Source organism: Microbacterium luteolum, from assembly GCF_039533965.1.
In the GTDB taxonomy this organism is placed as follows: Bacteria; Actinomycetota; Actinomycetes; order Actinomycetales; family Microbacteriaceae; genus Microbacterium; species Microbacterium luteolum.
The window spans coordinates 2876933-2933481 of sequence record NZ_BAAAUN010000001.1 but is presented as its reverse complement, the minus strand read 5'-3'; the positions used below and the strand labels follow the sequence as shown (position 1 = coordinate 2933481).

Genomic DNA, 56549 nt, shown 5'->3' with positions numbered 1-56549 from the left:
ACCAGGCCATGGTCACGGCGTCCTGCGCGGGCGAGATGCAGTACTGGCCCTCGGCGAGCGTCGGCTGGATCTTCGCGCAGGCGGCGAGCAGGTCGTCCCAGGTCTCGGGAGCCGCGGAGGAGTCGACGCCCGCGGCATCGAGCATGTCGGTGTTCCAGAACAGCACGGTCTGCGGTTCGAGCAGCAGCGGGTAGGCGTAGTGCTTGCCCTCGACCTCGGAGATCGAGGTGGCGGTGTCCATGATCTCGCCGAGCGCGTCCTTCGAGACGATCGAGTCGAGCTCGTGCACGGATCCGGCGTTCACCAGATCGAGCAGGTTGGCGGAGCTGGTGTAGACGTCCGGCGCCTTGCCTGCGGCCTGCGCGGCCTTCATCTTCTGATCCCACGCGTCGGCGGGAACCTCGGTGTCGACGACCTTGATCTCGTCCTGCGACTTGTTGAACTGCTTGACGATGTCGGCGTACCACTCGTTCTCGACCGGCGTGAAGCTCCGGTGCCAGAACTGGATCGTGGTGACGCCGTCTTCGCCGCCGTCGCCTCCTGCCGTTCCACCGGGGGTGCCCGCGCCGCAGGCGGCGAGCAGAGAGCCGACCGCCAGCGCGCCGAGGGCGGCGATCGCTGTGCGTCGGGTGCGGGTGGTGATTCTCATTGGTTCCTCCTCAGGGAACAGACTCCTCATCGAGTCGCTGCTGTGCAGGCCGATCGATCCTCAGTGATCGGGTAGCGCCAGAGTAGGCGAAATCGATTTCATGCGCAAGGGAAACAGGCCTCGCGATATTTCAGTCGGCGCGTTCCAGGTCGGCCGAGAACCAGAACACGTTGTACGGATCCCAGAGCGAGAGCGTGAAGTGGATGCGGCGACCGTCCTCCGTGACGTAGCGCGGATTCAGGTACGGCGAATACAGCCCCGGATACTCCGATCCGGGCACGAGCTCGATGGCCTCACCCCATGGTCCCCACGGCGTGATGCCCTCGCGGATGTAGGCGCTGCCGGCATCCGAATAGGTCATGATCCAGCGTTCGAGATAGGTCGACCACATCACCGAGAGCTCGCCGATAGTGCCGTCGACGATCGTCTCCGCATCCCTCATCTCGTCGCTCCACTGCGGCGCATCGCCGTCGAGCCCGGCGAAGTACGAGTACGCCGACGGGTCCTCGACCGCCGCCTCCGTGGCGCGCACGCGCATCAGCTGGACGCCGCCGAACCGGCCCGAGGGGATCGACCAGAAGTAGATCCAGTCCTCGCCGCCCTCCGTCACCTGCGCGGTCGCGAACTGGATGAAGTTCGAGTCCCCTGGCCACTCGACGCCGTCGACCGGGGACCAGGTCCTGCCGTCATCCCGCGAGACGATGAGCGCGGAGCGGTTCGCATCCCAGGCGCCGGGCTCGCCCCAGAACTTCACCGACATGTACGACACATAGATCGTCTCGCCGATCGCGAAGCCGCAAGTGGGGATCTTCGTCACCTCTCCGCCGGCCCCGTTGGCGTCGTGATCGCCTTCGATCAGCGCTCCCGCGAGCCCGATGTCGTCTTCCACCCACCCCTCGAAGTCGATGCCGTCCGTGGGGTCGTCGTCGGTCGTCCAGGCCGCGACGTTCGACCTCCAGAAGCCGCCCTGGCCGCCGATGGACTCGGGGTCCCGCTCGCCGAACGTGTCGCCGAAGAAGAAGAACGTCTTGTCGCCGACGTTCACCATCGAGCCCAGATCCGTACCGGCGACGGAGAAGGATGCCGTGTCGTTCATGGCATCCGGACCGGTGAGCTGCGCGATCTCGGTGAGCTTCGAGACGCCCTCCAGCACGAAGGGCTTGTCGGGGTCCGGATCGACGGACGGCGGTCCGCCTCCCGCGCATCCGGGCAACCCGAGAACGACGACGACCGATGCGGCGACCAGGGCGCGCCGGGATGATGCTGTGCGACGATGCATGCCCCGAATGTAGCGAAATCGATTTCAAGAATCTAGAGTCTTCGACGGTGCAGTCTCTCTCGATCGTCTGGCCGGTCCCGGTCGCACGCTTTATATCAGTATTTCGGTCCGACGCGTCCAGAATCTCGGTATTACCGCCATGAGATTCAAGGGAGAACCGCCATGTCCACCAAGACAGATCGACGAAAGGTCCTGGCCGTGTTGGCGGGAGGTCTCGTGCTCGGCATCGGCGCCGCCGTCACATTGGCCGCGTGGAACGATTCCGAATTCGCCACCGGCACCTTCACCGCCGGATCCTTCAACCTTCAAGGGTCGGTCACGAGCGCCACCGCCGGCTACGTCGACCACAACGTCGATCGCGGCGATGCAGCCGCGACGCTGGCATTCTCACTCCCCGCCGCCACAGCACTGTCACCCGGCGACGTGGTCTACGCACCCCTGTGGGTGCGCCTGGACGGCACCACGAGCAACAACGCCACGCTCGTGCCCGACACGATCACAGCAGGCACCGGCGGCAACGAGGCGAATCTCTCCTACACGATCCGGGCGATCGCACCGGACGCCGTGTGCGACGCCTCCGCAGCGGGAACCGTGATCGCCTCGGGCCCGACGTTGAGCGCACTCACCGGTGCGACCGCTGTGCCGCTTGCCAAAGGCGCAGCGATCGGGACGCCGGGGACCGCTGTCCAGCTGTGCTTCGCCGTGACGGCCGCAGCAACCATCACGCAGGGTGCGACAGGCTCGGCGACGTGGGAGTTCACCGCGACCTCGACACCGAACTGATCATGCAGGAACGGGTCACCTCGGTCGGTATGACGCCGAGGCGATGGCGGCTCCGAAGAGCGCGGGCTGTTCTCGCGTGCGGCCTGGTGCTGGGAATCGGAGTGTCCAGCACGCTGGCCGCCTGGAACGACTCCGAATACGGAGGCGCGACCTTCACCGCCGGCACCTTCAACATCCAGGGCGCGACGGATGGCGCCACCTTCTCGCAGCACGCCACCGCTCCGGCAGCCGCGACGCTGTCGTTCGCCGTCCCCGCCGTCGCGTCGGCGATGTCGCCGGGCGACGCCGTCTACGCTCTGTTCAGCGTCAAGACGGTGAATCCCTCGATGGCCGGCGCCGTGCAACTCCGCGCGAACGCGTCGAACAACGCCGGCCTCGGCGCGTATCTGACCTACAGCGTGCGCACGATCAGCCAGACGACCTGCAACGCCGCCAACTTCGCTGCCGGAACCGCGCTGGCGGGACTGGCGGCGGGATCACCGCTCACCGTCGGTTCGACATCGACGCAGGCGCTGTCCGCGAACGGCGCCAATCAGGTCAATTACTGCTTCGAGGTGACACTGCCGGCGGGAACGCCCACCGCCGCGCAGGGGACGACGCTGACGGCCGCCTGGGAGTTCACCGCTACGTCGGGCTGAGGTGCTCGCCTCGTCAGGTCGCCGCAGGGATGAGAAGAAGAGATCGGAGATGAGCATGGACACGCCGGCGACGCAGGCACTTCAGCGCACGCGCGCCCCAGGCTCTCGCTCGACGGGCCGGATCAGCGGCGTGCTGACGGACATCGTGCTCTGGATCGCCGCTGGACTCGGGGCGCTCTGCATCGTGCTGGTGGTGCTGGCCATGACCGCGAACGTGACTCTCATCATGTTCCGCACCGGATCGATGTCTCCGACCATCCCCGCGGGCTCCGTGGCGATCGTGCAGCTGATCCCGGCATCCGAGATCAGCGTCGGCGACGTCGTCACCGTGGATCGCCCCGGCACGCTCCCGATCACGCATCGCGTGACCTCGGTCGAAGCAGGTTCGACGCCGAAGGAACGCCTGGTCACTCTGCGCGGCGACGCCAACGCGCAGGACGATCCATCGCCGCACACAGTCACATCCGTGCGCATCGTACGATTCGCGATCCCCGGGCTGGCGCCGGCGATCGCGGCCATGGGCAACCCGGTCGTGCTCGGCGGGGTGACGGTCGCGGCGGCAGCGCTGGTGCTGTGGGCATTCTGGCCCCGAGGACGCCGGCGCACCGGCGTGGGTGACGGAGAGCAGCCATGAATCCGCGGCGGCTGCTGGTGACGTCGGCCACGGTCGTGCTGCTCGGCGGTCTCCTCGGCTCTGAGGCGGCCTCCGCGGCGACGACCACCGAAGTGATCCAGGGAGAGGTGCTGCGGATCGTATCGATCGCCGATTGGGATGCCGCCTCGACGCTCATTCCCGGCGAGCCCGTGCAGTGGAGCGTCGATGTGAGCGCGAACGCACCGGAACCCGCGATCGTGCGCCTCAGCATGAGCGCCGAGGGAGGTGCGCCACTCCTCGTCGACATCGCACGCTGCACCGTGGACTGGCAGCCGGCCGGCTGCGCAGGAGAGACCACATCCCTGAAATCAGCCTGGGCCGTGCCGCGTACCGGCGAAGCGGAACTGCTCCTCACGTTCCCGACGTCCGATGTCGCTCACCTCAGACTCTCGGTCTCGCTGGGCGTCGCAAGCACCGAGAGCACGCAGCTCACTGTTGTCGCGCAGGCCGGGCAGGAGAGCATCGCAGCGCATCCCGACGGCGGCCTGGCGACGACGGGATCATCCGCGCCCGCGACCTGGCTCCTCGTTGCAGCGATGCTCCTCATCGTTCTGGGCTCGACAGTCATCGGCGTCGTGCGTCGCAGAGACCGTGAGGAACCGACGTGAACATCCGACGTCGGCGTCGCCTGCTGCTCGCTCTGACCGCTGTGGTCGCGCTCGCCGGGGCGCAGTTCGCCTCCTCGCCCCCGCTCACAGATGCATCGTGGATCGACAGCGAGCAATCCCGAGCCAGCTTCAGCGCACTCACGGTCCCCTCTCCCGCGGCGAGTCCGTGCACGACGCGCAACGGCGCCCTCGGCGTCAATCGGGTGACGCTGTCGTGGCGGGTGCCTGCCGGGGTGACCGGGTACTCGAGCACCAATGCGGAATTCGGGCAGCGCACGAATCAGGGCGCCTACGAGACGATCTCCGCGAACTCCGTCACCACGATCAGCACGACGGGGAGCGCGAGCGCCTATTCCACCGAGATCAGCGGCGCACCATTGGGGGGCTCGCTCGGCGACAAGCGGACATTCGCCGTGCGGTTCTCCGGACCCGGAGGCTGGAAGTCGGGTTGGGTGGACGCCTGCACGTTCGATGTCGTGCGCTCGCGCATCCTCCCCTCGCAGATCACGGTGACGGCATCGTCGGAGGAGCTCGTCCGCGAATTCGCGCCGGCGACATACGCGAATGATGACAACGCGGCAACCGGCTGGGTCAGCCGCTGGGCGACCCAGCCGACCACGGTGTTCCCCCACATCCTCACGTTCGACCTCGGTCGACAGCAATCCGTCGATGGCATCGGCTATCTCTCGCGCGCTTTCACGAATGCGATGATCAAGGCCTACACGGTGGAGCTGTCGGGTGACGGACAGACCTACACCACGGTGGCGAGCGGCGAGTGGCAGCAGACGACTGCCTGGCAGTTCGCGAACTTCGCGCCGCAGACGGCACGCTACGTTCGCGTGACGGCGCTGTCGTCCACGTCCGGGACGGCGTGGGCCGCAGCGCTCGAGATGCCCGTCTTCGGAACCCCGACGCCGTAGAACCTACCGCGGCCGCGGGACCACGAGCGGCGAGCCGGTGTGCGGATCGGGGATGATCGTGCATGGCAGCCCGAAGACCTCCTCGATCAGCTGCTCGGTCATCACCTCATCCGGGGCGCCCGTCGTGATCACCCGCCCGTCGCGCATCACGATGAGGTGGTCGGCGTACCGCGCCGCCTGATTCAGATCGTGCAGCACGGCGACCAGGGTTCGTCCGCCCTGGTCGTGCAGGCGACGCAGCAGCTCGAGCAGCTCGTACTGATGCGCGATGTCGAGGAACGTGGTCGGCTCGTCGAGGAGCAGAAGCGGCGTCTCCTGCGCCAGCACCATGGCGACCCACACCCGCTGCCGCTGCCCTCCGGAGAGCTCCTCGACCTGACGCGCGGCGAGATCGGCGGTGTTGGTCGCGACGAGCGCCTCGGCCACGGCCAGTTCGTCAGCCGTCGTCCACTGGCGGAAGACCCCCTGATGAGGATGCCGTCCCCGCGCCACGAGGTCGGCCACCGTGATGCCTTCCGGGGCGATCGAGGTCTGCGGCAGCAGTCCGAGCCGACGGGCGACCTCCTTCGCCGGGTACTCCGCGATCTCCCGCCCGTCGAGCAGGATGGATCCCGCCGACGGCTTCATCACCCGCGCGAGCGCACGCAGGAGCGTCGACTTGCCGCATGCGTTCGGCCCGATGACGACCGTGAACGATCCGGTGGGGATGTCGACGGTCAGGCCGTTGGCGATGACGCGTCGGTCGTAGCCCAGGGTGACGTCCCGCGCGCGCAGTCGCGCCTCGGGCCCTCGCTCGACGCCCAGGCGGTCCACAGCAGTGTCGGTCATCGTCTTCTCGCCTCCGAGATCAGCAACCAGATGAGATAGGCCCCGCCTAGCGCGACGGTGATCACGCCGACGGGGAGCTGCGATGGCGCGAAGATCCGCTGCGCGATCAGATCGCTCACGACGAGCAGCAGCGCCCCCATCGCGGCCGAGCCCGACAGCGTGACGCCGGCGGAGCGGGTCAGGCGGCGTGCCAGCTGCGGGGCGGCGAGCGACACGAAGGCGATCGGCCCTGCCGCCGCGGTGGCCGTCGCCGTGAACGCGACGCCGAGCACGACCAGTCGCAGCCGTACCCGCCCGGTCCGCACACCCAGCGCGACCGCCGCATCGTCACCGACCTCGAGGGCGTGCATGCCGCGGGACAGGACGGCGGCGACGCCCCACAGCGCGACCAGGATCACGACGGCGGGAGTCGCCTGCGCCCAGCCGACCGCGTTGAGTGAGCCGCTCCCCCACGCCGATGCCGCGAGGGCGATGTTCAGGTCGGTGTTGAGGATGACCCACGTGCTCACCGAGGCGAGCATGGCGGAGACGGCGATGCCGACGATGATCAGCCGGAATCCTTGGAACCCTCGCCGATACGCCAGCACGTACACGAGCAAGGCGGTCGCGAGTCCCCCCACGAGCGCTCCGCCGGCGACCGCGAGGTACCCGGTGCCGACGGTCGTGATGACCAGCAGCGCGCCGACGTACGCACCCGAGTCGAAGCCGATGATGTCGGGACTGCCGAGAGGGTTGCGCGTCAGCGACTGGAAGATCGCGCCGGCCGCGCCCAGCGCGGCGCCCAGCGCGAGCGCGAGCAGCACGCGCGGCATCCGCCATCCCCACACGACCAGCTGCGAACGCGAGTCGCCGAAGCCGAAGACGGTGGCGACGACGTCGGGGATCGGCACGACGTAGTCGCCGACGCCGAGACTCACGACGGCCACCGCCGCCGCGGCGAGCAGCAGCGCCGCCACGACGATAACCGGGCGGCGCCGGAGGAGGATGCTGATGCCGCCGCCCCGCGATCGCAGAAGCCAGGTGCGGTGACCGCGCTCGATGTGCACGCTCACAGGGCGCTCGCCCCTCGGCGGCGGACGAGCATGATCAGCACGGGTGCCCCGACGAACGCGGTCACGATGCCGACGGGCAGTTCGCCGCTGCGCAGCACGACCCGACCGACGATGTCGCTCGCGAGCACGAGCACGGGAGCGGCGATCAGGCTTCCGGCGAAGATCCAGCGCTGGTCCGGCCCGGTGAACCAGCGGACGGCGTGCGGCACCATGAGGCCGACGAAGCCGATGGGTCCGGCGACAGCGGTCGCAGCCGCGCACAGCAGCGTCGCCGCGATGATCGCGAGCACGCGGGTGCGCACGATCCGTGAGCCCAGCGAGACCGCGAGGTCGTCGCCGAGCGCTACCGCGTTCAGCGGTCGCGCCACCGCGAAGGCGAGCACGAAGCCGACGAGCAGGAACGGCAGCACCCATCCGATCTGCGCGGACGGCGTGCTGGCGATGCTGCCGGCGTTCCAGCCGCGCATCCGGTCGAAGACCTCCGGGAGCAGGAGCGTGATGCCCGAGGTGATGCCGCTGAGGAAGGCGCCGATCGCGACACCCGCGAGCGTGATCCGCAGCGGGTCGACGCCGCGACGCCCGGAGGCGCCGATCGCCCACACCGCGAACGTCGTGGCGACCGCACCGAGGAGCGCGAACCAGATCGTGCCCGACAGGGTGGTGATACCGAAAGCCGCCGCGCCGGCGGCCACGGCGAATGCCGCGCCCGCGTTGACCCCGAGGATGCCGGGGTCGGCCAGCGGGTTCCGGGTGAACGCCTGCATCAGCGCCCCGGCGATGCCGAGCGCCGCCCCCACGAGGATGCCGAGCGCCGTGCGCGGTCCGCGGAGGTCGCGGATGATGGTCCACGCCTCACTGTCGGCCCCCTGCAGCGCGGCGACGATCTGCTCGATCGAGAGCTGCTGGGAGCCGATCGTGAAGCTCAGCAGGATGCACGTCGCGAGGGCGCCGACCGCGAGCGCGAAGCCCAGCATCCGCCGCCGGCGTGAGACGGATATCGCTGCGCGCGCATTGTCCGCGGCCTCGCTCGTCTGCACCGGTTGCTCTGCGACCTCCCGAGGCGGCGCGATCTCAGAGTCCGTGAGCCTCAAGGGTGGCCTCGTACTCGTCTTCGACCTCTTCGGCATCGCGCGTCTCGTCATCCCACATCGCGCGCAGCCGATCACGGACCGTGTCGGGGAGCGATTCGAAGCGCTCGCTCCATTGCTCCGAATTCGCGGTCCAGTAGCCGACGACCTTGTACGCCGTGGACGGCAGCCGGAGCTCGTGACGCAGATGCTTGCGCACCCCGCGGGTCACGCGGGTCTCGCCCGCGACCCAGACGTAGCCGGGTTCACGGGGGAACTCGCTCGCGCGCACGATGTCCTCGACGCGGCTCGGGCCGTGGCCGTTGCCGCCGTGCACCCAGGTGAGCTCGACGTCGGCCGGCAAGTCGACGCGCTGCTCGTCGGCCGGCTCGCCGACCTCCAGCACCACTCGCGTGCGCACGCCTGCCGGAGCCTGCTCGGCCAGGCGCAGTGCGGCGGGAAGCCCCGTCGCGTCGGCGACGAGCAGCTGCCAGCGGATGCCCTCGGGCGGGTCGTACAGACCGCGCGGGGTGTTCACCCCGACGACGTGGCCCGGCTGGGCTCCGAGCGCCCAGGTGGCGGCGATGCCGCCCTCGTGCACGACGAAGTCGATCACGAGACGGCCGAACACGGCATCCCACGACCGCACGGTGTACGTGCGCACCTCGGTGGAGTCGACACCCTCCGGGAACTCCCAGTAGCCGTCCGCGGTCGGCGACGGGAGCACGGGCTCGTCATGACCCGCCTTCGGCAGGAACAGCCGCAGGTACTCGTCGCCCACTCCGGAGGAGAGGAAGCCCTCCAGACCGTCGCCGGCGAAGACGATGCGGACCATGCCGGGCGTCAGCCGCTCGACCTCGACGACCTCGACGCGATGGACGCGGTTCACCTCGGGGCGGCTCACGGGAGCAGCGCCTTGCGCACGACCTCGAGCAGGCCGTCCTGGCCGCTCGGCGAGCCGTAGCTCATCTCGTAGTTGTAGCCGTGGACCTCGCCGTTCGCGATGGCGGGGAGTGCGGTCCAGAGCGGGTTCGCCTGCAGGGCCTCCTCGTCGGTGATCAGACCGGAGCCGTCTTCGCTCACCCCGGTGAAGATGACGTCGATGTCGGCGAGCTGTCCGACCTGCTCCATGCTGAGGGAGGTGCCGTCGCTGTCGGGCTTTCCGTCGCCGTCGCTGTCGGCGAGCGGGCTGATCTCAAGACCGAGATCAGCGAAGACCAGGCAGGAGATGCTGTAGCAGCCGACGTTGATCTGGCCTTCCCAGAACGAGATGTCGGCGACGACGGGGGCGATGCCCTCGGCGTCGAGCTGCTCCTTAACCTCGGCGATGCGCGCCGCGTAGTCGTCGAGCCAGGCCTGGGCCTGCTTCTCCCGGCCGAGGTCGGCGGCGAGGGTCTGGAACTTGTCGCGCCAGTCGCCGCCGTCGAAGGCGTTGTACGTGTAGGTCGGGGCGATCGGGGTCAGCTTGTCATGCAGGTCGGTCTCGTAGCCGATGCCGTTGAGGATGAAGTCGGGACCGACCTCGAGGATGTGCTCGAGGTTGAACTCCGGGTAGTTGTGGAACCCCTTGATGCCTTCGAGCTCCTCCTGCGGGAAGTAGCTCGGGAACGAGTCCCAGTCGTCGCGGATCGGCTGCTCGGAGGCCAGCGGGTACCCGAGCGTGATGAGGATGTCGACGTCGGTCGTGTAGAAGCCGAGCGCCGCCTCGGGTTCGGTCGGCACGGTGACCTCGCCGAACTCGGTGTCGATGGTGAGGGTCTCGCCGCCGGATTCACCCGCCTGTGCGGACGCGCACGAGGTGAGCAGGAACACGGCGCCGGTCGCGAGGGCGACGGCGCGGAGACGACGGATGCGGGAGGGCGTCATGAACGGACCTTCGATTCGGGGAGATTAGCTGAGGCTTACCTAAGTGCCTCATCGATCATCCCCCGTCTCGATGTCGCGAACCTGCCAGTGGATGTCGCGAGGAAGACGAATTACAGCGCGGAGACCGCGAATGCTCCCGGTGTCGTCCCCAACTCGCGACGGAACGCCTGCACGAAAGCGCTCGACCGCGCGTAGCCGACACGCCTCCCGACCATCGCGACCGGAAGGCCCTCGGCCAGCATCACGATCGCCGCGAGCATCCGTGCCCGGGTGCGCCACTCGGCGAAGGAGAGGCCGGAATCGCGGCGGAAAAGCCGCGCGAGATGCCGCTCGCTCGCGCCGACGAGGGCACCCCATTCCTGCAGCGTGCGCGCATCGGCCGGATCCTGCTGCACGGCCTCCGCGATCCGCCTCGCCCGATCATCGTCGGGCAGGGTCAGGGTGAGATGCAGCAGCTCCGCGCGATGGAGCAGGCGGGGCACGAGCTGCTCCGCGAGCCGGCGCGTCTCGTCGGCCATGTCCTGTGTCGCGAGTTCATCGAGGAGCGCGCGGGCGGCCATCGGGATGCCGACGCCGCCGACACCCTCACGCGGCGGGGAGGCGATCCCGGGCGCGAGGAAGGTGCACGAGAACTCGGTCCCCTTGGACGCGGTCACGCGGTGCGGCTCACCTGCCGGGATCCAGAGTCCGACCGTCCACGGGACGGCGTGGAACCCGACGGCGGTCTCGACGACGAGGGACCCGCGTGCCGACCACAGCAGCTCGTCGGCGTCGTGCCGGTGCCAGTCCCATTCCTCGGCGGCGCTGATCGCGAAGGGGCTCGTGCTGATCCCGGTCACACCGACCGGGACGTCGAGCGCGTCGCTCAGTTCCCTCGCGGATTCCACAGCATGACCTCTGTGGAACGGCGGATGCGGCGGCCGGAGGGCATCGGCACCACGCCGGTGGAGCCCGCGGCGAAGACGCGCACGCCGGGGCGGCTCTCGCGTTCGGCGCGCAGCGCCGCGTCGAGCTGGATGACCCGGGCGCGCAGCATCCGGTTCTCGTCCTCGAGGTCGAGGAGGCGCGCGATCGCGGGGAGGCTGACGCCCTGGGCGGACAGCTCGGCCACCTCGCGGAGCTGTTCGATGTTGCGGGTGGAATAGCGGCGCGAGCCGCCGGAGGTGCGGCCGGGCACGACCAGACCGATGCGGTCGTACTGCCGGAGCGTCTGCGGGTGCATGCCCGCGAGCTCAGCGGCGACGGCGATCGCGAACACCGGAGTGTCGGCGTCCATGCCACCTTCAGTCATGGACGCTCACCTCCCCGGTGCTCGCGGATGTCGTCGCGATCATGTTCAGCGACGCGCCTTCGCCATCAGCTCGGCGCGCGGGTTCTCCGTCGGCTCGAGCTCCTGAAACTTCTCCAGTGCCGCGCGGGCGGCCTCGTCGAGGTGCGTCGGCACCGCGACCTGGAGCTCGGCGAGCAGGTCGCCGGTGCCCTTCGACGTCGTGACGCCGCGGCCTTTGACGCGCAGCACACGACCGGAGGGCGTGCCCGGTGCGACGCGGAGCTTGACCACGTCGCCGCCGAGAGTCGGCACCTCGATGGTCGCGCCGAGCGTCGCCTCGGTGAACGTCACCGGCACGATGAGGCGCAGGTTCAGCCCGTCACGTGTGAAGACGGGATGCGGGCGCACCGTGATCTGCACCACGATGTCACCGCGCTCCCCACCGTCGGGCGAGGGACGACCGCGACCGCGCAGACGGATCTTCTGCCCGTCGGCGACGCCGGCGGGGATCTTCACCTTGAACGGCTTGCCGTCTTCGCCCTGCAGGGAGATGGTCTCGCCCTGCACGGCCGTGATGAAGTCGATCGTCGTGCGCGCCGTGACGTCGGCGCCGCGCTGCGGTCCCCCGTAACCGCGGAACCCGCCGGAGGTCTGCCCGAAGCGGCCGTTGCCGAACGAACCGCCCTGCCCCTGGTTGAACATCGCGAAGATGTCCTCGAAGTCGGCGGACTGGCCGCGTCCCTGCTGGCCGAAGCGGCTGAACACGTCTTCGAATCCGCCGGCACCCGCGCCGCCCGCCGTGAAGCGTGCGCCCGAGCCCATGGCACGGATCTCGTCGTACTCCTTGCGCTGCTCGGCGTCGGAGAGCACCGAGTACGCCTCGCTGATCTCCTTGAACTTCGCCTCTGCCGCCGCATCACCCTGATTGGAATCGGGGTGGTACTTGCGCGCCAGCTTGCGGTACGTCTTCTTGAGATCGGCGTCGCTGACGTCCTTCGAGACCCCGAGGGTCTTGTAGAAGTCCTTGTCGAACCAATCCTGGCTAGCCATCGATCACCTACTCGGCAGGTACGGCGACGACGACCTTCGCGGGACGCAGTTCGATGTCACCGAGGCGGTATCCCACCTCGACGACTTCGAGCACCGTGGTCTTGGTGGCGCCCGGAGTGGGCTGCTGGAAGATCGCCTCGTGGCGCTGCGGGTCGAATTCCTCGCCCTGCTCGCCGTAGGAGACGACGCCGAGGCGCTCCACCACCGCGCGCACCTTGTCGGCGATCACGGCGAAGGGCGTGCCCTCGACGAGGTCGCCGTGCTGGGCGGCGCGATCGAGGTCGTCGAGCACGGGGATGAGACCCTTGGCGGCCTCGCCCTTCGCTCGCTCGCTCTCGATCTGACGCTGCTCCTCGGTGCGGCGGCGGTAGTTGGCATACTCGGCCTGCAGACGCTTGAGGTCGTTCAGCAGGGTGGACTCGAGGTCGGCGAGGACGGCGTCTTCCGCCGCGGCCTCACCGGTCTGCGTCGCGCCGAGGATGTCGTCGACCGTGAGGTCGTCGTCAGAGCCCTCGGCCGCTGCAGCCTCGGTGGAGTCGGGGTTCTGCGGCTGGGGGCCGGACGCGTTCGCGTCCGACCCCTCTTCCGGAACCCCGGCGTTGTCGTCGAAGTTCTTGTCCGTCATGATTACTTCTTGTCTTCCTCGTCGTCGACGACCTCGGCGTCGATGACGTCCTCGTCGGAGGAGCTGTCATCGGAGGGAGCGTCACCCTCGGGGGCGGCGCCGGCCGCGGCATCCGCCTGCGACGTGGCGTAGATCGCTTCGCCGAGCTTGCCCTGCGACTCGTTCAGCTTGTCGAATGCGGTCTTCACGGCGTCGTCGTCCTCGCCCGCGAGTGCGGTCTTGAGGGCGTCGACGTCGGCCTGGACCGACTCCTTCACGTCGGCGGGGAGCTTGTCCTCGTTGTCCTTGATCAGCTTGTCGATCGAGTAGGCGAGGGTCTCGGCCTGGTTGCGGACCTCGGCGGCCTCACGGCGCTTCTTGTCTTCGGCCGCGTTCTCCTCGGCCTCGCGCACCATGCGGTCGATGTCTTCCTTGGACAGCGACGAGCCGCCCGTGATCGTCATCGACTGCTCCTTGCCGGTGCCCTTGTCCTTGGCGGACACGTGCACGATGCCGTTGGCGTCGATGTCGAAGGTGACCTCGATCTGCGGGATGCCGCGGGGGGCCGGGGCGATGCCGGTCAGCTCGAACGTGCCGAGCGGCTTGTTGTCGCGCGTGAAGTCGCGCTCGCCCTGGAAGACCTGGATCGCGACGGACGGCTGGTTGTCGTCTGCCGTGGTGAAGGTCTCGCTGCGCTTGGTCGGGATGGCCGTGTTGCGCTCGATGAGCTTGGTCATCATGCCGCCCTTGGTCTCGATACCGAGGCTCAGGGGGGTGACGTCGATGAGCAGCACGTCCTTGCGCTCACCCTTGAGGACTCCGGCCTGCAGGGCAGCGCCGACGGCGACGACCTCATCCGGGTTGACGCCCTTGTTCGCTTCCTTGCCGGCCTCGCGCTTGACGAGCTCGGCGACGGCGGGCATACGCGTCGATCCACCGACGAGCACGACGTGAGCGATGTCGGCGACCTTGATGCCGGCCTCGCGGATGACGTCTTCGAACGGCTTCTTGGTGCGGTCGAGGAGGTCCTTGGTGAGGTCCTCGAACTTCGCGCGGGTGATGGTCTCGCTCAGCGACACCGGGCCGGACTCCGTCAGCGACAGGTACGGGAGGTTGATGCTGGTCGAGGTCGAGGAGGAGAGCTCCTTCTTGGCCTGCTCGGCAGCCTCCTTGAGGCGCTGGAGGGCGATCTTGTCACCCGAGACGTCGACGCCCGTGGTCTCCTTGAACTGCTTGATGAGGAAGTCCACGAGACGCTGGTCCCAGTCGTCTCCACCGAGGCGGTTGTCACCGGCGGTCGAGCGCACCTGGATGGTCGAGAAGTCGTCGTCCTTGCCCACCTCGAGGAGGGAGACGTCGAACGTTCCGCCACCGAGGTCGAAGACGAGGATGAGCTCGTCTTCCTTGCCGCGGTCGAGACCGTAGGCGAGGGCGGCGGCGGTCGGTTCGTTGATGATGCGCAGGACGTTGAGGCCCGCGATCTCACCGGCCTCCTTGGTGGCCTGGCGCTCGGCGTCGTTGAAGTACGCGGGGACGGTGATGACCGCATCGGTCACCGTGTCGCCCAGGTAGGACTCGGCGTCGCGCTTGAGCTTCATGAGGATGCGCGCGGAGATCTCCTGCGGCGTCCACTTCTTGCCGTCGACGTCGAAGCTCCAGTCGGTGCCCATGTGGCGCTTGACGGAAGAGATCGTCCGGTCGACGTTGGTGACGGCCTGGCGCTTGGCGGTCTCGCCGACCAGCACCTCTCCGTCTTTGGTGAAGGCGACCACCGAGGGGGTGGTGCGGAAGCCCTCGGCGTTGGCGATGACCTTGGGCTCGCCGCCCTCGAGGACGCTGACGACGGAGTTGGTGGTTCCGAGGTCGATACCGACAGCACGTGCCATGTGTTTTCTCCTTTGTTGGAAGTTGTTGTGGTTCGGAAATCTGCGGCGATCAGGGAAACCTGAGTCGCGATGACTCAACTGTACTCCGAGGTGCGGATGCTGTCAAACAAAGTTGATACGAGACGGCTCAAGTTTGCGCTTCGGGAGTTATCCACAGGGGCGGATCGGCGGATGCGGCGACTGCCTAGGCTCCCGCAGCATGACTCGACGAATTCATCCCACCACCCTCCGCATCCCTGCCGTCATCGCCGTGGCTGCCTTCCTGGCTGTCGCGAGCGGGTGCGCCGCACCACCGATCTCGCGCGAGGCGAGGAGTGCGGACTCGAGCCGCGCACCGGGCGCGAGCCCGACACCGGGTGCGGGGATCGGGTCGGTCTCGCAAGACGTGACCTTCGCTGCGGGCGCGGAACTGCCGGCGGATTCGGACATCGGGTGGGGCGACGGTCTGATCGAGGACGAGGAGTGGGAGGCTCTGCCGGCCGACCAGCCGGGGCGATGGTCGTATGTGAATGCCAGCGGTGCTTGCACGGCCTCGTTCCGGGGCGGTGTGCTCGGTGACGCGACCGGCATGGACGACAGGGAGGCCACCGACGCCATGATCGAGCATCAGGCCGGTGACGACTTCCTCGGGCGGGACTGGCTCACCGACGGAGAGTTCCTGCGCTACGGAGGAGAAGGCTCCGGCGTGGAGCACCGCCAGTTCAGCTACACGTTCAACGAGGTCGGATACTTCATGGCCGCGCGAGCTTTCGTGAAAGCCGACTACTCGGTGTGGGTCATCGTCACGTGCGAGGGCGAGCCGGTCGGCCCTGTCGTGCAGGAGGTGCTGTCGAAGAACTTCATCGCGGTGGACGCGCCGGCGAACTGAGCCGGTTTTCGGGGCGCCCCTGCGTCAGAAGGGTGGTGGGGTGTCGTCTTCGGTGAAGGTGATGGTGTGGGGCGCTGGTGGTGTGTCGATGTAGGTGCGGCCGGTGGGGCTGGTCCAGGCGTACAACCCGTCGGCGAGGGGTTCGACGTGCCACGGGGTCTGGTGTTTGAGGGTGTGGTGCCGTCGGCAGAGGTGGCCGAGGTTCTCGGCGGTGGTCGCACCGCCGTGGGCGGCGTCGTGGTGGTGGTCGATGTCGCAGTCCGATGGTGGGTATCCGCAGGTGGGGAATCGGCAGCGTTGATCCCGAGCCCGCAGGTGTCGTTTCAGGTCAGCGCCAGGTCGGTACCGGTCGACGGTGAGGAGCGCCCCGGTGATGGGGTGGGTGAGGATGCGATCCCATCCGGATGCCGCACCCGCCAGGCGTCTCGCGGTGTCGGGGTCGATCGGGGTGCGCCCGTTCAGTTCCGCAGGGGTGGTCCCGGCGCCCATGAGGGTTATGACGGGGACGGTGACGGACACGGTGGCGGTGATCGCGGCGAGCAGCCCGGCCGCAGTGTCGTGTCCGGCCGGTATGCCGGTGAGGAGGAGATCGAGGGTGAGGTCGGCGCGGATCTGCGAGAGGGTGCGCGGGTCCTTGGCGGCAGTGCCGTCGTGCTTCTTGTCGGCGGCCGGGCCGAATGCGCTCTCCCGCGCCTGCGCGGCGGCATCCGTGCCAGGCGCAGTCGGATTCGTCTGTTCCTGCACCGTCTGTTCCTGCACGGTTTTCGCCATGGCGGTGATCCGGTCGAACGCGCCGTGCACGAGCGCGGCGGGGCCGCACATGCCGAGTTCGGCCATCCCGTCGGGGAGGTCTTTCACCCACACGCCCCGCTTCGCCCGCGCATCCTTGTGTCGTTCACCGATCGGACGGGACTGGTAGCGTTCCGCGACCCGCCTCGCCATCCGGGCGACACGGTTCGGGGACTCGGTCTCCGCGAACCCGAGCACCTCTCCCGCGTACGCATCCCGGGCAGCGGGATCATCCAAGTGCTCACCGGCGTCGCAGATCACCCGGGCATGCCCGGCACTGATGAGCCCGGCGCCCAGCGCCCGCCACACCCGCGGGAAACGCTCCACCAGGAACGACGCGTCCGTCATCCGCCGCTGCACCGTCCGATCCGACACGCGCAACGCGGCCGCGAACTCGGCCGCGACCGTCCGCAACGCCAGCTCCGCCTCGTCCCGCGACGCGGCCTGCCGGGCGACGTCGACCGCCAACCGGGACCCGACCGCGAGGAAACCATCCCGCACCGCCTGCATGCTGCTGATCGTGCGCTCGACCTCGACGAGCATCTCGGTGACCGCCCCCAGGGCGTTCACCTGCTCGACCGTCGCGTCCGCCAGTGCTGTCATACCCCTAGTGAACCAGGGGCCACCGACATTCAAACCCCCAGATCAGCCCCACAAACCGATACACCGGCATGCCGTGCTGACGGCGTCAATCGGAGGCCTTAGCAGCCGCCGGACGCACCAGCAGCCGGCGCACCGCCCCGCGCGCCAGCATGAGCACGACGATGAGCAGCGTCACGAGGAAGAAACCACCGAGATACACGGCGTCTCCGAAGACCAGGTCGACCAGCTCCAGCACGAGGAACTTGCTGCCCGGCATCACGAGCAGCAGCACCACCACCCCGACGGCCCGCCTCGCAAGACCGCCGTCGGAGCGTATGCGCGCGAGCGCCTTCGTCTTGACCCACGCCACGACTTCGAGCACGAGCTTCAGCAGGATCGCCGTCAGCAGCGACAGCAGGAAGCTCTCGGAGATCACCGCAGGGAACAGCTGGGTGAAGGTGCCGAGGACGACCAGGTACACGAGGACGTCGACCAGGTCGATGGCGCGGAGCCGCATGCCGCGAGTCTAGAGGTTCGCTCCCCCGCGGTACCGCGCCGCAGGATGCCGCTCCGGCAGGCGCGGCCCCTCGCCGAAGATCCGTTCGCGCAGGGTCTCCCCCGGCGTGTACGCCACGCGCATCCGTCCCCGCCGACGAAGCTCGGGCACGACGAGCTCACCGAAATCCCTGGCCGTGTCGAAGGAGTGGTACTGACGCAGGTTGATGCCGTCGATCCCGTCGACGTCGAGCCAGCGCTCGATCGTGTCGGCCACCTGCTCGGGGCTTCCGACGGCGAGGAACCGCGAATCCCATGCCTCGTCGACCGCGCCGGCGAACTGCCCGACCGTCAGGTGCAGGGGCAGCCCTCCGGCATCGATGACGTCCTGCCGCCCCTCGCGCTCGAGCGCCTCCCGCACGGTGATGTCGGCGGGATGCTGCAGCGGATGGAACGGCACGCTCATGTGGATGAACGCCCCCTCGGGGTCTCGGAACGTCCGGTAGCCCTCGTACTTCGCCCGCGCCTCCTCCTCGGTGGGGGCGACGATCACGGTGGCCATCACGACGTACCGGGTGTCCTCGGGGAGCCGACCGCGACGCACGCTCTCGTCCCGGATCGCGGCGATGTTGCGCTCGAGCGCTCCGGGCGGACGGTCGGCCGTGAACAGCACCTCGGCGTGCTGCGCCGCGAACGCGATGCCTGCCTTCGACGCCGATGCCTGGAACAGCAGCGGCACGCGCTGCCGCGACGGCTCGGACAGGTGCGGACCCTTCACGCGGAAGTGCGTGCCGACGTGATCGATCGCCCGCACCGCACCCACGCGGCTGTACGTGCCGACCTCCTTGTCGGCGACGACCGCGTCGTCATCCCAGGAGCCCTCCCACAGCTTGTACAGGACGTCGATGTACTCGGCGGCGATCTCGTACCGGGTGTCGTGGGGGATCTGATCGTCGAGACCGAAGTTCCGCGCGGCGTTCGGCAGATACGAGGTCACGATGTTCCACCCCACCCGCCCGCGGGTCAGGTGATCGAGCGTCGCCATCCGCCGCGCGAACGCGAACGGCGGCTCGTACGTCGTGGAGAAGGTCACGCCGAAGCCGACGTGCTCGGTGACGGCCGCCATCGCGGCCACGAGCAGCAGCGGGTCGATGTTCGGGATCTGCAGCCCGCGCTCCAGCGCCGGCTCGAAGCTGTCGTCGTACACGTCGTACGCACCCACGACGTCGGCGAGGAAGATCGCGTCGAACCCGGCGGCCTCGGCGACCTGCGCGAGCTCGGTCCAATACGAGATGTCGGCATAGCGCTCGCGCTGGTTGTCGGGCTGGCGCCACAGTCCGTGAGTGATGTGCCCGGGCGTCGCCATCTCGAACAGGTTGACGATGAGCTGCTTGGCCATCCCCCAAGGATGCCGGAACCGCTCGCCGTCGACCGCATCGGGTGGCGCGCCCGTCGCAGAGCGTCACGCTCCGAACGCCCGGACTCACCCGGCGGCGCACCCGGTGAGATCGTGGACGGTGATGCCCCGGTGATAGATCTGGAGGTCGGGCTGGGCCGGATACCCTCCGGTCCGCCACGAAGACCGGTAGATGCCGGTCTGGAAGTACGGCGGCCACTGCTGGTGGTAGTTGTTGTCGCCGGAGATGTCGAGCACCGTCGAGCCGCCGTGGGTGATGATCACCCGACCGGGCGTGGACGGCGTGGACCAGCTGATGTCGAAGGTCCAGTCATTCCAGCGGCCGTGCACCACCGGCACCGGCAGCGGGTGCCGCGTGAGTCTCGTCGTGAGGTCGGGCAGCAGTTCGTAGGTGTGGAACTCCCAGGCGGGCGTCGGCGCCCCGTCGAGCACGAGAGCGAGCGGCGGGTTGGTGGCGCGGCCGTCCGGCAGGGTGAAACCGTGCCACTGCGCGAGCAGCGTGCCGTACTCGTAGGGCACGTAGTCGGTGGGGATGTAGTGCGAGACGCGATAGCGATAGCGACCGGGAGCGAACTGCTTGCGGGCGATCTCCGCCCGGTACGAGGTCTGATCGGCCGGAACGGTGAAGCGCATCACCGGGCGGCCGGAGCCCGCGGGGTCGGGCACGATCGCATAGCGCGCCGGCGGGAACAGCGTCTGGTCGCTCCACAGATCGGCGGCCGCGAGCTCGGCACTGTCGCCGTCGAAGATGCGCCCCGTCCAGTTGCCCGCGCTCGGCGTCGCGAAGCCGTCCTGGTGGACGAGAGCCTCGCAGGCGGCGCTGGCGGATGCCGGGCGCCCCGCGACCGCGAACGTCGTGGCGAGCGCCGCCGCTCCACCGGCGAGGAGCAGTGTGCGTCGATCGATCACGAGTCGTTCTAGGGCATGCCGGTCGGTCTGAGAAACTCCATCGTTCGTCATGCCGACACGGTAGGCGTGTCGTGGGAGGGCGCCAAGCGAACTAACAGAACCTCACATCATCACGGAAACATCTCCGTCATACGCACCTCCTAGGCTGGCCGCATGGCTCGACCCACCCTGCTCGCCGTCTCCCACGGCACGTCCGACACGGCCGGGGCGCGCGCGATCGCGGACCTCGTCGAAGCGGTCGCCGCCCGGCTCCCCGACGTCAAGGTGCGCGCCGCCTTCGTCGACGTGCAGGAGCCCGACGCGGTCGACGCCCTCGCGGCGATCGACGGACCCGTCGTGGTCGTCCCGCTGCTGCTGTCGAGCGGATTCCACGTGCATCACGACCTGCACGGCATGGTCGCCGACCGGGCGGATGCCGTCGTGGCGGCTCCCCTGGGCCCCGACCCCCGACTGGCCGCCGTGCTCGCGGAGCGGATGCCCGCGGCATCCGCTCTCCCGGTGATCCTCGCGGTCGCCGGGTCCCGCGATCCGCGTTCGCTGACGGATGCCGAGGGCATGGCGACCGTCCTGCGCGAGCACCTCGGCCGCCGAGTGGAACTCGCGTATCTCGCCGCGCGCGAGCCCGACCTGCCGACGGCTCTCGCGGCGCACCCGGACGCGGTCGTCTCGACCTATCTCCTGGCTCGCGGCTACTTCTTCGACCTCGCGGAGCGGCAGGCGGCCGGGCGCGTGCTCACGCTCCCGCTGCTCGACGGCGGCACGGTGCCGGATCCGCTGATCGACATCGTGGTCTCGCGATACGAGGAGACCGTCCCGCAGATCGCCTGATCCGGACCGACGGGCCCTCTGTCAATATTCCGGCGGCCGTGTGTCTCTCTGTGACGCCCCCTGACGCCCCGTGTCATCGAGGTTCTTGCACCGAGTCCAAGCTCCTACTTTGATGCGAAGCCATCCCAGGGAGCAGGACATGACCATCGAGCAGCCGACGCCGATCCGTGGTGCCCGCACGCGCACCACACGGACGCCGACCAAACCCCACGGACAGTGGGCGGTCGACGGTCGCGAACCCCTGAACGCGAACGAGGAGTTCAAGCTCGCAGACGACGGGCTCAACGTGCGGGAGCGCATCGAGACGATCTACGCGAAGGGCGGATTCGCGTCGATCGACCCGACCGACCTGCACGGACGCTTCCGCTGGTGGGGGCTGTACACCCAGCGCAAGCCGGGCATCGACGGCGGCCGCACCGCCCAGCTCGAGCCGCACGAGCTCGAGGACGAGTACTTCATGCTGCGCGTGCGCATCGACGGCGGGCAGCTCACCACGCAGCAGCTCCGGGTGATCGGCGAGATCTCGACCGAGTTCGCCCGCGACTCCGCCGACCTCACCGATCGCCAGAACGTGCAGCTGCACTGGGTGCAGGTCGAAGACGTCCCGGAGATCTGGCGTCGACTGGAAGAGGTCGGGCTCAGCACCACCGAGGCCTGCGGCGACGTGCCGCGGGTCATCCTCGGCTCCCCCGTCGCCGGCATCGCGGCCGACGAGATCATCGATCCGACCCCGCAGATCCAGGAGATCGCGGACCGCTTCATCGGCGATGCCACGCTCGCGAACCTGCCGCGCAAGTTCAAGACCGCCATCACCGGCCACCCCAGCCAGGACGTCGTCCACGAGATCAACGACTGCGCGTTCGTCGCCGTCGAGCATCCCGAGCTCGGGATCGGCTACGACCTGTGGGTCGGCGGCGCGCTCTCGGTGGTGCCGCGCCTCGGCGAGCGCCTCGGCGTCTTCGTCGCGCCCGACCGGGTCGCCGAGGTCTGGCACGGGGTGACCCGGATCTTCCGCGACTACGGCTACCGCCGCCTCCGCAACAAGGCACGCCTGAAGTTCCTGCTCGCCGACTGGGGCGTCGAGCGCTTCCGCGAGGTGCTCGAGACGGAGTATCTCGACAGCCCTCTCCCCGACGGCCCCGCCGCCCCCAAGCCGACGAGCCTGGGCGATCACGTCGGCGTGCACGCCCAGAAGGACGGCCGGTTCTTCGTCGGCGCGGCCCCGCTCGTCGGCCGCGTCTCCGGCTCGACCCTCACGGCGCTCGCCGACCTCGCCGAGGTGCACGGGTCGCAGCGCGTCCGCACCACCCCGCACCAGAAGCTCATCGTGCTCGACGTGCCCGAGCCCGAGGTCGAGAACCTCATCGCAGGCCTCGATGCGATCGGCCTGTCCGCCCGCCCCAGCCTGTTCCGGCGCGGCACGATCGCCTGCACCGGCATCGAGTACTGCAAGCTCGCGATCGTCGAGACCAAGGCCAACGCGGCGGAGGCGATCACGCAGCTCGAGCAGCGCCTCGGCGAACTCGAGCCCGAGATCGGCCGCCCCATCACCCTGCACGTGAACGGATGCCCGAACTCGTGCGCCCGCATCCAGATCGCAGACATCGGCCTGAAGGGTCAGCTCGTGTCCATCGACGGCGAGCAGGTTCCCGGATACCAGGTGCACCTCGGCGGCGGCCTGGCCAACGTCGACCGCGAGGAGGCCGGCCTCGGCCGCACCGTGCGCGGCCTGAAGGTGGCCGCCGACGGCATCGCCGACTACGCCGAGCGGGTCATCCGCCGCTACCTCGCCGATCGGGAGCTCGACGAGACCTTCGCCGTCTGGGCGCACCGGGCCGACGAGGAGGCGCTGCAATGAGCCCCATCGAGGTTGGGTCCCTGAGCTTGTCGAAGGGCCGTCCTGCCCGCCCGGCTCGCCGCTCCGCGGACGAGCTCCGCGCCCTCGCCGAGCGCGGCGCCGTGGAGCTGCGCAGCCGCCAGGCCGATGAGGCGAGCCCCGCCGAGGTCGTCGCCTGGGTCGCCGAGAACTTCGCCGTCAGCCAGGCCACTGTGGCCTGCTCGATGGCGGATGCCGCGCTGCCGCATCTGGTCGCACAGAGCCTCCCCGGTGTCGACGTGCTGTTCCTCGACACCGGCTACCACTTCGCCGAGACGACGGTCACGCGCAACGAGGTCGAGCGCGAGCTCGACGTGCGCATCGTCGACGTGAAGCCCGTGCAGTCCGTGCGCGAGCAGGATGCCGAGTACGGCGAAGACCTGTTCGCCCGCGATCCCGGGCTGTGCTGCGCGCTGCGCAAGGTCGAGCCGCTGCAGCGATCGCTGGGCGACTACGAGCTGTGGTTCACCGGTGTGCGTCGTGAAGAGGCACCGACCCGCGCCGACACCCCGCTGATCGTCTGGGACGAGCGCAACGGACTGGTCAAGGTGAACCCCGTCGCCGCCTGGAGCTTCGACGACCTCATCGACTACGCGACCACGAACGAGGTGCCCGTGAACCCGCTGATCGCGAACGGCTATCCGTCGATCGGCTGCGCGCCCTGCACGAAGCCCGTGGCGGCCGGCGAAGATCCTCGATCCGGCCGCTGGGCCGGACTGTCCAAGACGGAATGCGGGTTGCACCTATGACTGTCACCGCCCCCACCCGACTGTCGGCGCTCGACCTGCTCGAGGCCGAGGCGATCCACATCATCCGCGAGGTCGTCGCGGAGTTCGAGCGCCCCGTGTTGCTGTTCTCCGGTGGCAAGGACTCCGTCGTCGTGCTGCACCTCGCGGCCAAGGCCTTCGCCCCCGGACGCGTGCCCTTCCCGGTGCTGCACGTCGACACCGGACACAACTTCCCCGAGGTGATCGCCTTCCGCGACGAGACGGTCGCCCGGCTCGGCATCCGTCTCGAAGTGGCGAGCGTGCAGTCGTACATCGACGACGGTCGCCTCGCCGAGCGCCCCGACGGCACGCGCAACCCGCTGCAGACGCAGCCGCTGCTCGACGCCATCGCCGCGGGGAAGCACGACGCCGTGTTCGGCGGCGCCCGCCGGGACGAGGACAAGGCGCGAGCCAAGGAGCGGATCATCTCCCTGCGCGACGAGTTCGGCCAGTGGGATCCGCGCAACCAGCGCCCGGAGCTCTGGAGCCTCTACAACGGCCGCCACCTTCCCGGTCAGCACGTGCGCGCCTTCCCGATCTCGAACTGGACAGAGCTCGACGTCTGGCGCTACATCGAGCGCGAGGGCATCGCGCTGCCTCCCCTGTACTACGCGCACGAGCGCGAGGTGTTCCGCCGCGACGGCATGTGGTGGGCGATCGGCGAGTTCTCGCAGCCGCGCACCGGCGAGGAGACCGAACGCCGCGTGGTCCGCTACCGCACGGTCGGCGACATGAGCTGCACCGGAGCCGTGGAATCGGATGCCGCGGACACGGCATCCGTCGTCGCCGAGGTCGGCCGGTCCACGCTCACGGAGCGCGGCGCCACCCGCGCCGACGACCGCATCAGCGAGGCGGCCATGGAAGACCGCAAGAAGGACGGGTACTTCTGATGACTGCTGTTGAGACGGGGTCCCTGAGCACGTCGAAGGGCACACTGTTCCGCTTCGCCACCGCCGGATCGGTCGATGACGGCAAGTCGACCCTCGTCGGGCGCCTGCTGCACGACGCGAAGGCGATCCTCGCCGACCAGCTCGAGCAGGTCGCGTCGACGTCGCGGCAGCGCGGTTTCGCGCACGGCGAGTTCGACTTCGCGCTGCTCACCGACGGCCTCCGCGCCGAGCGCGAGCAGGGCATCACGATCGACGTCGCCTACCGGTATTTCGCGACGGATCGCCGCAGCTTCATCCTCGCCGACTGCCCCGGGCACGTGCAGTACACGCGCAACATGGTCACCGGCTCCGCCACCGCCGACGCCGTGATCGTGCTGGTCGACGCCCGCAAGGGCATCGTCGAGCAGACGCGCCGCCACCTCGCGGTCGTCTCTCTGCTGCGCGTCGCGCACGTGATCATCGCCGTCAACAAGATCGACCTCACCGGCTTCGACGAGAACGTCTACGTGGCGATCGAGCTCGAGGCAGCGCGCGTGGCCGAGCAACTGGGCCTGCAGGGCATCCACGTTCTCCCCGTCTCGGCCCTGGAAGGCGACAACATCGTCGACCGCTCCGAGCGCACCCCGTGGTACTCCGGCCCGACGCTGATCGAACTGCTCGAGGAGCTGCCGCGTCAGGACGAGGCGGATGCCGCGGCATCCGCTCTCCGGCTCCCGGTGCAGCTGGTGCTGCGCCCGCAGGGCGGGCTGTCGCCCGAGATCCTCGATGCCGAGCAGTACCGCGACTACCGCGGCTTCGCCGGGCGCATCGCCTCGGGCGTCGTGCAGGTCGGCGACCGCGTCGACGTGTTCCCCGGCGGGCATGAGACGACCGTCACCGGCATCCACGTGGCCGGAGAGCCGGCGGATGCCGCGACCGCGCCGCAGTCCGTGACCCTCACGCTCGCCGATGAGATCGACGCCGCCCGCGGTGCGCTGATCGCCGCGGTCGGCACCGCTCCGGCGGGAAGGCGCGAGGCCGTGGTCGAGCTCTTCCAGCTGGACGCGCGCCCGGTCGTCGCGGGCGCGAAGGTGCTCGTCAAGCACGGCACCGCCACCGTGCAGGCGCTGGTCGCCGAGGTGCTGTCGCGCCGTGACCTCGAGACGCTCGCGCACGAGGACGCGCCGTCGCTCGCCGCGAACGAGATCGGCCGGGTGCGGCTGCGCTTCGCCGCCGACCTGCCGATCGAGCCGTATGCGCGCGATCGCTCCGGCGGCTCGCTCCTGCTCATCCACCCCGCCGACGGCGCGACGCTCGCCGCCGCGACGGTGATCGACGAACCCTGAGACCTGCACCACCGAACCTGCACCACCCCACCTGCACCATCTGACCGCTGAGGAGGCGAAACCGTGAAGATCAACAGAACCACCACGACACTCACTGCCCTGGGACTCGCTGCGATGATGCTGGCCGGCTGCGCCTCCGCATCCGCGACCGGAGACGACGCGAAGGGCGAGGCCGAGGCCCCGGCCGAGGTGCGCCTGGGCTACTTCGCGAACGTCACGCACGCACCGGCGCTCGTCGGACTCTCCGAGGGTCTGTTCGAGGACGCGCTCGGCGACATCGACCTGAAGACCGAGGTCTTCAACGCCGGCCCCGCCGCGATCGAAGCGCTGTCGGCCGGGGCCATCGATGCCACGTACATCGGACCGAACCCGTCGATCAACACCTTCATCCAGTCGGGAGGGGAGTCGGCGCACATCATCGCGGGCGCCACCTCGGGCGGCGCCGCCCTCGTCGTGCGCGACGGGATCGACAGCCCGGAAGACCTCGCGGGCGCGAACATCGCGACCCCGCAGCTGGGCAACACGCAGGATGTCGCGCTGCGCAGCTGGCTGGCCGAGGAGGGTTTCGAGACCTCGACTGCCGGCGGCGGCGATGTCACGATCACCCCGACCGAGAACGCGCAGACGCTCACGCTGTTCCAGCAGGGCGAGCTCGACGGTGCCTGGCTGCCGGAGCCGTGGGTGTCGCGTCTCGTGGTCGAAGCGGGCGCGCACGTGCTCGTCGACGAAGCCGACCTGTGGAAGGACGGCGCGTTCCCGACCACCGTGCTGCTGGTGCGTGCGGAGTTCGCGGAGCAGCATCCCGACGTCGTCGAGGATCTGCTCGAGGGGCACGTGGCCTCCGTCGCCTGGCTCGACGAGCACGCCGACGAAGCGCCGACCGTCATCAACGACGCGCTGGAGGAGGCGACCGGCAAGAGACTGTCGGACGACGTGCTCGCCCGCGCGCTCGACAACGTCACCTTCACCGTCGATCCGCACGCGGAGACCTTCGCCGCCCTGGTCGACAACGGCCTGGCCGCCGGCACGCAGAAGAAGGGCTCGATCGACGGGCTGTTCGACCTGCGCGCACTGAACGCGCTGCTCGCGAAGGACGGCGGGAAGCCCGTCTCCGCCGCCGGACTCGGGGACGAATGATGAGTGCGCCCGTGGGGTCGGCTGAAGCTGGGTCCCTGAGCCCGTCGAAGGGCGCGGTCGCCGCGCTCACGCCGAGCTTCGACGGCGTGACGCCTCCGGCCGCGCAGCCTCCGGCGGTCGACCCCGCGGTGCGCCTCTCCCACGTGACCAAGCGGTACGGCTCGGGGCCGCTCGTGCTCGACGACGTGACGCTCGACATCGCGCCCGGCGAGTTCGTGTGCCTGCTCGGCGCATCGGGATGCGGCAAGTCCACGCTGCTGAACCTCATCGCCGGGCTCGAGCCCCTCACGTCCGGCGAGATCCGGACCGCCACGGGGTCGCTGAGTCCGTCGAAGGGCGGCGCGGCGGTGATGTTCCAGGAATCCGCGCTGATGCCCTGGCTCACCGCGCGCAAGAACGTCGAGCTCGCACTCCGGCTGCGCGGCGTCCCCCGCGGCGAGCGCCGCGAGGAGGCGCAGCGTCTGCTCGCGACCGTGAACCTCGCCGAAGCGGGAGACAAGCGACCCCATGAGCTGTCCGGCGGCATGCGCCAGCGCGTCGCGCTCGCCCGCGCCCTCGCCCAGGACCGTCCCGTGCTGCTGATGGACGAGCCCTTCGCCGCGCTCGACGCGATCACCCGCGATCTGCTGCACGAGGAGCTCGAGCGGGTGTGGCGCGCCACCGGCCGCACGATCGTCTTCGTCACCCACAACGTGCGCGAGGCAGCGCGGCTCGGACAGCGCGTGATCCTGCTCTCCAGCCGCCCCGGTCGGGTCGCCGGGGAGTGGAAGGTCGCCACGACCACCGGCCGGCGCATCGAGTCGCCGGAGGTCGCCGCCCTCGCCACCGAGATCACCGCCGAGCTGCGGAAGGAGATCCGCCGCAATGCCGCGTGACACCACCGCCCCTCGACTTTCGAGCGAGCGCAGCGAGACCAAGGACGACGAGCTCCGTACGCTCTCCGCGGGCCTCGACCGCCTGCAGAGCGCGCAGGGCGACCTCCGCCCCCGATGGCGCACGGCGCTGTCGAAGGTGCTGCCGCCCATCGTTCTGCTGCTGGCGCTGCTCGCCGCCTGGCAGGCCTACGTCGTCATCGCCGACCCGCGGCCCGACATCGCTCCCGGTCCGCTGCAGGTGGCCGGAGCGCTCGGCGAGGCCTGGGAGACCGGCCGCCTGCAGGAGGCCGTGCTGACCAGCCTCGAGCGCGGGGTCATCGGCTTCCTCATCGCGATCGCCGTCGGCACCCCGCTCGGTCTGCTCCTGGCCGAGTGGAAGCCGCTACGCCGTGCCGCCGGTCCCCTCATCTCCGGCCTCACCGTGCTGCCCTCCGTGGCCTGGGTGCCCGCCGCGATCATCTGGTTCGGCCTCTCCGACGCGACGGTGTACTTCGTGATCCTCATGGGCGCGATCCCCTCGATCGTGAACGGACTGCTCTCCGGCATCGACCAGGTGCCGCCGCAGCTGCGCCGCGTCGGGACGGTGCTCGGAGCGAGCCGGTGGCAGCTCGCCACGGCCGTCATCCTTCCCGCCGCGCTCCCCGGCTACGTCGCCGGACTCAAGCAGGGATGGGCGTTCTCGTGGCGCTCACTCATGGCCGCGGAGATCATCGCCGTGGGCGGTTCGATCGGCTTCGGGCTCGGCTCGATGCTGCAGCAGTCGCGCGAACTCGCCGATCTCGCCGGCGTGCTCGGCACCATCCTGCTGATCCTCGCGATCGGCATCCTCATCGAGCTCGCGATCTTCGGGCCGTTGGAACGACGGATGCTGCAGAGCCGCGGCCTCGCGCTGGGAGGCGACCGATGACCGGAACAGTCACCCTCGTGGGAGCGGGACCCGGCGACGCCGGCCTGCTCACCCTCCGCGGCCTCCGCGCACTGCAGGAGGCCGACGTGATCGTCGCCGACCGCCTCGGCGCCCGCGCGGTGCTCGAGCAGCTCGCCGCGGACGGCGTGCACCTCGCCGCCGAGGTCATCGATGTGGGCAAGCTGCCCGGTCACCATCCGGTGCCGCAGGACGGCATCAACGACCTTCTCGTCCAGCACGCCCTGGCGGGGCGCCGCGTCGTGCGGCTGAAGGGCGGCGACCCCTTCGTCTACGGACGCGGACGCGAGGAGCAGCAGCACTGCGAGGAGGCCGGCATCCCGGTCGAGGTCGTCCCCGGCATCACGAGCGCCGTGTCGGTTCCTGCCGTCGCCGGCATCCCGCTGACCCATCGCGGCGTCGCGGCATCCTTCACCGTGCTCAGCGGCCACGACCAGATCGAGCCCGGTGGGGTCCTGAGCCTGTCCAGGGGCGACCACACGGTCGTGCTGCTGATGGGCGTGAACACGCTGGGGCACTCCGCGCACGTGCTGAGCAGCGGCGCCCGCGGGGTCGACTGCCCTGTCGCGATCATCGAAGACGGCTACGGCGAGGGCGAGCGCGTCACCATCGGTACTCTCGGCACGATCGCGCACCTCGCCGCGAGCCGCCAGGTGCGGTCGCCGGCGGTCGTCGTTGTCGGTGACGTGGTGGCCCTGAGCCCGCACGCCGCTGGGTCCCTGAGCTCGTCGAAGGGCCGCACTTTCACCCGACGCTTCGACAAGCTCAGCGACCCAGGCCATGAGCTCAGCGACCCAGGCCATGAGCCCATCGTCCCCGTGACGCCCAAGCCGCACTGGGCCGATGCTCTCGACGCGGGTCTCGCCGTCGACACGGGCCTCGTCCAGGCGATCGACGCGCTCGAACCGGCATCCGCTCGTCGTTCTCCCCTCTCCTCCCTGTTCTCTCGCTCGCGCTGAACGCGCCCCCGAAAGGCTGTCATGACCTCCTTCCCTCCTGCCCTGCGCGTCGCGATCGTCGGCGCCGGTCCGGCCGGCATCTACGCCGGCAACCTCCTCGCCACCGCAGTGGCCGCGCGCCCGGACGCCGATGTCGAGATCGATCTGTTCGAGTCGCTCCCTGCGCCGTACGGGCTGATCCGCTACGGCGTCGCACCGGACCACCCCCGCATCAAGGGCATCGTGAACTCGCTGCACGAGATGCTCGACGCGTCGACCTCCTCGTCTCGCCGCACGATCCGCTTCATCGGCAACGTCGAGGTCGGGCGCGACATCGCGCTCGACGAGCTGCGCGAGCGCTACCACGCGGTGATCCTCGCGACCGGCGCGATCCGCGACGCCGTGCTCGACATCCCCGGCGTCGAGCTGCCCGGCTCGTACGGCGCCGCCGACTTCGTGGCCTGGTTCGACGGCCACCCCGACGTCGCCCGCACCTGGCCTCTCGACGCCTCGTCGGTCGCCGTGATCGGCAACGGCAACGTGGCCCTCGACGTCGCGCGCGTGCTGGCCAAGCACGCCGTCGACCTGCGCACGACCGAGGTGCCGGACAACGTGCTCGACGGCCTCGAGTCGTCAGCCGTGACCGACGTGCACGTGTTCGGCCGCCGCGGCCCCGCCGACATCAAGTTCACACCGATCGAGCTCCGCGAGCTCGGCGAGGTGCGCGACGTCGACATCGTCCTGTACGACGAGGACTTCGAGGGCGTCGATCCGGCCTCCGCCCCGAACAACCAGCTCAAGGTGATGCTCCGCACGCTGAACGGCTGGCGCGAGCGCCCCGCCGGCACGGCATCCCGTCGGCTGCATCTGCACTTCTGGCACGCGCCGGTGGAGATCACCGGCGACGGGGAGGTCGAGGGCATCCGCTTCGAGCGCACGCGTCTCGTGACCGGCGAAGCGGATGCCGCGCCGCGACTGACCGGCACGGGCGAGTTCCGCGACTACGCCGTGCAGGCCGTCTACCGCGCGGTGGGCTACTACGGCACCCGTGTGGTCGACGCCCCGTTCGACGAGGCGCGCGGCGTCGTGCCGAACGCCGGCGGCCGCGTCGACGGCGAGACGGGTCTGTACGCGACCGGCTGGATCAAGCGCGGACCCGTCGGCCTGATCGGGCACACGAAGTCCGACGCGCTCGAGACGATCACGAACCTGATCGCGGACGCCGAGGCCGGCCTGCTGACCGACGGCCCTGGGTCCCTGAGCCCGTCGAAGGGCGAGGACGTGCTCGACCTGCTCGACGCCCGCGAGACGGCGTACACGACGTGGGACGGCTGGCTCGCCCTCGACGCGCATGAGCGCCACCTCGGCGAGACGCACACCCACGCCCGTGAGCGGGTCAAGGTCGTGCCGCGCGAGGAGCAGGTCGCGGTGTCGTCGCAGGCGGTGTCGCGCGACGGCGCGCTCGTCCGATGACCTACGTCATCGCACTGCCCTGCGTGGATGTGAAGGACCGGGCCTGCATCGACGAGTGCCCGGTGGACTGCATCTACGAGGGCGAGCGCTCGCTGTACATCCACCCGGACGAGTGCGTCGACTGCGGCGCCTGCGAACCCGTGTGCCCCGTCGAGGCGATCTACTACGAAGACGACCTGCCGGATGAGTGGCAGGATTACTACAGGGCGAATGTCGACTTCTTCTCGGAGATCGGATCGCCCGGCGGCGCCGCCAAGGTCGGCGTCTACGCGTTCGACCATCCGGTGGTCGCCGCCCTTCCCCCGCAGGAGGGTGCGCATGAATGAGAGGGCTCCGTACGACGTGCTCATCGTCGGCGGCGGTCCCGCCGGCCTCTCGGCCGCGCTGAACCTCGGCCGCTCCCTCGTGCGCGTGCTCGTCGTCGACGCCGATCGTCCGCGGAACGCCGCGACGCTGAGCTCGCACGGCTTCCTCACCCGCGACGGCGTGCCGCCGCATGAGCTGCGTCGCATCGCCCGCGAGGAGCTCGCCGCCTACCCGAACGTCGAGATCCGCTCGCGCGTGCGCGTCGCCGCTCTCCGGTCGACGGATGCCGGAGCCGACGGTGCGCGCTTCGACGCCGAGGTCGGGCGTCGGGAGCCCGAGACGACGGTCTCGGCACGTTCGGTGCTGCTGGCGACCGGACTCCGCGAGACGCTTCCCGACGTGCCGAACCTGCGCGGCTTCTACGGCATGAGCCTGTTCAGCTGCGCCGCGTGCGATGCGTGGGAGCTGCAGGGCCGACGCCTCGCGCTCATCGGGGAGTCCGCCGACCTCGCCTCCCGTGCGCGCCTGATCGGCCGGTGGACCGAGACGCTCACGGTCTTCACGAACGGCGCCGATGTCGTGACCGCAGCCGAGGAGGCAGAGCTCGCCGTCGCCGGCATCACCGTGCTGCGGCATCCGATCGTCGAACTCGTCGGCGACCGCGGACGGCTCGAGGCGATCCGCCTGGCCGACGGGGCGACGATCGCCGTGGACGGCGGATTCGTGCGCCCGGAGTGGGAGACCGAGCTGTCGTTCCTCGACGGGATCGCGCCGACTCTCGACGACGCGGGGCACCTAGTCACCGATCGCTCCGGACGCACCGACGTGCCGGGTCTCTACGCGGCGGGCGACGCGGCGACCCCCGGACCGCAGCAGCTCATCGTCGCGGCCGGAGCCGGAGCCCGTGTGGCGGCGGTCATCGTGCACGACACGATCGGCGTCGCGACCGCGCACTGAGCGCTGAGCAGGGCTGCCCATCCTCCGCGGCCGGGCGCGGGGCTAGGCTGACCGCCATGACGCGCACCTCGCAGATCTCCCCGTTGCTCCGTCTCGCCGCCGCGGCAGTCGTCGTGACGGCGGTGCTCCCGCTCAGCGGATGCCTCTTCGCGCAGATCCCGACCGGCGGACCGTCCGAGAGCACGCCGTCCAGCGGGCCGGAAGCGACCGACGAGCCCGCCGAGGAGCCGGCGGGCGGATCGACCCTGACGTTCGACGAGGGCCAGGAGCTCTCGAGCAGCGCGTACATCGAATGGGGCGACGGGTTCCTGGCCGACGACGACTGGAAGTCGGTGACGCCCGACGACGGCAACGGGGGCTGGACGTACGGCACGCTCGACGACACCTGCACCGCGCAGTTCTGGCAGGGCCGGACCTCCGACGTGGCGGTGGTCGACGGTGACGACAGCGCCTCGTCCGACGCGATCCTCGGGGTTCTGCTGCAGACGCCGACCGCCGACATCACGCCGGTCGCGACCACCGGAGAGTTCAGCTACCTGGTCGGCGGCGCCGGCGGCGTCGAGACCCGCCAGGTCGTCGGCACGGAGGGCGACCGCACCTGGACCATGGCCGCACGCGCGTTCACGGCGACCGGTGTCGGCCTGTACGTGATCGTGGACTGCACGGGCGGCATCGGCGCCGAGGCGACCATGGACCTCGTCAACGAGGCCAACGCGGTGGTCGTCACCCCCTGATCCTCCAGAGAGCGCGAGGCCTCACTTGCCGCCGGGAGGACCGACCAGCAGCAGGATCACGTAGAGCGCGACGATGCCGACCGCGAGCAGGAGCACCAGCACGAGGGGCCGACGCAGGAACCAGCGCATCAGCCGGTCGTACCAGCGGCGGTCCCGGGGATCGTCGGTCGCATCGAGGCGCCAGGCGCCGTCGAGCCGGCCCGTGCGGTGCAGCCAGATCTCGGTGGGGATCGTGGCGTAGGGGACGATCGCGCTGACGACCGCCAGCACGCCGACGCCGAGGTGCCAGCGCTGGTTGAGCGCGACGAGCACGGCCGAGGCCGCGTAGGCGAGGAACACGAAGCCGTGGATGCCGCCGCCCACGGTCACCACCACGCCGGGCGCGCCGACCGCACGGGCGATGATCGCGGCGATCAGGATCGTCCAGGTAATCGCCTCCGCGATCGCGAGAACTCGGAACAGGCGGTCGGGGGTGCGGAACACGGGACTCCTCGGGTGGCGTCCTCCCAGCGTATCCGGGCCGCGGCGCCGTTCGATTCGAACGGTGGAATACCCGGCGGCGGCACGATGTTGCCGAAGGCATGGTGACAGTGGATGCGGACGCGCTCTCGCAGGTGCTCAGCACCGTCGATCTGCGCGTCGGCGTGGCCCGGCGCACCTCGCTTCCCGCGGGGGCGCTGCTGCCGATCCCGCACGACATGATCACGCTCGTGTACATCGCCGAGGGCAGCGTGCACGGGCATCCGCCACTCGGAGACGGATGCCGTCTCGACGTCGATCCCGGTTCGCGCCGCCTCACGATCGACCCGCAGGGCCACCGCGATCGGCTCGTCGCCGGCGACGCGTTCCTCATGCTGGGCGGATCGCCGTTCGCCCTCGAGGCCGAGGAGGCCGCCAGCCTGATGGTCGTCGACCTCGAACTCGCGGATGCCGCCTCGCAGCTGCGCGCGGTCCTGCCCGAGTTCATCACCGTCACGGGCTTCGACGCCCTCGAGCCCGCGGCCGCGGCTCTGGCCGAGAACATGGGCCTCGTCGACCCGACCACGTGCCCCGTCCGTCAGGGCGATCCGCTGATCTGCCGGATGATGGCGACCACCGTGCTGCTGTCGCTCATCCGCGCCTGGGCGGCGAACGGCTGCGCGCCGCAGGGCTGGCCCTCGCTGTCGAACGACCCCTTCCTCGACCGCGTCGTCGAGGCCATCCACGAGGAGCCGGGCCGCGACTGGACCGTCGAGCGCCTCGCCGGCGTCAGCGCGATGTCGCGCTCGACCTTCGCGGAACGCTTCCGCAACGCCGTCGGCCGCTCCCCCGCCGACTACGTCACCGAGGTGCGCGTCGACGCGGCGAAGCGGATGCTGGACGCCGGACGACCCGTCTCCGAGATCTCCCGGGAGCTGGGCTACGCCTCGGACGAGGGGTTCAGCCGCGCGTTCCGCCGCCGCACCGGCATGACCCCCTCGTCCTGGCGCATGGCCCACCGCACGCCCGTCCCCGCGTAGCCCCCGGCCGGCCGGCATCCGGCATCCGGCGCCCGGCATCCGGCATCCGGCATCCGGGATCCGGGATCCGGCAGCGGGCACAACTTCGGAGCCCCGCGAACGACTCGCCGCGCGGGGCTCCGAAGCGGCGGGGTGTCGGCCGTGGACTCCGAAGCTGTGCGCAGCTGACTGCGGCCGGCCGGGTGTGCCGAGATCCCGCTCAGGACTTGATGCGGTTCGATGCGCCGAACAGCACGGCGCCGACGAGCAGGATCACCGCTCCGACGGCGTAGACGAGCTCGATGCTCATCGTGTCGACCAGGAATCCGCCGACGCCCGCCGCGATCATGATGGCGCCCTGGAACCCGACGACCACCAGGCTGCCGCCGGCCTCGAGGCGATCCGGCATCCGGTGACCGACCCAGGTGTTCACGACGATCAGCCAGGAGGCGAAGAAGAGGCCCCAGACGAACACGACGATCCCGATCCCGAGGACGGTGCCGGAGAGCAGGATCATCGAGGCGACCGCCACCGCGATGACGACGGGTGCGAACACGGCGAAGAAGGCGAACGACCGGTCGATCATCAAGCCGATCACGAGGTTGCCGATCAGGCCACCCGCGCCGAACAGGGCGAGCAGCACGACGATGGTCGAGGCGTCGACATCCGGGATGCGCTCCAGCGCGAGACGCACGTAGGTGTAGGCGAGGAAGTGGCCGAGCACGATCAGCACGTGGCCGATCATGCCGAGGCTGATGCCGGGGCGGCGGACGGTGTCGACCAGGAGACGGATGCTGGACGCCTGAGCCGCCGGCACCGACGGCAGGAGCACTCGGAGCGCGATCGCGAGCAGCCCGGTGACCACGCCCGCCAGGGCGAAGACCATGCGCCAGTCGATGAGCTCGCTCAGCATCACTCCGATCGGCACGCCGGCGACGGTGGCGAGCGAGGTCCCGGCGGCGGTGAACATCACCGCGCGACCGAGGCGCTCGGGACCGGCGATGCGGGCGGCGACCGTGATCGACATCGACCAGAACGCGCTGATCGCGGCGCCCAGCAGGAACCGGGCGAGCAGCACGATCACGAGGTTCGGAGAGATCGCGACGATGAGGTTCGACACAGCCGCGGCGAGCGCCATCCACACGAGCAGCGAGCGACGGTCGAGGCGCGGGAAGATCAGGCCGATCGTCGGCGCCACGAGCAGCCCGACCAGGGCGGTCACGGTGACGGTCTGCCCGGCCTGCCCCGGGGTGACGCCCAGCGACTCCGCCATCTCGGTGAGCACACCGTTGGGCAGGAACTCCGCTGTCACCAGCAGGAAGCTCATCATCATCACGACGATGAGGCCGCCGTACGGCATCCGCCCTGCTCGAGAAGGGGATGCGGTCGTCGGGATCGGCGCTGTCGTGGTCATGGTTCCACGCTCTCAGGTTCCGGGGGTCGACGCCCGACCGGTCGTCCGCGGCATCCGACCATTCGTCCGGGTCTGGACAAGCCCGGCGCGCACGCCCTAGGCTCATCGACGCACCGGGACGAGCCCGGAAGGCCCGAGCGGAAGGAGCTGAGGACATGAACACCGTCTTCGTCGCGCTCTCCGCCGACCACCTTCCCTTCGAGGCCACCCGCTCCTGATCCCTGGTGTGGCCTCCCCTTTCCGGAGCCACATCTTGTCTGATCCCTTCCTGTCTGATCCCTTCGCGACAGAACTCTCCTTCGCCGACGTCGAACCCGGCGAGAACCAGCGCTGGTCGACCTGGCCGGCCGTCACCCCGACGGAACGCGGGCCGGAGCCCTGGCCCGACTGGGTCGTGACCTCGGCCGGCGCGCTCGACACCGAGCTCGGCATCCTCAAGACCGGCAAAGAGGCCGACGTGTTCCTGCTCGAGCGCGCGGTTCCCGACGACCCGGCGCAGCACACGCTGCTGGCGGCGAAGCGCTACCGCTCGGCCGAGCACAGCAGCTTCCACCGCTCGGCCGTCTACACCGAGGGTCGCAGCACCCGGAACACCCGCGACACCCGCGCCCTCGCGAAGAAGTCGACCCATGGGCGGGAGGTCGCCGCCGCGCAGTGGTCGTTCGCCGAGTTCGAGGCGCTCTGCCGGATGTGGGAGCTGGGCGCACCCGTGCCGTACCCGGTGCAGGTCAACGGCACCGAGGTGCTGATGGAGTTCCTCGGCGACGCGCACGGCACCGCGGCACCCCGCCTCGCCCAGGTGCGCAGCGACCGTGCGGAGCTCGCGGGCTTCTACGACCAGGTGGTCGAGATCATGCGGGTGTTCGCGGCCGCAGGGTTCGCGCACGGCGACCTCTCGGCGTACAACCTGCTCGTGCACGAGGGCCGCGTGCGGGTGATCGACCTGCCGCAGATCGTCGACATCATCGCGAACCCGCAGGGCCTCGACCTGCTGCACCGCGACTGCGTCAACATCTGCGACTGGTTCACCCGGCGCCGGGTGGAACGCGACCCGGAGGAGCTGTTCGCCGAGCTGCTCGCCGCGTCGTATGCCTGAGGTGCGGCGTTCCGGTCGCAGTTGTTGCCGGTGAGCGGCGTTCCGGTCGCAGTTGTTGCCGCAATCTCGGCCGCTGGGCGGCACGAAGTGCGACCGGAACGGAAGAAGGCGGGGACGGATGCCGGGGCTAGGGCTGCGCGACCTGCGAGGCCAGGAGGCTCACGAGCTCGTAGACCACATGACTCGCGGCGATGCCGGTGATCTGGGCGTGGTCGTAGGCCGGCGACACCTCGACGACGTCGGCGCCGACGATGTGCTGCGAACCGAGCGCCCGGAGGATCCGCAGCAGCTCGCGACTGGTCAGCCCGCCGGCCTCGGGCGTGCCGGTGCCGGGGGCGTGCGCGGGGTCGAGCACGTCGATGTCGATCGAGACGTAGAGCGGCTTGTCGCCGATGCGCTGCAGGATCCGCGCGATCGCGGCCTCGACGCCGTGCTCCTCGATGTACTCGCTCGACACGATCGAGAAGCCGAGGCGCTCGTCGTCCTCGATGTCCTGCTTGGAATACAGCGGACCACGGGTGCCGACGTGGCAGCTGGCGGTGAGGTCGATCAGCCCCTCCTCGCTCGCCCGGCGGAAGGGCGTGCCGTGCGTGATCGGAGCTCCGAAGTAGGTGTCCCAGGTGTCGAGGTGCGCGTCGAAATGCAGCACCGCGACCGGGCCGTGCTTGGCGGCGACCGCTCGCAGCAGCGGGAGCGCCACCGTGTGGTCGCCGCCGATCGTGACGATGCGCTGCACCTGCTCGCCGAGCGCGATCGCCGCGGTCTCGACCTCGCTCACCGCGGCGGCCAGATCGAACGGGTTCACCGGGATGTCACCGGCATCCACCACTTGGGCGATCGCGAACGGCGACACGTCCTGCGCCGGGTTGTACGGACGCAGCAGGCGCGACGACTCGCGCACATGCGACGGGCCGAAGCGCGTGCCCGGGCGGTAGCTCACCCCCGAGTCGAACGGGATGCCGACGACGGCGATGTCGGCGCGCGGCACGTCCTCGATCCGCGGGAGGCGTGCGAAGGTCGCGATCCCCGAGTACCGGGGGTTCACGGAGGCGTCGATGGGGCCCACGTTCTCGGTCATGATCAGTCCTGTCTTTCCATGGGGATGTGGACGAGCTGCACGTCGCCCTCGGCGATGGCCTCGCGGATGCTCGACGCGATGTCCTCGGTCCGGTCGACCCGGCGCCCGGTCGCGCCGAACGCCGTCGCGAGCGCGGCCCAGTCGGGCTGCACGAGGTCGACGCCGACGGGCGTCATCCCGCGATCGACCTCGTTCTGCCGGATCTCGGCGTAGCCGCCGTTGTCGACGCACACGATCGTCACGTCGAGTCGCTGCTCGACGGCGGTGACGAGTTCGTTGACGCAGAACATCAGCGCGCCGTCGCCGATCACGGTGACGACCGGGTGTTCGGTCTGGGCGACCCGCGCCCCGATCGCGGCGGGCAGGCCGTAGCCGAGGGTCGCGTAGGTCGGCGTGTAGAGCAGGGAGTGCGGACGCGGCGAGCGCAGCACGCTCCCGAGCGCCATGTAGACGATCTGCGAGGAGTCGCCCGCGACGATCGCATCGTCGGGCAGAGCGTCGGCGATGATCTGGGCCAGGGCGACGGCCTCCGGCGCGGTCTCGCGCATCTCGGCGTCGATCGCGTCTCGTGCCGCCCCGAGGTCGGGCGCCGGTCGCGCCTCCGACGGCAGCGCGGCCAGCAGAGCACGACCGACGGCCGCCGCATCGCCGGTGATCCCGACGGTCGCGTCGAGGTTCTTGTCGCGCTGCGCCGGCGAGATGTCGACGCGGATCACGCCACCGCGCGCCTCCAGCCGCGGAGCCCACAGCTCGGCCTCGCCGAGCTTCGAGCCGATCACGAGCAGCACGTCGGCGTCCTCCGCGACGGCGCGGGCGGCCGCGAGCCGCAGGTTCGATCCGAGCGAGAGCGGATGCCGCTCGTCGACCACGCCCTTGCCGTTGAGGGTCGTCAGCACCGGAGCTCCGAGACGCTCGGCGAGCGCCGCGACCTCGGGTGCGGCATCCGTCGCTCCGCCGCCGGCGACGATCACCGGTCGGCGCGCCGAGGCCAGCAGCCCCGCCGCCTGAGCGATGGAGGAGGGGTCGCCCGCGGCAGGGGCGGGCTCGGGGCGCGCGATCCGATCCGCCTGGGGGACGTCTGCGGGGGCCTCGAGGACATCGAGGGGGATCTCGATGTGCACGGGCCGCGGGCGACCGGTTCGGAAGAGCGTGAAGGCATCGTGCACGGCTTCGACGGCTTCCGCAGCCGAGTGCACGCGGCGCGACCACTCGGCGATCGCGCCGACCATCGCGGTGGCATCCTTCGTCTCGTGCAGCGTGCCGACGTCGGCGAACTCCGCTCCGAGGGCCACGCCGGGCGACAGCACGATCATCGGTCGCGACTCGCAGAACGCGGTGCCGATCGCGCTCATGGCGTTCTGCAGACCGGGGCCGGAGGTCGTGATCACGACACCGGGGAGCCCGGTCTGCTGCGCCCAGCCGTCGGCGCCGTAGCCCGAGCCCTGCTCGTGGCGGTTGGTCACCGCGCGGATGCCGAGTTCGGCGAGCGGCCGGTAGAGCTCGAGGTTGTGCGTGCCGGGGATGCCGAAGATCGCGGTCACGCCATAGGCGCGGATGGTCTCGAGCACGGCGCGGCCTGCGGTGTCGGCATACTGCTCGTTGTTCGTCATGACGTCAGGCACGGTACCGGCGCTCCCCGTCGACCCAGGTCTCGCGCACGGTGATCGCCGCGATGTCCTCTCCCGCGACGACCAGCGGGTCGTCGGAGAGCACGGCGAAGTCGGCGTACTTGCCGACCTCGAGCGAGCCGAGGTCGTCTTCGCGGCCGATCGATACCGCACCCTCGATCGTGTGGGCGCGGAGCGCGGCGAGAGCGGAGACCCGCAGGTCGTCCGGCCCGAGCTTGTGACCGCGGCGGGTCACGCGGGTGACCGCGGTCTGGATGGCCTCGAGCGGGATGGGCTCGGCGACCGGGGCATCCGACGAGATCGTGAACGGCACGCCCGCGCGCTCGAACTCACCGAGCGGGTTGAAGCGCTCGCCCGGGGTGCCGATGGCCTCCTCCACACCTTCGCCCCAGTTGAAGTAGTGCTGGGTCTGGTTCACCGGACGGATGCCGGAGACGGCCATCCGCGCGATCTGCTCGGGGGTCGGCAGCCCGCAGTGCTCGATGCGGTGGCGGGCATCGGCATCCGGACGTTCGGCGAGCGCGGCCTCGATCGCGGACACCACCATCTCGATCGCGGTCGGCGACTGCGCGTGCGTCGCGGTCTGGAGACCGGCGGCGTGAGCCTTGCTGATCAGCGCCGTGTACTCGGCGGGCTCGTGGTACAGCTGGCCGGTGCGGCACGGATCGCCCACATAGCCGTCGGGGAAGTACGCGGTCCAGCCGCCGAGCGTGCCGTCGGCGTAGAGCTTGATGCCGGCGAAGCTGAGGTGCGCGTTGCCGAACTGTCCGACCAGGCCCATCTCGAGCGCCTCGTCGAGCAGGTGCGAGAGCAGGTACATCGAGACGCGCAGCTCGAGGCGTCCGGCCTCGGCGAGCCGCAGGTACATGTCGAACTCGCGGCGCGTGACCTGCGCGTCGCCGATCGAGGTGACCCCGCCGGCGAGGAAGCGCTGCGTCGCGGCATCCAGCTGGCGGAGGTGCTCCTCGGGCTCGTCGGCGAGGTGGAAGTTCGGGCCGTGGTGGCCGATCTTCACGCCGTGCACGCCGGTGAGGATGTTGCACGCGGCATCCGACAACTCGCCGGTCAGCTCGCCATCGGCATCGCGGAAGAACTCGCCGCCGTCGGGGTTGGGGGTGTCGCGGCCGACGCCGTTCACGGCGAGGGTGTGCGAGTTGACGACGCCGCCGTGACCGGAGGCGTTCATCAGATACACCTCGCGGTCGGTCGCGACCTCGTCGAGCTCGAAGCGGGTCGGATGCCGCTTCTCGGCGAGGTTCCGCTGCTCGTACCCGTAGCCGCGCACCGGACGCCCGGCGGGCGTCTCCGCGGCAGCGGCCTGCAGCAGGGCGACGATCTCGGGGATGCTTCCGGCCTTCTCGGGTCCGCAGTCGACCCAGGTCATCAGCTGCCCGTACATCAGCGGGTGGGCGTGCGCGTCGATGAAGCCGGGGACGACCACCGCATCACCCAGGTCGACCCGTTCGGGTGCGAGGCCGGCACGGTCGGCCACGGCCTCGCACTCGTCCGCACTGCCGATCGCGAGGATCCGCCCGCGATCGGTGAGCATCGCCGTGGCCGTCGTGGCCTCGGCATCCGCCATGTGGATCGCGCGCGCCGTGAGGAGTCGCGGCACCGTCTGAGCGGAGCGATCGAAGGGAGTGAGCTTTCTCATGGCAGCCTGTTCGCGGTCGTGTCGGTGCGGGCGGTGAACGACGCGGTGACCGGCGCCTCATCCGAGTGCTGCGGGGCGAGGCGGGTGCAGATGCCGGCGATGATCGCCATGCCGGTGAACATCGCGATGACCGACCAGATGCTGCCGGTCCAGGCGATGAGCTGCGTCGCGAACCACGGCGAGAATCCGGCCCAGAGCGCCGCACCCACACCGTAGGCGAGAGCGAGGGAGGTGTACCGGGCCTGCGGGCGGAACATCTGCGCGAGCAGGGCCGCGATCGGGGCGTACGTCGCGCTCATCGCGATGCGCACCAGCGAGGCGAACAGGAAGATGAGCGGTTCGACGCGGCCGGGCATGATCAGCAGGAACGGCACGAACGTGAGCACCGAGGTGACCAGACCGATGTACATGACGTTCTTGCGACCCCACTTGTCGCCCAGCCAGGCGACCGGGAGGGTCACGACGAACTCCACGAAGGAGGCGATCGTCATCGCGTCGAGGATGACCTGCTCGCTGACCGAGATCGGCTCGCCGGTCGCGTAGGCGGTGACGAACGTGGTCGCGAGGTAGTAGCCGCCGGTCGAGATCGGCAGGATGCCGATGCCGAGCAGGATCGGCTTCCAGTTCGTGCGCAGGGCGTAGGCCAGGGGCATCGACTGCTTGCGGCCCTCGACCTTCGCCTCGAAGACCGGGGTCTCCTCGACGCGGTAGCGGACCCAGAACCCGACGCCGACCAGCACGATCGACAGCAGGAACGGGATGCGCCATCCGCCGTCCATGATGAAGTCGGGGCTGACGCGAGACATGATGGCGAAGATGCCCGAGGCCAGCAGGGCGCCGGCCGGGTTGCCCAGCTGCGTGAAGCCGCCGTAGAACGTCTTCGACTTCTCGGGGGCGTGCTCGACGCTCATCAGCACCGCGCCGCCCCACTCGCCGCCGACCGCCAGGCCCTGGATGGCGCGGAGCAGGATCAGGAGGACCGGCGCCAGGATGCCGATGTTCTCGTAGGTGGGCAGGCAGCCGACCAGCACGGTGGCGGCGCCCATCATCAGCAGGGTGATGACGAGCGAGGTGCGCCGGCCGAGCTTGTCGCCGATGTGGCCGAAGATGATGCCACCGAGGGGCCGGACGAGGAAGGCGACCGCGAAGGTCGCGAAAGCAGCGGCGGTCTCGGCGAGCCGGTCTCCGCTCGGGAAGAACAGGGGGCCGAAGACGAGGGCGGCGGCCGTCGCGTATACGTAGAAGTCGTACCACTCGATGGTGGTGCCGACGAAGGCGGCGATGCCTGCGCGTCGGGCCTTGCTGTGCGTGGAGGTCATGAGGGAACCGCTCCTTTGCGGAAGATGTCGGATAACGGAGGATGCTACGTCCGTACGGAGCCTGCGACAAGGCCAGAACTCCAGCGAGAAGAGTCATTCACTGGAGAAATGTTCGCGACCGGAGACATGTGTCGCCTTCCCGTCGGTCGTTCTACCTCTTAGGCTGAGGTTGTGCTCTCCCGGGCGAGCGATCCCGGGAAAGATGACGAATCGGAGGAAAGCCGTGGATTTCGACGCCGAACTCATCCGGGCCCTCCAGGAGGACGGGCGCGCCAGCATCCGCTCGCTGTCCGTGCGCCTCGGGCAGTCCCGGGCCGCCGTCGCCGCCCGGCTGAAGGCCATGCTCGAAGACCGCACCGTGCGGGTGGTCGCCGCCGTCGATCCCGTCTTCCTCGGCCAACACGTCCTCGCGCACGTCTCGATCCGCACCGACGGTGCCGTCGAGGTCGTCGCGGAGCACCTGCGGGACCTCGACGAGACGGTGCTGGTGTCGGCGGTCGGCGGAGCGCACGACGTGGTCACGGAGATCCGGGTCGGCTCGATGTCGGAGCTGCACGACCTGCTCGCCCAGATCCGCGCGATCACCGGTGTGCTCGACATCAGCACGATCATCTACTCGACCGTCGTGAAGGGATTCTTCGTCTCGGAGTACCACGGCGGGGTCACGCTCGACGCGATCGACGAGGCTCTGATCGAGCAGCTGCAGACCGACGGACGCCGGAGCTTCCGCGCGCTCGGCGAGGAGGTGCGGCTCTCCCCCTCCGCGGTGGCCACGCGCGTGCAGCGGCTCATCGATGCGGGAGTCATCAAGATCAGCGCGGTCGAGGCACGCGGTCTCGCGCACCGACAGCTGTCGATGGGTGTCGGCATGATCCTCGGCGACGACGACGAAGCGGTGATCGAGGAACTGCGCAGGGGACGCGGCGTCGACTTCGCCGCGCGCACGCTCGGTCGGTTCGATGCGGTCGCCACCCTCGTCGAGCCCTCGGCCGGCGCCCTGTACGCCAGCCTCGAACGTCTGCGGGCGCTACCCGGGGTGACGCGCATCGAGGCGTGGCTGCACCTCGCGGTGCTGAAGGAGGACTACGCCCGCACGCTGCGGCCCCTGCGCACGGACTGAGGCGCCACTTCTGCGGTCGCGGATGAGCGCGCGGCGCGCCGTCACCGCCCGTTCACCGCGCAGCGCCAGACTTCGACCATGAGCGAACCTGACGCGCACCCCGGCGTTCCCGAGCCCGTCGCCACAGCGAACAGCGGCGCCGTCGGCGTGATCGGACTGGATCTGCGCGGCGAGACTCCGGCCCCGAAGAAGCAGGTCTACTCGTGGGCGCTGTGGGACTGGGCGACGCAGCCGTTCAACACCGTCATCCTCACGTTCGTGTTCACGGCGCTGTACCTGGTCGGCAAGGGCTTCCTCCCCGCCGACATCGCCGCTCTCGACTCGTCCGACCCCGTGCGCAAGGCCGCCGAAGCCGACCTCGCCTCCGGCCTGGGACTGGGTTCGACGATCGCCGCCTTCGGCATCCTGCTGCTCGCGCCCGTCCTCGGCCAGCGAGCGGATGCCGCGGGCAGGCAGAAGCTCTGGCTCGGGATCGGCACCGGCGCCCTGGTCTTCTGCATGCTCGGCCTGTGGTTCGTCGAACCGACCCCCAGCCTGTTCTGGCTCGGAGTGGCGCTCATCTCGGCCGGATCTGTGTTCGGCGAGATCGCCGCGGTGAACTCGAACGCGATGCTCATCGGCATCGCGACGCCGAAGAACGTCGGCCGCATCTCGGGCCTCGGCTGGGGCTTCGGCTACATCGGCGGCATCCTCGCCCTCGTCATCGTGGTGGTGCTCGACACGTTCGACTGGTTCGGCATGTCGACCGACAACGGCCTCGCCTATCGGCTGATCGCAGTCGGGTGCGCGGTCTGGACGATCATCTTCAGCATCCCGATCTTCCTGAATGTGCCGGAGCCCTCACTCGGCCGCCCGGAACGCAAGGTCGGCTTCTTCCAGTCGTACGCGCTGCTCGTGAAGGACGTCGCCGGCCTCTACCGCGACCCCGAGACCCGGCCGACCTTCTGGTACCTGCTCTCGAGCGCCGTCTTCCGCGACGGACTCGGCGGCGTCTTCGCGTTCGGCGCCATCATCGGCACGGCGGTGTTCGGCTTCGAGACGCAGGCGATCATCATCTTCGGCATCGCCGCGAACCTCATCGCCGGCGTCTCCACGATCCTCGCGGGACGACTCGACGACCGCGTCGGACCGAAGCGCATCATCCTCGCCTCGATCGGTTCGATGGTGGTCGCGGGCCTCGCAGTGTTCTTCCTCCGTGACGGCGGATCGATGGTGTTCTGGATCGGCGGCCTCATCCTCTGCGCGTTCGTCGGCCCGGCGCAGGCCGCTGCCCGCTCGTTCCTCGCCCGCGTCACCCCGGCCGGCCGCGAGGGCGAGATCTTCGGCCTCTACGCCACGACGGGTCGCGCGGCGAGCTGGATCGCCTCGGGCGCCTGGACGGTGCTCATCGTGGCGACGAGCCAGACCGCCTACGGCATCCTCGGCATCGTGCTCGTCCTGATCCTCGGGTTCGTGCTGCTGCTCCCGGTGAAGGCGCCGCGCTGACGGGAGTAGCCTGACCGCGTGACCGTGATCATCGCCTTCCTCGCCAACATCCTGGTCGCGATCGCCAAGACGATCGCCGCCGTCATCACCTCATCGGCGTCGATGGTCGCCGAGGCGGCGCACTCGTGGGCGGATGCCGGCAACGAGATCTTCCTGCTCATCGCCGACCGCCGCGGTGCGCGCACGAAGGACGCCCGGCATCCGCTCGGCTACGGACGCAACGCGTTCGTGTGGTCGCTGATCGCCGCGTTCGGCATCTTCACCGCCGGAGCGATCGTGTCGATCATGCACGGCATCCAGGAGCTGTCCGAGACCGGTCCGGTCGAGAGCCCGCTCGTCGCGTACATCGTGCTGGGCATCGCCTTCGTCCTCGAGGGCGCGTCGTTCACGCAGGCGATGGTGAAGTCGCGCCGGCTGGCGAAGGAGCGCGGCTCGTCGACGTGGGACTTCGTGCTCGAGACGAGCGACACGACCCTCCGCGCCGTGTTCTTCGAAGACGCCGCGGCGCTCATCGGACTGGTCCTGGCGGGTGGCGCGATCCTCCTCCACCAGATCACCGGCGTCGCCGCGTGGGATGCCGTGGGCTCGATCCTCGTCGGCATCCTGCTCGCCGTGGTCGCGATCATCCTCATCAGCCGGAACATCGAGTTCCTCGTGGGCACGACGGCGGCGCCGAAGCTGCGGGCCCGTGTCGGCACCGCGCTTCTCGCGCTGCCCCAGATCGAGCGGGTGACCTACCTGCACATCGAGTACGTGGGACCGAACCGCCTGTTCATCGTCGCGGAGGTCGACCTCGCCGGCGACGCGCTCGAGCATGACGTCGCCCGTCGGCTGCGCGATGTCGAGCAGCGGATCGAGGAGCATGAGGCGGTCGAGACCGTCGTGCTGTCGCTCTCGGTCGACGACGAGCCGTCCCTGGAGTTCTCCGCGTCGTAGGCGGCGGCTCAGCGCTGCCAGTTGTCGGCGAGCTTGTTCAGCAGTCGCGCGAGCTCGGCGCGCTCCTCCTCGGTGAAGGCCGCCAGCGCTCCGGCCAGCATCTCGCGTCGCTCCCCCCGCATGCCGCGCGCGACGCGACGGCCCTCGTCGGTGAGCGCGATGCGCGTGCGGCGCGCGTCGTCGGGGTCGGCCTCGCGACGCACGAAGCCCCGCTCGACCCCCTGCTGCACGAGCCGTGACGCGCGGGGCTGATCGACGCCGATCGCCTCGCCGAGCGCGCTGACGCTCAGCGGAACGGATGCCGCGGCGAGCGCCTCCAGCATCCGCATCCGGGCGGGGCCGCCCATGCGCCCGGAGGGATCCGCCATCCACGGCGGCATGCCCGGATGGCCGCGGTGACCGAAGGGCCCGTGATCGCCGTGGTCGCCCGGCGCTCCGCCGGGCCAGCCATGAGGACCGCCGTGACCGCGGCCGCCGGGGCCGCCCCCGAGACGACGTCCGCGCAGACGGGAGAGCGCCTGGGCGATGGCTTCGGCGGGATCGTTCGGTTCGGCGGTCACGAATTCATTTTACATGCGACTTGACATGGATCCTTACTCCATGTCACACTACATATACATGACATGTGACAACCACATGCACACTGACATCTAAGGACTACTCATGAACACCGATACACAGAACCCCCAGAACAGTTCCCGCCCCTTCGGCTTCTGGCTGAAGGCCGCCGACCGCCTGATGGCGGCCGAGTTCGCCTCGGCCTTCGAGGCCGAGCAGGCGAGCCGCCGCGACTGGCGGATCCTCAACGTCGTCGACGGGACCATCCCGGCGCATCGTCCGCTCAACGACCACAAGCTGCACCGCCTCGTCGAGCGCGGCTGGGTCGCCGCAGACGGCGACGGCTGGACGCTCACCGACGAGGGCCGCGCGGCCAAGGAGCGCCTCGGCGCCGTCGTCGACGGCATCCGCGCGAAGGTCTCCGACGCCGTCTCCGAAGAGGAGATGGCCACCACCCTCGCGTCACTCGAGAAGATCGCCCGCGCCTTCGGCTGGGACGAGGAGACCCCGCTTCCGCGCGGTCGTCGTCACGGCTTCGGCGGGCGCGGCGAAGGTCGCGGACTCCCGGGCCGATTCGGTCGGCCCTTCGGTCGCGGCTTCGGTCCGGGACGCGGCTTCGGTCACGGCTTCGGTCCCGGCTTCGGTCCGGGTCGCGGCTTCGGTCCCGACGCCGACCAGCGTGACGACGAGTGCCGCCACGGCGAGCGCGGGCACGGCCACCACGGCCACCCGGGCTTCCACGAGGGCGAGTACGGTGAGCGCGGAGACCACGGTCACCGCGGCCACGGCCCGCAGCGCGCCGCGCGGTTCGCGCAGCACGCGTACGAGCGCGGCTTCGATGCCGGCTACAGCCGCGGTCGCGACGCCTGAGCTCCAGGCTCATGAAACAGGGAACGCCCCATCCGACACGACGTCGGGTGGGGCGTTTCGTCTCGCTGCGCTCGCTCAACGACCGAGGTCGCCGGGGCCCAGGCTCATAGCTCGAGCAGGGCGACCGCGTCTTCGTCGGCACCGGCCGCGCGCAGGCGTCCGCGCATGGCCGCAGCGGCCAGGGCGTACGGACGCTCGTCGCGCATGAGCAGCGAACGCGAGTTCGCCTGGTCATCCAAGGCGATCAACTCGAAGGCGAGGACCTCGATGTCGTCGACCTCTATCTCGCCGGCATCGACCGCGTAGCGGATCTGCATCCCCACGTAGGCGTACCAGTCCGACAGGCCCGCACGTACGGCGTCGCTCACGGGGCCGGGTTTCGAGTCGACATCGGCCGCGGTCGCGGCGAAGAAGCATCCACCGGTGAACACGCGGTCGCGGGAGTAGACGAGTCCGTTACGCATCAGCGCCGCCAACCGGCGGACTCCACGCGGCTCGGACCTGGCCGGTTCGACGATCTGCGCCACGAAGATCTCCCGCGCGGCGGCGACCGTCGCGAGCTGCAGCCGCTCCTTGCTCTGGAAGAGCGTGGCGATGCTGCTCTTGCTGTAGCCGGACGCCTCGGAGAGCCGCCCGATCGTGAGTCCGTCAAGCCCGTCGACCGATGCCAGGTCGGTCGCGCTCTGCAGCACCACGCGGCGCGAGGCATCGCCGCGGGCCCTTCGGCCGTCCAGAACTGCATGATCCGACATCCCCCTAGTATACGAACGATCGTTCGCCTACTATACGTATGATCGTTCGTATTGTTTCGGCGAAGGAGAAACCATGTCGTCCCTGCCTGCACTCGCCGCCCGCGGCATTCGCACCACCGCGGCACTGTCCCCCACCCTCGCCGGCGGACTCGCCCTCCGGGCGTTCTTCGCGACCGGCCCGCGGATGCCCGTTCGGGACTGGGATGCCACCACGCACAGCGAAGCCCGGCACCGTCGCCTCGCCGTGCGTGGCATCGAGGTCGCCGGCTACGAGTGGGGCACGGGGCCCCGCACCGTGCTCGTGCTCCACGGTTGGCGCGGCCGTGCCTCGCAGTTCGCGCCGCTCGTGCGAGAACTCGTGTTCGAGGGCTTCCGTGTGGTCACGTTCGACGCTCCCGCGCATGGCGCATCGAAGGGCCGCCGCACCGACGTGCGCGACTGGGTCGCCCTGGCCGAGGAGCTGCAGGCGATCCACGGACCGTTCGCCGCGATCGTCGGGCACTCCTTCGGCGCCCTCGCCGCCCTGGCGGCTGCACGATCGAGCGTGCCGACGCCGGCCGTGGTCGCGATCGCCGGGGGTGCCGGTCCCTACGCCTTCATCGACGAGTTCGTGCGCGAGTTCCAGGTCGACCAGACCACGGCCGACAACATGAAGGCGCGGTTCCGCCGGCGCTTCGGCACGGAGGAGACCGCGACCGGGGCGTTGTCCGACGCGGCGCAGCATCCGCTCCCCGCCGACACGTCGCTGCTCGTCGTGCACGATCGCGGCGATCGTCGGATGCCGGATGCCGATTCGCTGCGCCTGCACGCCGCGCACGGCGCGCGCTCACGACTGCTGCGCACCGACGACTACGGGCACACGAGGGTGCTCTCGGCGGATGCCACCCTCGACGCGGTCGTGGCATTCGTGGCCGGCGGACTCGCGGGCGTCGACGCGCTCGGCACGACCGAGGGTCAGGCCCAGCCGGTCACGACGGATGCCGTGGTCAGATCTGCGCCCGTGTCATGAAGACGTCGATCTCGTCTTCGCTGTCGACGACGAAGCCGGCCCGTTCGTAGAGCCGCCGCGCGGGACTGCCCTGGAGCACGTTGAGTCGGAACCGCGGCGTGAGGCACTCGGCGAGGACCAGGGCGAGCACCGCTGATCCGATCCCGCGCCCCTGCTGCCGGGGATCGAGGTAGAAGTGCTCGATCCACACGGCACCCTCCTCGTCGGCTCGCAGCGCGATGGACCCGGCATCCGCCCCGTCGATCACGATCACACGGGTCGACGACGAGCCGAAGGCATCGAGGAACCGCCGTCGCACGCGCACCGGGTCATAACGACCCAGGCGCTCCAGGTCGTCACGGAGCACGATCGCCCGCAGCTCGGCGATCCAGGTCGCATCCGCCGCCGTGCTCGGGCGCAGCTCCCACGCCACCCGCCCGCTCAGAGCGGCAGCACCACGCCCAGGCCCAGCGCGGAGGCGTCGAGATCGAACACCACGAACGGGAAGCGGCCGGTGCTGAGCAGATAGATCCCGGTGACGACCGCGGCGGTGAGCAGGATCAGCAGGAAGGCGAAGATCGCGACGGTGAGGCCGCGATAGCCGCCCGAGGTCGGGACCTCGGGCGCGACCGACGGCTTGGCCCAGTCGTCGGCGACGGCGGCGGGCTGATCCCCTTCGAGGATCGCGGGGCGCGGGCGCTCGGACGAGCGCAGGCGCGCCTCGGGCGGGGGCGGCGGGATCACCGCGTCCGGCACCGGGATCTCCGCCGGCGGAGGGGTCAGCAGCCCCTCCGGGATCGGGATCTCCGGCGGAGGCGGCGGGATGACGGCATCCGCGGGCGCGATCGCCGGCTCTTCCGGGGTGACCGGTTCATCCGGAGTCGTGCCGCTGCCGTCACTCATGTCAGCCCCCTGTTGCTCCGACGTCGGTCACGCCGACATCCGTCCGATGGAAGTTCTGGAAGGAGCGGGAGGCCGTCGGGCCCCGCTGCCCCTGGTACCGGTTGCCGTAGGGGCCGGAGCCGTACGGGTTCTCGGCCGGCGAGGTCAGGCGGAAGAAGCACAGCTGCCCGATCTTCATCCCCGGCCAGAGCTTGATCGGCAGGGTCGCGACGTTCGCGAGCTCGAGCGTCACGTGCCCGGTGAATCCCGGGTCGATGAACCCGGCCGTCGAGTGCGTGATCAGGCCGAGGCGGCCGAGCGACGACTTGCCCTCGAGGCGGGCGGCGACGTCGTCGGGAAGAGTGACCTGCTCGTACGTCGCACCGAGGGCGAACTCCCCCGGGTGCAGGATGAACGGCTCCTCCGGATCGACCTCGATCAGGCGCGTGAGCTCGGGCTGATCGACCGACGGATCGATGAACGGGTACTTGTGGTTGTCGAAGAGGCGGAAGTACCGATCGAGGCGCACGTCGATGCTCGACGGCTGGATCATCTCCGGCTCGTGCGGTTCCAGGCCGACGCGGCCCGATGCGAGTTCTGCCCTGATGTCGCGATCGCTGAGAAGCACGGGTTCAGCCTAGTTGTCCCCCGCACCCTTGTCGGGAGGATCGTCTTCCGCTAGATTGTGTTGACGTTGACATGTTGACGTCAACACAATCGGAATGGACAAGGATGTCTGAAAGAAGAGCGACCTCACCCCGGCGCGCGCTCGCCATGGCCGCCGTGCTTGCGGCGACAGCGAGCGGACTCGCCGCCCTCCCCCAGGCGGCCAGCGCCGCCGAATCCGATCTCACCCTCACGCCCAATCCGGCCTATGCCGGCGGGCCGTTCCAGGGATGGGGATCGAGCCTGGTCTGGATGGCGAACGCCACCGGCTCCTACCCGGAAGAGCTGCGTGATGAGCTCATCGGCAAGGTGTTCGGAGACGACGGCCTGAACCTCAACATCGCGCGGTACAACATCGGCGGCGGCAACGCCTCCGATGTACCCGCCTATCTCCGACCCGGCGGCGCCGTGCCCGGATGGTGGAACCCCGACGCACCCCTCACCGACGACAGCGGCGAGATCACGTCGGACTTCGCCGACCGCGACCGCTACCGCGCCGCGTGGACCGGCGAGAACGCGAGCGACTACGACTTCTCGGCGGATGCCGCGCAGCTCGCCTGGGTGTCGGCGATCAAGGACCAGGTCGACACGTGGGAGGCCTTCAGCAACTCCCCGCCCTACTTCATGACCGAGAGCGGATTCGTCAGCGGCGGCACCGACGCCTGGGCGGACCAGATCCGCCAGGACTCGCTCGGCACCTTCGCGACCTACGTGAAGACGGTCGTCGAGCACGTCGAGGACACCCAGGGCATCTCCTTCGACACGATCGATCCCCTGAACGAGCCGAACACCAACTACTGGGGCACGACCCTGGGCGACGACGGCTGGCCGACGAGCGCGAGCCGACAGGAGGGTGCCCACGCCGGACCCGCCCTGCAGGCCGAGGTGCTCAAGGCCCTCGCCGCCGAACTCGCCGAGTCCGACACCACGACGGATGCCGCGATCTCCGGCCCCGACGAGACGAACCCCGACCGGTTCGTCGAGGACTGGAACGGGTGGGATGCCGAGGCGCGAGACGTGGTCTCGCAGCTCAACGTGCACACCTACGGCACCAGCGGCCGTCCGCTGGCTCGCGACATCGCGAAGAGCGCCGACAAGCCGCTGTGGATGAGCGAGGTCGAGGGCAACTGGGGCGGCGACAGCTGGAACCCGGATGCGATCGAGAATGGTCTCGGCATCGCCCAGCTGGTCAGCGACGACCTGCGCGAACTCGAACCGGACGCCTGGGTGCTGTGGCAGCCGGTCGAGGACCTCTACAACATGGAGAAGGTGGAGAAGAAGAACTGGGGTTCGATCTTCATCGACTTCGACTGCGACGCGAACGGCGACTCCGCCCGCCGGATCGCCGACGGCGACGCCGACCCGAGCTGCCAGCTCCGCACGAACGCGAAGTACAACACGCTGCGCAACTTCACCCATTACATCGAGCCGGGCGACCAGCTCGTGCGCGTCGGCGACGATGACACCACCGCCGCGATCGACGGCGACGGCTCCGGCGCCACGCTCGTGCACACGAACGAGAGCGACCAGGACCGCACGATCACGATCGACCTGTCGCTCTTCGGCGACATCGACCAGAGCGCGACCGTGACGCCGATCGTGACGACCGGGTCACCGGCATCCGACCCCGAGGCGAACGCCCTCCGCACCGGCACGGCGGTCACCGTCGGTGCCGACGGAACGGCGACCCTGACGGTGCCCGCGAAGTCGGTGACCACGTTCGTGGTCACCGGTGTCGAAGGCGTCGCCGCCGACGCGCCCGCCCTCCGAGATGGCGCCTCCTACACGCTCACCGGCGTGCAGAGCGGGCACGCGCTCACCGTGGTCGACGACAGCACGCAGCTCGGCAGCGCTCGCGAGCCCGAGCTGATCGGCGCCCAGACGTGGACGGCATCGCTGATCGACGACCAGCCGGGAACGTCCCGTGACCGCTTCGCTCTGCGCGCCGCCGACGGTCGCGCACTCGTCGCCGACGGCGACAGCACGGTCCTCCGCGACGTCGACGACGCCACGGCATCCGCCGACCCGTCGGCCCTCTGGATGATGACGTCGACGAACGGCAGCACCTTCAGCCTGCTCAACGCCGGCCGCGGGAAGGTGCTCGACGTCGGGGGCTCCTCGACCTCCGCGGGCGCATCCGTCGGGGTCTGGCAGTCGAACGGCGGCGCGAACCAGCAGTGGAAGCTGGACGCGGCGCGCGATGAGATCGCGCCCTACGCGAGCTTCCGCCCCGGCCAGGAATGGCTCGACACGAACGGCGAGGTCATCCAGGCGCACGGCGGCCAGGTCGTCCCGTCGACCGACGACGACGGCCGCACGATCTACTACCTCTACGGCGAGGACCGCACGAACGGCTACCACTCGGCGCCGGGCGTGCACGTCTACAGCTCCTACGACCTCTACAACTGGGAGGACCGCGGGGTCGCGCTGCGCACGCTGGCGTCGACGGAGCAGTTCGACGAGCCGTACTTCGAGGCGCTCTACGGCGACTACACGCAGGAGCAGAAGGATGCCGTCTACCGCGACCTCGGCACGGTCCCGGTCGAGGGTGTGACCCCGCCGATCATCGAGCGTCCGAAGGTCATCTTCAACGAGCAGACCGGCAAGTGGGTCATGTGGGCGCACATGGACGGGCCGTCCGCGACGTCGTCGGCGCAGTACGCGAAGGCGAATGCCGGCGTCGCGGTGTCGGACTCCCCGTTCGGCCCGTTCCGCTACATCGACAGCTACCGGCTGAACTACGCCCCCGCGGATGCCGATCCGCCCAACCACGCCCCGAACAACGGCGGCATGGCGCGCGACATGAACCTGTTCGTGGACGACGACGGCACCGGGTACATCATCTACTCGAGCGAGGAGAACGCCACCATGTTCATCTCGAAGCTCGACGACGAGTACACGGATCTCGCGACGCCCGCGGATGAGGCCGTGCTCGGTGTGGACTACAACCGCATCTTCGTGAACCAGTCCCGGGAATCCCCGGCGATCTTCCAGCACGACGAACGGTACTTCCTGATCACTTCCGGCACGACGGGCTGGAGCCCCAACCCGTCGCGCTGGGCGACGTCGACCGACCTCATGGGCGCGTGGACCGAGATGGGCGACCCGTTCCCGTGGTGGGCGCAGAGCAACTCCTGGAACTCGCAGCCGTCCTCCGTGATCCCGGTCGACCCCGAGCAGGGGAAGTACATCTACATGGGCGACCGCTGGAACGGCGGCACCGATCTGAAGAACGCGCAGATGGTGTGGCTCCCGATCAGCATGGGCGAGGGCGGAGACTCCCTCTCGGTCGAGGTGCACGACGAGTGGACTCTCGATCAGCTCGACCAGTGGTCGGCGTGGGACGTCTCGGCGGTTCCGGAGACGATCCCGGTCGGCGGCAGCTTCGACGTGCCGGTGGTGACCGTGACCAGGAACGGCGTCGCGACGGAGCAGCCGGTCACGTGGAGCTTCAGCGGATCGTTCGACGCGCCGGGCATCGTGACGGCCACGGGCACCCTGCCGGAGTTCGGCGGACGCACCTTCACCCGGACGATCGCCGTCGTCCCCGACGGGCTCCGCTACGCGGTGAACGCCGGCGGGCAGGAGACGGCGGACTGGAAGGCACTGCGGGATGCCGCGGATGAGGGCGACCTGCAGAACACCCTCGCCGACCAGTCCTACGGCGAGGATGCCGACACCGGCGCATCCTGGGGGTACGTCAGCGAGGGCAGCAAGTCGTCGGGTGCGACCGACGGCACGATGTTCTCCACGCTCCGCTACGCCGTCGATGGGCGCGACATCGCGTACCGCTTCGGCGACCTCGAGCCAGGTCGCTACAGCGTGCACGTCGGATACGCGGATCCGTGGGATCAGTGGGATGACCGCGGGGCACGGGTGAGCGTCAACGGCACCGTCGTCGAGGAGGACCACGACTACGTCGCGGCCGACGAGACGCGCAGCTACGGCGACATCACCGTGGGCGATGCGGGCGAGATCGAGCTGGTGCTGGCACCGACCCGTGACGCCGACGTGCAGGTGAGCTGGATCATGGTGACGCTCGACGAAGCCGTGACCCCGGCGGCTCCCGAGATCACGATCTCGACGGATGCCGTCACCGCCGGCGACAACATCACGGTCGAGGTCGCCGGGCTCGAGCCGGAGGAGGATGTGTCGTTCGCGCTGCACTCCGACCCGGTCGACATGGGCACGGTGGCGGCTGACGCGGCCGGAGCGGCGTCGCTGACGTGGAAGGTGCCGGCGAACGTCCCGGCGGGCCAGCACCACATCGTGATGACACGGGCCGACGGCACGGAGTTCCGCGCCGCTCTGACCGTGCGGGCGGCGGACCCCGGAACCGGGCCGGGAACCGGGCAGCCGGGCACGGGCACCGGCGGAAGCGGCGGAGCCTCCAGCGGCACGAGCGGCGGAGGCGGACTCGCGGCGACCGGACTGGACGGAAACGTCCTCACCGTGACTCTCGCCCTGGCGGCGCTCCTGCTCGTCGGCGGCGGACTCGCCTTCGCCGGGCGGCGGCGCTGGCGTCGCTGAGCGACTGACGCACGGGGCCACCGCGGAGCAGCATCCGCGGTGGCCCCGTGCTTTTGCCATCGGGCGGCGGACGGGTAGGCTTGCGTTCACCCGCTCCGCGAGCGGGTTCGGGACTGTAGTTCAATGGCAGAACTTCTGCTTCCCAAGCAGATAGCGCGGGTTCGATTCCCGTCAGTCCCTCCACATGTAACGTCCAGAGCTGTTCCGGACATTCGCTCGCGACGCGCAGCGTGTTCAATGGTGGGCATGACGAATCCTCTGCTTCCGATTCTCGAAGACCATGTCTCGCGCGGGACGGCGCCGGGGATCATCGCCGTTCGCGGTCGGCCCGACGGACCGGACGAGGTCGTCACGGCGGGCGATCTGCCGGCGGATGCGATCGTGCGGATCCAGTCGATGACCAAGCCGATCGTGACGGTGGCGGCGTTGCGGCTCGTGCAGGACGGACGGCTCGGTCTCGATGATCCGGTCGCACGGTGGCTGCCGGAGCTTGCGGATCGTCAGGTGCTGCGCACTCCGACGTCCTCACTCGATGACGTCGAGCCCGCCGAGTCGCCGATCACAGTGCGGGATCTGCTGACGAACATGTCGGGGTACGGCATGATGCCAGCGCCGTGCCCGTTGCAGGATGCGATGATCGCCAACCGGACCCAGGCCAGACAGGAACCCGTCGCCCTCGGTGCGCAGGAATGGTTGGATGCCCTCGCCGACCTGCCGCTCGCCTTCCAGCCCGGGACCGGATGGCGCTACCACCACTCCTTCGGGATCCTCGGCATCCTGCTCTCCCGCGTGGTCGAGGGATCGCTCGAGGATCACCTGCGGACCGACCTGTTCGAGCCGCTCGGCATG

55 protein-coding genes and 1 tRNA gene (2 of these 56 running past the window's edge) are annotated in these 56549 nt (G+C 69.8%); 29 read left to right on the top strand and 27 right to left on the bottom strand.

All coding sequences use genetic code 11. The features are described 5' to 3' along the window. Positions 1-649, bottom strand: the 5' portion of a protein-coding gene (locus ABD648_RS14225; RefSeq protein ID WP_282215606.1) for an extracellular solute-binding protein. It extends 719 nt beyond the left edge of the window; only the first 649 of its 1368 coding nucleotides appear in the window; the start codon lies at positions 647-649; the stop codon falls past the left edge of the window. Positions 650-779: 130 nt separating this feature from the next. Continuing rightward, a complete protein-coding gene (locus ABD648_RS14220) occupies positions 780-1928 on the bottom strand; it encodes a glycoside hydrolase family 183 protein (RefSeq protein ID WP_282215605.1) in 1149 nt (382 codons plus the stop codon). Between the two features lie 162 nt (positions 1929-2090). Here ABD648_RS14220 and ABD648_RS14215 point away from each other — a divergent pair, with 162 nt between their 5' ends. The 5 genes from ABD648_RS14215 to ABD648_RS14195 are packed head-to-tail and all read left to right on the top strand — an operon-like array spanning position 2091 to position 5532. Beyond that, positions 2091-2711, top strand: coding sequence for a SipW-dependent-type signal peptide-containing protein (locus ABD648_RS14215; protein WP_282215604.1), 621 nt, complete (start codon positions 2091-2093; stop codon positions 2709-2711). A gap of 2 nt (positions 2712-2713) precedes the next feature. Then, positions 2714-3349, top strand: a complete 636-nt coding sequence (locus tag ABD648_RS14210; RefSeq protein ID WP_344709781.1) for a SipW-dependent-type signal peptide-containing protein — start codon at positions 2714-2716, stop codon at positions 3347-3349. A gap of 49 nt (positions 3350-3398) precedes the next feature. Continuing rightward, complete coding sequence (locus ABD648_RS14205) at positions 3399-3983, top strand: signal peptidase I (RefSeq protein WP_282215602.1); 585 nt, start codon at positions 3399-3401, stop codon at positions 3981-3983. Then, a complete protein-coding gene (locus ABD648_RS14200; protein ID WP_282215601.1) occupies positions 3980-4612 on the top strand; it encodes a hypothetical protein in 633 nt (210 codons plus the stop codon). The genes ABD648_RS14205 and ABD648_RS14200 overlap by 4 nt, the downstream gene beginning before the upstream one ends. Next, the gene (locus tag ABD648_RS14195) at positions 4609-5532 is read left to right on the top strand and encodes a discoidin domain-containing protein (protein ID WP_282215600.1); all 924 of its coding nucleotides are present in this window, start codon (positions 4609-4611) and stop codon (positions 5530-5532) included. The genes ABD648_RS14200 and ABD648_RS14195 overlap by 4 nt, the downstream gene beginning before the upstream one ends. A 3-nt stretch (positions 5533-5535) precedes the next feature. On the opposite strand, the gene ABD648_RS14190 is transcribed toward ABD648_RS14195, so the two are convergent. From ABD648_RS14190 to dnaK, 10 genes are all read right to left on the bottom strand, one after another. Next, positions 5536-6360, bottom strand: coding sequence for an ABC transporter ATP-binding protein (locus ABD648_RS14190; protein ID WP_282215599.1), 825 nt, complete (start codon positions 6358-6360; stop codon positions 5536-5538). Then, positions 6357-7412 carry a FecCD family ABC transporter permease gene (locus ABD648_RS14185; protein WP_282215598.1) on the bottom strand — a complete coding sequence of 352 codons (1056 nt, stop codon included), beginning with the start codon at positions 7410-7412 and terminating at the stop codon, positions 6357-6359. Before ABD648_RS14185 ends, ABD648_RS14190 begins: the two co-directional genes overlap by 4 nt. Continuing rightward, complete coding sequence (locus tag ABD648_RS14180; RefSeq protein ID WP_282215597.1) at positions 7409-8449, bottom strand: FecCD family ABC transporter permease; 1041 nt, start codon at positions 8447-8449, stop codon at positions 7409-7411. Before ABD648_RS14180 ends, ABD648_RS14185 begins: the two co-directional genes overlap by 4 nt. Before the next feature lie 34 nt (positions 8450-8483). Next, positions 8484-9383 (bottom strand): siderophore-interacting protein, encoded by a 900-nt coding sequence (locus ABD648_RS14175; RefSeq protein ID WP_282215596.1) that lies wholly within the window; start codon positions 9381-9383, stop codon positions 8484-8486. Then, complete coding sequence (locus ABD648_RS14170; RefSeq protein ID WP_282215595.1) at positions 9380-10345, bottom strand: ABC transporter substrate-binding protein; 966 nt, start codon at positions 10343-10345, stop codon at positions 9380-9382. Before ABD648_RS14170 ends, ABD648_RS14175 begins: the two co-directional genes overlap by 4 nt. A gap of 110 nt (positions 10346-10455) precedes the next feature. Further along, complete coding sequence (locus ABD648_RS14165) at positions 10456-11232, bottom strand: helix-turn-helix transcriptional regulator (protein ID WP_282215594.1); 777 nt, start codon at positions 11230-11232, stop codon at positions 10456-10458. After that, positions 11211-11636: a heat shock protein transcriptional repressor HspR gene (locus ABD648_RS14160; RefSeq protein ID WP_282215593.1), complete on the bottom strand. Its 426-nt coding sequence runs from the start codon at positions 11634-11636 to the stop codon at positions 11211-11213. Before ABD648_RS14160 ends, ABD648_RS14165 begins: the two co-directional genes overlap by 22 nt. Before the next feature lie 45 nt (positions 11637-11681). Continuing rightward, positions 11682-12665 (bottom strand): DnaJ C-terminal domain-containing protein, encoded by a 984-nt coding sequence (locus tag ABD648_RS14155; RefSeq protein WP_282215592.1) that lies wholly within the window; start codon positions 12663-12665, stop codon positions 11682-11684. 7 nt (positions 12666-12672) lie between these two features. Beyond that, positions 12673-13290, bottom strand: a complete 618-nt coding sequence (locus tag ABD648_RS14150; RefSeq protein WP_282215591.1) for a nucleotide exchange factor GrpE — start codon at positions 13288-13290, stop codon at positions 12673-12675. Between the two features lie 2 nt (positions 13291-13292). Then, positions 13293-15155 (bottom strand): molecular chaperone DnaK, encoded by a 1863-nt coding sequence (gene dnaK, locus ABD648_RS14145; RefSeq protein ID WP_282215590.1) that lies wholly within the window; start codon positions 15153-15155, stop codon positions 13293-13295. 199 nt (positions 15156-15354) lie between these two features. On the opposite strand from dnaK, the gene ABD648_RS14140 reads away from it, so the two are divergent. Beyond that, a complete protein-coding gene (locus tag ABD648_RS14140) occupies positions 15355-16023 on the top strand; it encodes a hypothetical protein (RefSeq protein ID WP_282215589.1) in 669 nt (222 codons plus the stop codon). A gap of 24 nt (positions 16024-16047) precedes the next feature. Here the strand turns inward: ABD648_RS14140 and ABD648_RS14135 are convergent, their stop codons facing one another. The 4 genes from ABD648_RS14135 to ABD648_RS14120 form a co-directional block, all read right to left on the bottom strand. Next, positions 16048-17415 (bottom strand): HNH endonuclease signature motif containing protein, encoded by a 1368-nt coding sequence (locus ABD648_RS14135; protein WP_344709330.1) that lies wholly within the window; start codon positions 17413-17415, stop codon positions 16048-16050. Between the two features lie 85 nt (positions 17416-17500). Next, a complete protein-coding gene (locus tag ABD648_RS14130; protein ID WP_282215587.1) occupies positions 17501-17911 on the bottom strand; it encodes a hypothetical protein in 411 nt (136 codons plus the stop codon). Positions 17912-17920: 9 nt separating this feature from the next. Beyond that, positions 17921-19288 (bottom strand): NtaA/DmoA family FMN-dependent monooxygenase, encoded by a 1368-nt coding sequence (locus ABD648_RS14125; protein WP_282215586.1) that lies wholly within the window; start codon positions 19286-19288, stop codon positions 17921-17923. Between the two features lie 84 nt (positions 19289-19372). After that, complete coding sequence (locus ABD648_RS14120; protein ID WP_344709327.1) at positions 19373-20266, bottom strand: heparin lyase I family protein; 894 nt, start codon at positions 20264-20266, stop codon at positions 19373-19375. A 102-nt stretch (positions 20267-20368) separates the two neighbouring features. Between ABD648_RS14120 and ABD648_RS14115 the strand changes: the two genes are divergently transcribed. From ABD648_RS14115 to ABD648_RS14055, 13 genes are all read left to right on the top strand, one after another. Further along, positions 20369-21043, top strand: a complete 675-nt coding sequence (locus ABD648_RS14115) for a sirohydrochlorin chelatase (RefSeq protein ID WP_282215584.1) — start codon at positions 20369-20371, stop codon at positions 21041-21043. A 139-nt stretch (positions 21044-21182) separates the two neighbouring features. After that, entirely contained in the window at positions 21183-22901 is a 1719-nt protein-coding gene (locus ABD648_RS14110; RefSeq protein WP_282215583.1) for a nitrite/sulfite reductase, read from the top strand. Next, positions 22898-23668, top strand: coding sequence for a phosphoadenylyl-sulfate reductase (locus ABD648_RS14105; RefSeq protein ID WP_282215582.1), 771 nt, complete (start codon positions 22898-22900; stop codon positions 23666-23668). The genes ABD648_RS14110 and ABD648_RS14105 overlap by 4 nt, the downstream gene beginning before the upstream one ends. Continuing rightward, positions 23665-24576: a sulfate adenylyltransferase subunit CysD gene (gene cysD / locus ABD648_RS14100; protein ID WP_282215581.1), complete on the top strand. Its 912-nt coding sequence runs from the start codon at positions 23665-23667 to the stop codon at positions 24574-24576. The genes ABD648_RS14105 and cysD overlap by 4 nt, the downstream gene beginning before the upstream one ends. Then, positions 24576-25901: a sulfate adenylyltransferase subunit 1 gene (locus ABD648_RS14095; RefSeq protein ID WP_282215580.1), complete on the top strand. Its 1326-nt coding sequence runs from the start codon at positions 24576-24578 to the stop codon at positions 25899-25901. Before cysD ends, ABD648_RS14095 begins: the two co-directional genes overlap by 1 nt. Positions 25902-25964: 63 nt before the next feature. Continuing rightward, positions 25965-27038 carry an ABC transporter substrate-binding protein gene (locus ABD648_RS14090; RefSeq protein ID WP_282215579.1) on the top strand — a complete coding sequence of 358 codons (1074 nt, stop codon included), beginning with the start codon at positions 25965-25967 and terminating at the stop codon, positions 27036-27038. Between the two features lie 11 nt (positions 27039-27049). Next, positions 27050-27913, top strand: coding sequence for an ABC transporter ATP-binding protein (locus ABD648_RS14085; RefSeq protein WP_282215578.1), 864 nt, complete (start codon positions 27050-27052; stop codon positions 27911-27913). Beyond that, positions 27903-28820, top strand: coding sequence for an ABC transporter permease (locus ABD648_RS14080; RefSeq protein ID WP_282215577.1), 918 nt, complete (start codon positions 27903-27905; stop codon positions 28818-28820). The genes ABD648_RS14085 and ABD648_RS14080 overlap by 11 nt, the downstream gene beginning before the upstream one ends. Then, positions 28817-29797, top strand: a complete 981-nt coding sequence (gene cobA / locus ABD648_RS14075) for a uroporphyrinogen-III C-methyltransferase (RefSeq protein WP_282215576.1) — start codon at positions 28817-28819, stop codon at positions 29795-29797. The genes ABD648_RS14080 and cobA overlap by 4 nt, the downstream gene beginning before the upstream one ends. Before the next feature lie 21 nt (positions 29798-29818). Then, positions 29819-31249, top strand: a complete 1431-nt coding sequence (locus ABD648_RS14070; RefSeq protein WP_282215575.1) for an FAD-dependent oxidoreductase — start codon at positions 29819-29821, stop codon at positions 31247-31249. Next, entirely contained in the window at positions 31246-31575 is a 330-nt protein-coding gene (gene fdxA, locus ABD648_RS14065) for a ferredoxin (protein WP_282215574.1), read from the top strand. The genes ABD648_RS14070 and fdxA overlap by 4 nt, the downstream gene beginning before the upstream one ends. Then, the gene (locus ABD648_RS14060; protein WP_282215573.1) at positions 31568-32512 is read left to right on the top strand and encodes an NAD(P)/FAD-dependent oxidoreductase; all 945 of its coding nucleotides are present in this window, start codon (positions 31568-31570) and stop codon (positions 32510-32512) included. The genes fdxA and ABD648_RS14060 overlap by 8 nt, the downstream gene beginning before the upstream one ends. A gap of 56 nt (positions 32513-32568) precedes the next feature. After that, on the top strand, positions 32569-33246 hold the full coding sequence (locus ABD648_RS14055) for a hypothetical protein (RefSeq protein ID WP_282215572.1): 678 nt from the start codon (positions 32569-32571) through the stop codon (positions 33244-33246). A 21-nt stretch (positions 33247-33267) separates the two neighbouring features. Here ABD648_RS14055 and ABD648_RS14050 read toward each other — a convergent pair whose 3' ends face one another. Continuing rightward, a complete protein-coding gene (locus ABD648_RS14050) occupies positions 33268-33729 on the bottom strand; it encodes a DUF3817 domain-containing protein (protein WP_282215571.1) in 462 nt (153 codons plus the stop codon). Positions 33730-33827: 98 nt separating this feature from the next. Between ABD648_RS14050 and ABD648_RS14045 the strand changes: the two genes are divergently transcribed. Then, complete coding sequence (locus ABD648_RS14045) at positions 33828-34745, top strand: helix-turn-helix domain-containing protein (protein WP_282215570.1); 918 nt, start codon at positions 33828-33830, stop codon at positions 34743-34745. 199 nt (positions 34746-34944) lie between these two features. Here ABD648_RS14045 and ABD648_RS14040 read toward each other — a convergent pair whose 3' ends face one another. After that, positions 34945-36138, bottom strand: coding sequence for an MFS transporter (locus tag ABD648_RS14040; RefSeq protein WP_282215569.1), 1194 nt, complete (start codon positions 36136-36138; stop codon positions 34945-34947). A gap of 253 nt (positions 36139-36391) precedes the next feature. On the opposite strand from ABD648_RS14040, the gene ABD648_RS14035 reads away from it, so the two are divergent. Further along, entirely contained in the window at positions 36392-37234 is an 843-nt protein-coding gene (locus tag ABD648_RS14035; RefSeq protein WP_282215568.1) for a serine protein kinase RIO, read from the top strand. A 127-nt stretch (positions 37235-37361) separates the two neighbouring features. On the opposite strand, the gene speB is transcribed toward ABD648_RS14035, so the two are convergent. Genes speB through ABD648_RS14015 form a run of 4 tightly spaced genes read right to left on the bottom strand, consistent with a single transcriptional unit; the run spans position 37362 to position 42913 of the window. Further along, positions 37362-38312, bottom strand: a complete 951-nt coding sequence (speB, locus tag ABD648_RS14030) for an agmatinase (RefSeq protein WP_282215567.1) — start codon at positions 38310-38312, stop codon at positions 37362-37364. A 2-nt stretch (positions 38313-38314) separates the two neighbouring features. Continuing rightward, positions 38315-39922 carry a thiamine pyrophosphate-binding protein gene (locus ABD648_RS14025; RefSeq protein ID WP_282215566.1) on the bottom strand — a complete coding sequence of 536 codons (1608 nt, stop codon included), beginning with the start codon at positions 39920-39922 and terminating at the stop codon, positions 38315-38317. Between the two features lie 4 nt (positions 39923-39926). Next, positions 39927-41594: an amidohydrolase gene (locus ABD648_RS14020; RefSeq protein WP_282215565.1), complete on the bottom strand. Its 1668-nt coding sequence runs from the start codon at positions 41592-41594 to the stop codon at positions 39927-39929. Then, the gene (locus ABD648_RS14015) at positions 41591-42913 is read right to left on the bottom strand and encodes an MFS transporter (RefSeq protein WP_282215564.1); all 1323 of its coding nucleotides are present in this window, start codon (positions 42911-42913) and stop codon (positions 41591-41593) included. The genes ABD648_RS14020 and ABD648_RS14015 overlap by 4 nt, the downstream gene beginning before the upstream one ends. Before the next feature lie 223 nt (positions 42914-43136). Between ABD648_RS14015 and ABD648_RS14010 the strand changes: the two genes are divergently transcribed. The 3 genes from ABD648_RS14010 to ABD648_RS14000 all read left to right on the top strand — a co-directional run bounded on the left by ABD648_RS14010 (position 43137) and on the right by ABD648_RS14000 (position 46454). Then, the gene (locus ABD648_RS14010; RefSeq protein ID WP_282215563.1) at positions 43137-44033 is read left to right on the top strand and encodes an Lrp/AsnC family transcriptional regulator; all 897 of its coding nucleotides are present in this window, start codon (positions 43137-43139) and stop codon (positions 44031-44033) included. A gap of 78 nt (positions 44034-44111) precedes the next feature. Further along, positions 44112-45518 carry an MFS transporter gene (locus ABD648_RS14005; RefSeq protein WP_282215562.1) on the top strand — a complete coding sequence of 469 codons (1407 nt, stop codon included), beginning with the start codon at positions 44112-44114 and terminating at the stop codon, positions 45516-45518. A gap of 18 nt (positions 45519-45536) precedes the next feature. Next, positions 45537-46454, top strand: coding sequence for a cation diffusion facilitator family transporter (locus ABD648_RS14000; protein WP_282215561.1), 918 nt, complete (start codon positions 45537-45539; stop codon positions 46452-46454). 8 nt (positions 46455-46462) lie between these two features. Here ABD648_RS14000 and ABD648_RS13995 read toward each other — a convergent pair whose 3' ends face one another. Beyond that, a complete protein-coding gene (locus ABD648_RS13995) occupies positions 46463-47014 on the bottom strand; it encodes a MarR family winged helix-turn-helix transcriptional regulator (RefSeq protein ID WP_282215560.1) in 552 nt (183 codons plus the stop codon). Positions 47015-47117: 103 nt separating this feature from the next. On the opposite strand from ABD648_RS13995, the gene ABD648_RS13990 reads away from it, so the two are divergent. Next, positions 47118-47882: a helix-turn-helix domain-containing protein gene (locus ABD648_RS13990; RefSeq protein WP_282215559.1), complete on the top strand. Its 765-nt coding sequence runs from the start codon at positions 47118-47120 to the stop codon at positions 47880-47882. A 104-nt stretch (positions 47883-47986) separates the two neighbouring features. Here ABD648_RS13990 and ABD648_RS13985 read toward each other — a convergent pair whose 3' ends face one another. Then, entirely contained in the window at positions 47987-48634 is a 648-nt protein-coding gene (locus ABD648_RS13985; protein WP_282215558.1) for a TetR family transcriptional regulator C-terminal domain-containing protein, read from the bottom strand. A 73-nt stretch (positions 48635-48707) separates the two neighbouring features. On the opposite strand from ABD648_RS13985, the gene ABD648_RS13980 reads away from it, so the two are divergent. Next, the gene (locus tag ABD648_RS13980) at positions 48708-49643 is read left to right on the top strand and encodes an alpha/beta fold hydrolase (protein WP_282215557.1); all 936 of its coding nucleotides are present in this window, start codon (positions 48708-48710) and stop codon (positions 49641-49643) included. Here ABD648_RS13980 and ABD648_RS13975 read toward each other — a convergent pair. From ABD648_RS13975 to dcd, 3 genes are read right to left on the bottom strand one after another with little or no spacing between them, the layout of a single operon-like run. Next, on the bottom strand, positions 49621-50055 hold the full coding sequence (locus ABD648_RS13975) for a GNAT family N-acetyltransferase (RefSeq protein WP_282215556.1): 435 nt from the start codon (positions 50053-50055) through the stop codon (positions 49621-49623). The two genes, ABD648_RS13980 and ABD648_RS13975, sit on opposite strands and share 23 nt — an antisense overlap. Positions 50056-50063: 8 nt before the next feature. Beyond that, positions 50064-50525 carry a hypothetical protein gene (locus ABD648_RS13970; RefSeq protein WP_282215555.1) on the bottom strand — a complete coding sequence of 154 codons (462 nt, stop codon included), beginning with the start codon at positions 50523-50525 and terminating at the stop codon, positions 50064-50066. Between the two features lies 1 nt (position 50526). Beyond that, the gene (dcd, locus tag ABD648_RS13965) at positions 50527-51132 is read right to left on the bottom strand and encodes a dCTP deaminase (RefSeq protein WP_282215554.1); all 606 of its coding nucleotides are present in this window, start codon (positions 51130-51132) and stop codon (positions 50527-50529) included. A gap of 104 nt (positions 51133-51236) precedes the next feature. On the opposite strand from dcd, the gene ABD648_RS13960 reads away from it, so the two are divergent. The 3 genes from ABD648_RS13960 to ABD648_RS13950 form a co-directional block, all read left to right on the top strand. After that, positions 51237-55700, top strand: a complete 4464-nt coding sequence (locus tag ABD648_RS13960; protein ID WP_282215553.1) for an RICIN domain-containing protein — start codon at positions 51237-51239, stop codon at positions 55698-55700. 109 nt (positions 55701-55809) lie between these two features. After that, a tRNA-Gly gene (locus ABD648_RS13955) sits at positions 55810-55883 on the top strand. Positions 55884-55946: 63 nt separating this feature from the next. Beyond that, on the top strand, positions 55947-56549 hold the 5' portion of the coding sequence (locus tag ABD648_RS13950) for a serine hydrolase domain-containing protein (protein WP_282215552.1). Its footprint extends 498 nt past the window's final position; 603 of the gene's 1101 nt are visible here — the first part of the coding sequence; it begins with the start codon at positions 55947-55949; its stop codon lies off the right edge, out of view.

Coding starts and splice junctions, on each gene's coding strand:
- ABD648_RS14220 (WP_282215605.1), bottom strand. CDS start 1,928: ATGCATCGTCGCACAGCATCATCCCGGCGCGCCCTGGTCGCCGCATCG.
- ABD648_RS14215 (WP_282215604.1), top strand. CDS start 2,091: ATGTCCACCAAGACAGATCGACGAAAGGTCCTGGCCGTGTTGGCGGGA.
- ABD648_RS14210 (WP_344709781.1), top strand. CDS start 2,714: ATGCAGGAACGGGTCACCTCGGTCGGTATGACGCCGAGGCGATGGCGG.
- ABD648_RS14205 (WP_282215602.1), top strand. CDS start 3,399: ATGAGCATGGACACGCCGGCGACGCAGGCACTTCAGCGCACGCGCGCC.
- ABD648_RS14200 (WP_282215601.1), top strand. CDS start 3,980: ATGAATCCGCGGCGGCTGCTGGTGACGTCGGCCACGGTCGTGCTGCTC.
- ABD648_RS14190 (WP_282215599.1), bottom strand. CDS start 6,360: ATGACCGACACTGCTGTGGACCGCCTGGGCGTCGAGCGAGGGCCCGAG.
- ABD648_RS14170 (WP_282215595.1), bottom strand. CDS start 10,345: ATGACGCCCTCCCGCATCCGTCGTCTCCGCGCCGTCGCCCTCGCGACC.
- ABD648_RS14160 (WP_282215593.1), bottom strand. CDS start 11,636: ATGACTGAAGGTGGCATGGACGCCGACACTCCGGTGTTCGCGATCGCC.
- ABD648_RS14155 (WP_282215592.1), bottom strand. CDS start 12,665: ATGGCTAGCCAGGATTGGTTCGACAAGGACTTCTACAAGACCCTCGGG.
- ABD648_RS14150 (WP_282215591.1), bottom strand. CDS start 13,290: ATGACGGACAAGAACTTCGACGACAACGCCGGGGTTCCGGAAGAGGGG.
- dnaK (WP_282215590.1), bottom strand. CDS start 15,155: ATGGCACGTGCTGTCGGTATCGACCTCGGAACCACCAACTCCGTCGTC.
- ABD648_RS14140 (WP_282215589.1), top strand. CDS start 15,355: ATGACTCGACGAATTCATCCCACCACCCTCCGCATCCCTGCCGTCATC.
- ABD648_RS14135 (WP_344709330.1), bottom strand. CDS start 17,415: ATGACAGCACTGGCGGACGCGACGGTCGAGCAGGTGAACGCCCTGGGG.
- ABD648_RS14130 (WP_282215587.1), bottom strand. CDS start 17,911: ATGCGGCTCCGCGCCATCGACCTGGTCGACGTCCTCGTGTACCTGGTC.
- ABD648_RS14125 (WP_282215586.1), bottom strand. CDS start 19,288: ATGGCCAAGCAGCTCATCGTCAACCTGTTCGAGATGGCGACGCCCGGG.
- ABD648_RS14120 (WP_344709327.1), bottom strand. CDS start 20,266: ATGACGAACGATGGAGTTTCTCAGACCGACCGGCATGCCCTAGAACGA.
- ABD648_RS14115 (WP_282215584.1), top strand. CDS start 20,369: ATGGCTCGACCCACCCTGCTCGCCGTCTCCCACGGCACGTCCGACACG.
- ABD648_RS14110 (WP_282215583.1), top strand. CDS start 21,183: ATGACCATCGAGCAGCCGACGCCGATCCGTGGTGCCCGCACGCGCACC.
- ABD648_RS14105 (WP_282215582.1), top strand. CDS start 22,898: ATGAGCCCCATCGAGGTTGGGTCCCTGAGCTTGTCGAAGGGCCGTCCT.
- cysD (WP_282215581.1), top strand. CDS start 23,665: ATGACTGTCACCGCCCCCACCCGACTGTCGGCGCTCGACCTGCTCGAG.
- ABD648_RS14095 (WP_282215580.1), top strand. CDS start 24,576: ATGACTGCTGTTGAGACGGGGTCCCTGAGCACGTCGAAGGGCACACTG.
- ABD648_RS14080 (WP_282215577.1), top strand. CDS start 27,903: ATGCCGCGTGACACCACCGCCCCTCGACTTTCGAGCGAGCGCAGCGAG.
- cobA (WP_282215576.1), top strand. CDS start 28,817: ATGACCGGAACAGTCACCCTCGTGGGAGCGGGACCCGGCGACGCCGGC.
- ABD648_RS14070 (WP_282215575.1), top strand. CDS start 29,819: ATGACCTCCTTCCCTCCTGCCCTGCGCGTCGCGATCGTCGGCGCCGGT.
- fdxA (WP_282215574.1), top strand. CDS start 31,246: ATGACCTACGTCATCGCACTGCCCTGCGTGGATGTGAAGGACCGGGCC.
- ABD648_RS14060 (WP_282215573.1), top strand. CDS start 31,568: ATGAATGAGAGGGCTCCGTACGACGTGCTCATCGTCGGCGGCGGTCCC.
- ABD648_RS14055 (WP_282215572.1), top strand. CDS start 32,569: ATGACGCGCACCTCGCAGATCTCCCCGTTGCTCCGTCTCGCCGCCGCG.
- ABD648_RS14045 (WP_282215570.1), top strand. CDS start 33,828: ATGGTGACAGTGGATGCGGACGCGCTCTCGCAGGTGCTCAGCACCGTC.
- ABD648_RS14040 (WP_282215569.1), bottom strand. CDS start 36,138: ATGACCACGACAGCGCCGATCCCGACGACCGCATCCCCTTCTCGAGCA.
- speB (WP_282215567.1), bottom strand. CDS start 38,312: ATGACCGAGAACGTGGGCCCCATCGACGCCTCCGTGAACCCCCGGTAC.
- ABD648_RS14025 (WP_282215566.1), bottom strand. CDS start 39,922: ATGACGAACAACGAGCAGTATGCCGACACCGCAGGCCGCGCCGTGCTC.
- ABD648_RS14020 (WP_282215565.1), bottom strand. CDS start 41,594: ATGAGAAAGCTCACTCCCTTCGATCGCTCCGCTCAGACGGTGCCGCGA.
- ABD648_RS14015 (WP_282215564.1), bottom strand. CDS start 42,913: ATGACCTCCACGCACAGCAAGGCCCGACGCGCAGGCATCGCCGCCTTC.
- ABD648_RS14005 (WP_282215562.1), top strand. CDS start 44,112: ATGAGCGAACCTGACGCGCACCCCGGCGTTCCCGAGCCCGTCGCCACA.
- ABD648_RS13990 (WP_282215559.1), top strand. CDS start 47,118: ATGAACACCGATACACAGAACCCCCAGAACAGTTCCCGCCCCTTCGGC.
- ABD648_RS13985 (WP_282215558.1), bottom strand. CDS start 48,634: ATGTCGGATCATGCAGTTCTGGACGGCCGAAGGGCCCGCGGCGATGCC.
- ABD648_RS13980 (WP_282215557.1), top strand. CDS start 48,708: ATGTCGTCCCTGCCTGCACTCGCCGCCCGCGGCATTCGCACCACCGCG.
- ABD648_RS13970 (WP_282215555.1), bottom strand. CDS start 50,525: ATGAGTGACGGCAGCGGCACGACTCCGGATGAACCGGTCACCCCGGAA.
- ABD648_RS13960 (WP_282215553.1), top strand. CDS start 51,237: ATGTCTGAAAGAAGAGCGACCTCACCCCGGCGCGCGCTCGCCATGGCC.